Below are 57377 nucleotides of genomic sequence, written 5' to 3' on the forward strand. Positions count from 1 at the left end.
CTTGGGTACCAGGCGTGGGGTGAACGTGCCCTCACGGTCACGAGGAACGTTCAACTCGACCGGCCCGGCCGCGGAGTCCACCGTTTTCGGGCTCGATCCGTTGCGGGCGTTGGGCAGTTGCCGACCGGCCGGATCGCCCTTGGCATAGCCGAGGTGATCGGTTAGCTCGGCCTTCAGGCCGCGTTCGAGGGCGAGTTTGATCAGACCCGGGATCAGGCCGCCGTCGCCGGTGATCTGGACCTGGCCGGTATCGATCTGGGCCAACAACTCATCGACCATGCCCGAGGCCTCCAGCGCCTCGGCCACCTCCGCGGTCGAACGCGGCTCAGCCAGCTCAGGCAGCTGCTGACCGTCGTCGTGCTGCTTGTCGTCTAACGCCATGCTCATAGATTGTCCTCTCACTGATGAGCACTGGACTTACACAGACCATCTGACACCCCCCCCGCGGCCCCGCGATGAGTTCTGACGAGCAGGCATGTCTATCCCTGCACAACACACTCGCACCACTCGCCAGGAGAACATGATGAGCCGCAACACCGTCACCGCAGGCACCGCCGACCCGGCGGGCGCAACTGACACCACCGCCTCCGATGAGGCGCAACCGACCCGCAGGAACTGGCGTCGCACAACGGGAATCGTCATCAGTGTGCTGATCGGCGCCTTCTTGGTCTTCGACATCGTGATCAAGCTGACGCGTCCGCAGGAGGTGGTCGATTCCATGGCGAAACTCGGTTTCCCGATCGACCAGGCGCTTGTCATGGGTATCGTCCTGCTGGTCTGTCTCGTCGTGTTCGCAATCCCGCGCACCGCAGTCCTCGGCGCCCTGGGGATCACGGCTTACCTCGGAGGCGCGGTCACCGCCAACATGCGAATCGAGGCACCGCTGTTCGACACGGTCTTGTTCGCGGTCTACACCGGCGTGCTGATGTGGATCGGGCTGGTCCTGCGCCGCCCTGAGTTGCTGAAGGTGGCCGGCCTGAAGCGCTGAGCGTCGCCGCTGCCCGGCCCCGCACCCGTTACTGATCTGGGATCGGACGGGTGCGGGGTCGTTGTGCATCTCTCGTACCGTTACGCGAGTGACTGGTGTGACCAGAGTGAAGCGCAGGAAACTGGCGGCGGCAGCGACGATCGCGGTCGCCGCCCTCGGCGGGGTGGCGGTCGGGACGTTGCCCGGACCGGACGCCTCGGTTGTGACGACGGCCTCCGCGATCGACCCGGCCGGCCTGTACAACAGCGCGCAGTCGAAGTTCGCCGGAGGTGACGTCGCGGGCGGACTCGAACTCCTCCAGCAAGTCCTTGCGGTGGCGCCGGCCGATACCGACGCGCTTGCACTCCAGGCGATCTGGTCGGACCAGGTCGACGACGTCGTCGCAGGACGCTCGGCCCTGAACCGGTTGTCGATGATGAATCCGTCCCTGGCGACAACGGCCCGCAACATCATCTCGGGCGTCGCGACCGCCGCGCAGATCGTCCCCGACACCACTCCCAAGGCGGTGTCGGGACGCCCGGCGATCGTCGTGCTCGGGTACGGCCTGAACGCGAACGGAAAGATGGCGCCGGAGCTCGTCAATCGCGTCTCCGCGGCGAAGGCACAGGCGGAACTGACCACCAACACACCGATCGTCGTCACCGGAGGGGTGCCGAAGAAGGGCATCACCGAAGCAGCCGCGATGCGGACCTGGCTCGTGGACAACGGTGTCAGTGCGGACCGGATCCTCGTCGAGGACAAGTCCGGGTCGACGGTCGCCAATGCACAGAACACCGCCGAGATCCTGCGCGCACAGGGAATCCGGGACATCGTTCTCGTCACGTCGCCCAACCACATCCGGCGCGGGGCGGCAGACTTCGGTGCCATGGGTCTGCGCGTCGTCGGGACACTCACCACCGCGACGGACCTGGAGAAGTACCGGACACCGCTGGCCAAGGCGCAGCAGACCGGCATACGTGTGGAGGCCACCCGGACCGCGCGTATCCCGGCTACCCATGAGCCCGGGCTCCTGCCGCAGAACCTACCCGAGACCGGCCCCGGATTGATCCCGGAAATCGGCGGCCGGATCCTCCAAGAGCTCCTGAAGGCGGGATCGTCGGCCTGACGGGCCGATCTCCTCGCACCGGGCGGCCGAGTCCGGTGAAGTGAATCACAGTGTTGCGCTGCTGCCCTGCGGTTTCACAGCTTCCCGATGGCAGAGTTCATCTGGAGTCAACAAACCGTCGGTAAGTTCGGACATATGCGAACAAAGGGGAGTCGGGGCCCCCGAATTCGCGAGGTGGTGCGGTACGACCTACCGGCATCTCTCGTCGTTTTCCTTGTGGCCCTGCCATTGTCATTGGGCATCGCGATCGCATCGGATGCCCCCGTGCTCGCCGGTCTCATCGCCGCGGTCGTCGGCGGGATCGTCGCCGGTCTGATAGGCGGTAGCGCACTCCAGGTTTCAGGACCGGCCGCGGGCCTGACCGTGGTGGTCGCCGACATGGTCGCCAATTTCGGTTGGCGCGTTACATGTTTCATCACCGTCGGTGCGGGTGCGTTGCAGATCCTGTTCGGCCTGAGCCGGGTCGCAGGTGCCGCGCTGGCCATCGCTCCCGTGGTCGTCCACGCGATGCTCGCCGGGATCGGCATCACGATCGCGTTGCAGCAGATTCACGTGCTCCTCGGCGGCAGCTCGGCCAGCAGTGCATGGGAGAACGTGACGTCGCTGCCGGCCGGGATCGCCGACATCGAGACGTCGGACGCGCTCGTGGGAGGCACCGTGATCGCGCTTCTCCTCATCTGGCCACTGATGCCCTCGGCGGTGCGCAAGGTGCCGGGACCGCTCGTCGGTATCGTCGGGGCGACGGCACTGACCATCGTCTTCGGCCTGGACGTCGAACGGATCAGTATCGACGGCAACTTCTTCGAAGCGATTACGCTTCCGGAACTACCGGACAGCAGTTGGGGCGCAGTGCTTCTCGGAGTGTTGACGGTCGCCCTGATCGCGAGTGTCGAGTCCCTGCTGTCAGCGGTCGCGGTGGACAAGATGCACACCGGCCCACGCAGCGATCTCAACCGGGAGCTGCTCGGTCAGGGCAGTGCGAACATCACCTCCGGGATGCTCGGCGGGTTGCCCGTCACCGGAGTGATCGTGCGCAGCACCACCAACGTCAACTCCGGGGCGCGAACGTCGGCCTCGGCGGTGATGCACGGCGTGTGGGTGCTCGTCTTCGCGGCACTGCTCACTGGTCTCGTCGAGCAGATCCCCATGGCCGCGCTGGCCGGCCTGCTAGTGGTCATCGGTATCCAGCTGGTCAAGCTGGCGCACATGAAGATCGCGCTGCGGACGGGCGACCTGTGGGTGTACGTCATCACGGTGCTCGCGGTCGTCTTCCTCAACCTGCTCGAAGGCGTCGCGATCGGTCTGGCAGTGGCGATCGGACTCGTCGTATGGCGGGTGGTTCGCGCCGAGATCACCTCGCAGGCAGGCAGTACCGACGACAAGCGTCAGTGGACCGTACGTGTTCGCGGCTCACTGAGCTTCCTGTCGCTGCCGAAACTGAACAAGGCGTTGTCGCAGGTGCCGGACGAGGCGCACCTGACACTGGAACTCGACACCGACTTCCTCGATCACGCGGCGATGGAGATGCTCGAGGACTTCCGTTGGGCGCACGAGGCCGGCGGCGGCACGGTCCTCCTGGTGGAGAAGGGTCGCGCTCGGCTCGTCGACGCCCCTCGACGGCCACCGCGGCGCCACACGTCCGGATTCGCCGGTCTGACGCCGTGGCGTAACCGAACCGGGTCGCAGGCGTCCGCGTCCCCGGACCGCCCGGCCGCACTCAGATCGGTTCTCGGCGGCGTCGACGAGTACGAGAACGAGCACGCCGACGCCCTCCGCGCCATGCTCGCCGATGTCACCGAGTCTCAGGATCCCGACTCGTTCTTCGTGACGTGTGCCGATTCGCGATTGATGCCGAACATCATCACGGCGAGCGGCCCGGGGGACCTCTTCACGGTGCGCAACGTGGGCAATCTGATACCGACCGACAGCGACGACGACGTATCCGTGGAGGCCGCACTCGAATTCGCCATCGGCGAGTTGGGTGTGTCGTCGATCGTGGTCTGCGGCCACTCGTCGTGCGGGGCCATGCATGCGCTGCTCGACAGCGAACAGGTCGATGTATCCGACCTCCCGGCCGGATCCGAGAGCACGCCGATCCAGCGATGGCTCAAGCACGCGATCCCCAGCCGGGTGGCCTTTCGGCACGGACACCCCGCCGGGCGCGCCGCGGCCGAGCTGGGACTGGCCGAGGTCGACCAGCTGGCCGTCGTGAACGTGGCCAAGCAGATCGAGACCCTGGCGCGGCACCCGCTCGTCGGGCGCGCCGCAGCAGAAGCGCGGCTACGCATCGTCGGTCTGTACTTCGACATCGCCACCGCGCGGGTCTACGAGGTCACCCAGCAGAGCATCGCACCGGTCGTCGAGGCGGCAGCCGCGCGACCGTGAACGCCGGTCGGAAAGGCGCCGTCCGTGGACGAGTGTGGGCTGAGGCGCCGGTGTCGACGGTCTGTTGCTACGAGCCGACGGCCGCCTGCACGGCCGCCTGCACGCCGTGGCCGGCAACGACGATCGGTTCGATGGAGCGCAGGGTGCGGCACAACACGAACGCACCTTCCAGCGCGGTCAGCGTGATCAACGCCAGCCGACGACGCTCCGGCTCGGTGATCTCGAGTTGTCCGAACCACGTTGCGAGGCCGGTCAACCAGCTCTCGAAAACCTCGGCCGATTCCAGCCTGAGACGCTCGTTGGTACTCGCGACCTCCAGTGCGATGGTCTCGATGGAGCAGGCCTCGCTGTAGTCCTGCGACTCCAACAGTTTTCCGGCGTTCTCGAACAGCGTCGGGATGCCGGTCAGGGGGTCGGTCGTCTCCAGCTGGGCGCCGACGAACGCGCCGTAGCGCAACCCTTCGCGTCGGATGACCTCGACGCTGATCGCTTCCTTGCCGCCGGGGAAGTGATGGTAGATCGAACCGTAGGGCGCTTCAGCCGCCGCCGAGATCTGTTTGATGCCGGTGGCCGGCATGCCCTGCCGCCGGTACAGCTCTGCGGCTGCCTCCAGGATCCGGTCGCGAGTAGCGGAATCTGCCATGACGTCTCCATCCCTTGCGCATCGTGCCGATGCCAGCCTATCTTGCTTCTAAGTAGAACGATCTATCTAGGAGGCGACGTGCCCACAGTCGACGTGCCGGCCGGCTCCATCTCCTACGAAGACACCGGCGGTCCCGGGCCGATCCTGGTACTCGGCCACGGGTTGCTGATGGACGGGCGGCAGTGGCGCAAGGTGATCCCGCTGCTTCCCGAATTTCGTTGCATCACACCGACGCTCCCGATGGGGGCGCACACGGAGCCGATGCACGCCGACGCGGACCTCACTGAGACGGGTGTGGCATCGATCCTTGCCGACTTCCTCGATGCCCTCGACCTCGATGACGTGACGCTCGTCCTGAACGACTGGGGCGGTGGTCAGTTCGTGATCTCCCAAGGCCGGGACAAACGCGTTGGGAGATTGGTGTTGGCATCGTGCACGGCTTTCGACAACTATCCTCCCGAGCCGGCGCGTCCCGCGGCGCTGTTGTGCCGAGTGCCCGGCGGCGGGTGGATTCTCACCCGGATGCTGGGCACTCGATTCTTCCGGCACAGCACGCGGGCGTATGGCGCGCTGACGAAGTCGGGGATCCCGGACTCGCTGTTCGACGAGTGGTTCCGCCCCGCTGTCGAAAACGCATCGATCAGAAGGGATCTGGTCAAATTCGCCACAGGCGCGCCCTCCCGCCGGAGGCTGCTCGAACTGTCGGACATGATGCGGCGGTTCGATCGCCCGGTGCTCGTGGTCTGGGCAATCGAAGACCGGATGATGCCCCTGGAGCATGCGGACCGCCTCGTCGAGCTCTTCCCGGACGCATCCAAGGTCGTCGTCGACGATTCGTGGACTCTCATCCCGGAAGACCAGCCGGAGGCGATGGCCGACCTGCTGCGCGGGTTCGTCAGATGACGCGTCGTCGTCGCCCCGCCGGGGGCGGTACCGAGTGTGCCGTGTCGCCGACGATGTAGCTCGCCTGCCTTTCGATGCCGAGCGCCGAAGCGCAACGGCCGATTGCCGGCACCGTCCTGAATGTCAGAACATCACCGATCGGAAGTGGGTGACGAACCGCTCGTCGTCGTAGAGATGGAACGCGATCCCCGGCGGCTGACCGCGGTTGACGACCTCCCGGCCTTCGAACGGCAGGTTCAGTGTCGACGACACACCCGGTGCGATGCACAGCGGGCGGTCGGCGAACGTGGTCACCGCCGGGGTGTGGGCGTGTCCACACAGGAACGCGACGATGTTCGGGTGCTGATCCACCAGGGCGGCGAGGCGGCCCTCGTCGCGCTGGCGGATCGAGTCCATGAACGGCATCAGCAGGTCGACCGGCGGATGGTGAAAGGCGATGAACACCGGTGTCGCCACGGACGTCGCGGTGAGCCGGTCCGACAGCCAGGAGATGGTCGCGTCGTCGAGACGACCGTCGTTGCGTCCGGGCATCGAGCTGTCGCACATCAGGAAGAGGACGTCGGAGCCGTCGCGCCCGCGCACCGTCCGCGCGTGATTGATCGGACCAGAGGTCTCGGTGCCGATCAGGGCCGCGCTGAACGGTTCCCGGACATCGTGGTTGCCGGCGGTGATGAGCATCGGCAGCGGACTCTCGAGCACCCCGTACGCCTCGCGGTACTCGCTCGCGGCACCTTCATCGGCGATGTCACCGGTGACCAGCAGGACGTCGATCCCGGCGGCGCGGGCGTTGATATAGCTCAACGTCGACTGGATACGGGCCCGATTGAACCGCGTCCCGTTGAAATGCAGGTCGCTGATGTGGGCGACAACGAACACGAAGAGCTCCTGTCACGGTTCCTGGCTCCCACGAGGCTAACCGCAGGCAGGGTCCGACGACGCATCGCCTCAGGGCCGCGAGGCGCAACGCACTCCCATGACGTCGGTGTGGTTCAGCCCGCTCGGGTGCCGGCTCCCCTGTAACGCACAGCGGCCGGCGAGCGACATCGACGATGAGTCGCCGACCTGCCAACCCCCGACCTGGCAGGTCGGCGACCGTCTTTTGTCTCCGTCGATGCAAGACTTCGGCGCTGTTTGCATTCTCCCGAGTTCGCGCGCACACTGGCGAGCGGTGTTAGTTGCGCTCTGCAACTAATTGCAAAGAGCAAGTAAAACTTCTCGGGTAGGCGGTGAGGACAGTGCTCGATCAACACGCGATCGACGACCTCTTCGAGACCCTTCTGCGCTTCGTCCGCATCCGCGAACGGGCGGTCCACACGACGTTCCGTACGCGTGAGGGCGAGTTCGAGGCCGCGGCGTTCAAGGCGCTCTTCCCGCTCGCGCGACGGTCGATGCGATCGCGCGACCTCGCCGAGACGATGAATGCCGACCCGTCGACGGTGAGTCGGCACGTGGCTCAGCTCGTGGAGCACGGCCTGATCCGCCGCGAGGCGGACCCGGACGACGGGCGCGCCACCATGCTCGTCATCACCGCCGCCGGACGGGATCGCGTCGTGGCCATGCGCGAGATGCGTCGCGCCGCCATGGCCGATGTCATGGCCGACTGGACCGACGACGAACTCCACACCCTCGTGACACTTCTCGGGCGGTTCGTCGATGCCGCCGACGCAGCCCTGCACCCGGCGTGCCCGGACCGCAGCCCGGACACAGATGCGAATGACCCGAAAGGACGACAGTGACAGACTCTTCGGCCGCCGACACGGTGAACCACGACGAGGAGGTCGCCGGCGCCGGACTGACCCATCGCCAGATCCTGACCATCCTGGCCGGACTCATGCTGGGCATGTTCCTCGCCGCCCTCGACCAGACCATCGTGTCGACGGCGATCCGGACCATCGCCGACGATCTGCAAGGGTATGACCTGCAGGCCTGGGTGACCACGGCCTACCTCGTCACCGCGACGATCGTGACCCCCTTGTACGGCAAGCTGTCCGATCTCCACGGCCGGAAACCGTTCTTCCTGCTGGCGATCTCGATCTTCATCGTCGGTTCGCTGCTGTGCACGATCGCGTCGTCGATGTATCAACTCGCCGCGTTCCGCGCCTTCCAGGGGCTCGGCGCGGGCGGCTTGATGACGCTCGCACTGACGACCATCGGCGACATCGTCCCGCCGCGGGAACGCGCCAAATACCAGGGCTACTTCCTCGCCGTATTCGGCACCTCCAGCGTCCTCGGACCGGTCCTCGGCGGTCTGTTCGCCGGCCAGGAGACGATCCTCTGGGTGTCCGGTTGGCGTTGGGTGTTCCTGGTCAACGTGCCGATCGGACTCGTCGCGCTGTTCGTGGTCTACAAGGTGCTCAACTACGACCAGCAGAAGGGCGTCGGCGGGCGCACCGACTACTGGGGGGCGACGGCACTCGCCGTCGCCGTGGCTCCGCTGCTCATCGTCGCCGAACAGGGGCGCCAGTGGGGATGGACCTCCGGACTGTCGTTCCTCTGCTACGGGATCGGCGTCGCCGGCATCGCCGCGTTCATCTGGATCGAGCACCGCATGGGCGACGACGCTCTCATCCCGTTGCGCGTGTTCACCAACCGGGTGTTCAGCCAGGGCATCATCATCTCGGTCATCATCGGCGCCGTCATGTTCGGCGGGATCTCGATGCTGCCGCAGTATTTCCAGGTCCTCCGCGGATCGAGCCCCATGATCGCCGGCCTCCAGATGTTGCCGATGGTGCTCGGTCTGATGGCCGGTTCGATCCTGTCGGGCCAGCTGATCTCGCGCACCGGACGCTACAAGATCTTCACGATCATCGGCGCCGTGCTGATCACCGCGGGCACTTTCCTGCTGCACCTGGTGGGCACCGAGACACCGCTCTACCTGGTCATGCTGATGGCCGCGCTCCTCGGCTTCGGGCTCGGCAATCTGATGCAGCCGATCACCCTGGCGATGCAGAACATCCTGCCGCCCAAGGACATGGGACTTTCCACCGGCACCGCCACCTTCTTCCGTCAGATCGGTGGAACGCTCGGTGTCGCGGTCTTCTTCTCGCTGTTGTTCTCCGTCATGGGGCCGAACATCAAGGACGAGATGGTCGCGGCGGCAGCCCAACCCGAATACCGGGCCGCGGTCGTAGAGGCCTCGCAGAGCAGCGACCCGCAGGTCAGCGCATTCGGGCACTCGCTCATCGCGGCCGCTCAGAATCCCGGTGTTGCAACCGGATCGTCGGACAGTGTCATGAGTGACACCTCGGTCATCGAGAGGCTGCCGGCCGAACTGGCCCAACCCATCAAGGAGGGGTTCGCCGACTCGATGGACCGGGTGTTCTTGGCGGTGTCGATCGTCGCGCTGCTCGCGATCATCGGAACGGTCACCTGGAAGGAACTCCCGCTGCGTCAGGGACGGCCGATCGGCGCACCGGAGTCGTCACCCGCGTCGTGAGCGTCAGTCGGAGCGGACCCACCTCACCCCGACAACGTCCGCCGGAAGAGAGCCTTGAGCTCATCGAAGTGATGTTCGCAGGCCTCGTGGTGATACGCTGCCAGATCGGACATCGTATACCCGTGCGGCGCACCGGGATAGACGGTCGCCGAGTGCGCCACGCCCCCACCGGTCAGGGCGTGCTCGAACTGCGCGACCGCCGTCGCGGGCAGTGATGAATCCTTGTCGGCGTGGATGGCGAGGACGAACGCGTCGATGCCGACGAGATGCAGGTGCGGACTGTCGCGGTCGTCGGTCACCAGGCCGCCGGTGTGGAACATGCCGACCGCGGCGACGTCGTCGGGCCGGGCGGCGGCGATGTTCAGCGCGAGCCGGCCGCCCATGCAGTAGCCCGTGACACCGACACGTCCGGGTGTGACGCCCGGGAGCGATTGCAGCGCGTCGAGGTAGGCGACGAGATCGGGACGTACCGCCTCGGGCGTGAGGGTCCGTGCCCGCGGCATCGCGGATCGGAAGAATGCGGTCCGCGCCTCGGGCAGCAGCAGATCCTCGGTGGGCGCCCACTCGGCCGCGGACCCGTACCGGTGGAACAGGTGCGGCACCAGCACGACGTAACCCCAGGACGCAATGCGGTCGGCCATGGCCTCGATGCGAGGTCGTAGGCCGATCACATCGGTGAGGAACAGGACTCCCGGTGACGTCCCGGATGAATCGGGCCGCGCCACATAGGCTTCGGTCTCTCCGTCGGCCGCCGAGATGGTGATCGTCTCACCCGTCATGTCCACGCTCCTCTGCTCGGTTCACGCCCCGGGTCACAGATCACCGGGCAGTTTGTCCCTCCGGATCCCCCGCCAGCTGGGATGCCGCAGATGCCCGGCCGTCGTCCAGTCCATGAACCGGACCTCGCCGACGATCTTCGGCAGGACCCACACCGCGCTGGACTCGACGGGCCGGTCGAGTTTGTCCAGGAAGGGCGACCGCGAGATCTCCAACGGTCCGAGTTCCTCTGCAAGCGAACGCAACTGTGCGTCGGTGAAGCCGGTTCCCACGCGACCGACGTAGCGGAGTCCGGTCTCCTCGGGCAAACCGATGAGCAGGGAACCGATGGTGTGCGCGCGGTTGCCGCGGCCCGGCCGATATCCGCCGACCACGACCTCGATGTCGCTCCAGTTCTTGTGTTTCAGCCAGGTCGTCGACCGGCGTCCCTGCTGATACACCGAGTTGCGGCGCTTGGCGACAACGCCTTCGAGATTGTGTTCACGGCTGTACTCGACGGCGGCCGATCCCGGGCCCGGAAGCAGCGGCGGCACTTCGACGAAGGCGGAGTTGCGGAACGCGGGCGCCAGCTCCTCGAGGAGTTCGCGCCGAACCGACCATGGCTTGCGCAACAACGACGAACCGTTCAGGAACAGGATGTCGAACAGGTGTAGCCGCAACGAATACGGCTCGTCGGTGTGCCGACGTGAGGTCAGCAGCGTGAAATTGGTGCGGCCCGACGAGTCGATCGCGACGACCTCGCCGTCGAGCACCACGTCCATGAGGCCGAGATCGTCTGCGAGGCCGGTGAGTTCGGGGAAGTCGGCGGTCATGTCGATACCCGATCGGGAGGTGAGCCGGAACTCGCCGCCGACCGAACGGATGAGGAGCCGATATCCGTCCCATTTGCCCTCGAACGCCCAGTCTCGACCGTTGAGTCCGTCGATCGACTCGTCGGTCGCGAGCATCGGGCGCGGGTCGGTGAGGCTGTCGGGGACGATCGGACGCGGTTCGTCGCTCATCAGGTGGGCAAGCCAGTTCTTCTCACCGGTCCGGATCAAGGCGTACCGTCCCTGCACGCGCTCGCCGTGGAGGCGGACGATGACCTCCTTGTCCCGCCACTTCTCGAGCTCGAATGTGCCCCTGTCCCAGATGGACACGTGACCGCCGCCGTATTCGCCCGCCGGGATGTCGCCCTCGAAGTCGGCGTAATCCATCGGGTGGTCCTCGGTCTGCACCGCGAGCCGGTTCTGGTCGGGGTCGGTGGGCAGGTTCTTCGGTACGGCCCACGACACCAGGACCCCGTCGTGTTCCAGCCGGAAGTCGTAGTGCAACCGTCGGGCGTGGTGCTCCTGGATCACGAAGATCGGTGCCCTCTCGGTCTGCGTGTCCGAGGAATCAGGTTCTGCAGCAGAGCTCTCGGCTTCGATGCGCTGTCGATGCGCTTCATCGCCGAAGGGTTCGGGTGTCTTCGACTGGTCGCGCTTGCGCCGGTACTCCTTCAGGTTGATGACCTGTCCCGCCGCGGGCTCGACGACGACCTCCGGCTCGTCGTCGTAGGGGTCGTCCAGGCCGTCGAGGAGATCGCCGAACTCCTCGACGCGGTCCAGCACCTCGGTGTAGAGCAGTTGGGAGAGTCCGGGGTCCTCCATCTCCTCCCAGGTGCGCGGCGCGGCCACCCACGGCTGCTCGCGTCCGCGCATCGAGTACGGCGCGAGAGTGGTCTTGGCGGCGGTGTTCTGGCTCCAGTCGATGAAGACCTTGTCGTCGCGCAGCGATTTGGACATCTTGGCGGTGATGAAATCGCTGTGCTGACGGGCGAACTCGTTGGCGACCTCCTGAGCCACCTTGCGCGCCGCATCCGACGTCACGGGCTTCGGGAGCCGCGCGTAGAGGTGGATGCCCTTGCCGCCGCTGGTCACCGGGTACGTCGTCGCCCCGCCGAGCCAGTTGCGGATCTCGCACGCCACCTCCGCGGTCCGGTGCAGCGGCACCCGTGGCCCGGGATCGAGGTCGAAGACGATGCGGTTGGCCATCGGCGCGCCGTCGGGCCCCATGGGAAGCCGCCACTGCGGCGTGTGGATCTCGAGCACGGCCATCTGCGCGAGCCAGACCAGCGTGGCGCGATCGTCGGCCATCGCATAGTTGATGACCCGCTCGCTGTGCTGGATGCCGTGGCGTCGGATCCAGTCAGGTGCGCTCTCGGGAACGTTCTTCTCGAAGAACGGGGTCGACTCGACGCCGTTGGGCCACCGCTTACGGGTGATGAGGCGGTTGCGTACGTGGGGGAGGAGGACATCGGCGATCCGCGAGTAGTAGTCGATGACCTCGAACTTCCGCGTCCCCGTCGCCGGATAGAGCACCTTCGAGAGATTGGTGATCGAGATCCGCCGACCGTCGACCTCCAGTGTCTCGCCGCCTGCCATGCTCCTATTGTCCACAACGCCGGTCAGAACGTCGTGCAGCTTGCCGCCATCCGGCCCGGATCCCTGGCAGAATGGCCCCCATGCGCTCGATCTGGAAGGGCGACCTCAGCTTTGGCCTGGTCAACGTGCCGGTCAAGGTCTATTCCGCGACCGAGAGTCACGACCGGAAGTCGTATCAGGTCGACTCGTCGGACGGAACCCGCATCCGCTATCGCCGCGTGCGCGAGGGCACCGACACCGAAGTCGACTACGGCGACATCGCCAACGCCTACGAATCCGAGTCCGGCGAGACCGTGATCCTCACCAAAGAAGACCTCGCCACGCTGCCGGTGCAGAAGAGTCCCGAGATCTCGATCCTGGAGTTCGTACCCGCCGAGCAGGTCGATCCGATCTACTTCGACAAGCCTTACTACCTCGAACCGTCGTCGAAGTCGCCGAAGGCCTACGTCCTGCTGGCCAAGGCGCTGGAGGAGACGGACCGGCTCGCGATCGCCTCCTTCACTCTGCGCAACCGGACACGCGTGGCCGCGCTGCGCGTCGTCGACGGGGTGATGACGCTGCAGACGCTGCTGTGGCCCGACGAGGTCCGCAAACCCGACTTCGGCTTCCTCGACGACGACACCGAGATCCGCGATCAGGAACTGCAGATGGCGGCCTCGCTGATCGAGTCGATGGCATCGGACTACGACCCCTCCGAGTTCGAGGACACCTATCAGAACGAGCTGACGAAGCTCATCGAGGCGAAGTCCGAGGGTGGCGAGGCGTTCCCCGAATCCGACGACGAAGACAAGGACACCGAGGACTCCGACGTCGCCGATCTCCTCGCCGCGCTGCGCGCGTCGGTGAAGGACCGCGGGGGATCCGATTCGAAGGATTCGGACTCGAAGGACACCGCGGCCAAGAAGGCACCGGCCAAGAAGGCTGCGGCGAAGACGGCCGCGAAGAAGGCGCCGGCCAAGAAGACCGCTTCCAAGTCGACGGCGAAGAAGACCTCCTCGGGGTCCGGCGAGTCCGGGAGCAAGTCCACGGCCAAGAAGGCGCCCGCCAAGAAGTCCTCGCGCAAGGCGAGCTGACCCGCACCGCCGGGCAACGGCGGTCCGAAAAGGGTTGGCACCACGCCCACGGGTTCGGGCAAGCTCGAAGGGTGACTTCCGCCGCCGACTCCCGACTGCCCCGCGCGCTGCTGCCGTTCGCGCGTCGACAGTACCGGCTGCTCGCGTCCGGACTGATCCTCGCCATGTTCGCCGACGGCGTGTGGACGATCGCGGTGATCTGGCAGATCATCGCGCTCGGCGGCGGTCCGGGCCAGGTGTCGCTGGCCACCGGCGTGGCCGCGGTGGGAATGCTGTTCTCCACGTTGGCCGGTGGTGTGCTCGCCGACCGTATTTCGCAGCGCCACATCATGATCGGACTCGAGGTCGCGAAGATGATCGCGTTCGGTGCGATCGGTCTGGCGTCGATCGCGGGCGTACTGCAGCTCTGGCACGTGGTGGTGGCGTCCCTTCTGGGCGGCATCACCACCGGGATGTACTACCCCGCCTACTCGGCGTTGCTGCCCGGTGTCGTCGCGCCGTCGGAGCTGCAGGCGGCCAACGGGATCGAGGGCTTCTTCCGCCCGGTCGTCTTCCAGGCGGTCGGGCCGATGGTCGCCGGCGCGGTCATCGGTGCCTGGGCGCCGGGACCCGCGGTGCTGATGGCGGCGATCGCGGCCATCCTGTCGGGGGTCTGTTATCTCGGGATGGCCCCGGTCACCGCGCGTCGGTTCGGCGAGACGGGCGAGGACGCGCCGGAGGTCGTCGAGGGTGCGGGTGCCCGCCGGATCGTCGGCGACCTGGCCGAGGGGTTCGTCTACATGGCCCGGACCCCGTGGCTGTGGGGGACGCTGCTCTTCGCCTGCGTTTTGGTATTGGCGACGCTCGGCCCCATAGAGGTGCTCGTCCCGTTCGCATTACGTGAGCGCATCGACGGCGACGCGACCCAGCACGCCTGGGTGCTCGCTGGATTCGGACTCGGCGCGGCCGCGGCGTCACTGGTATTCGCCTCGATCCCGATGCCGCGCCGGTACCTCACCGTCATGTTCTCGCTGTGGGCGTTCTCCAGCCTGCCGCTGGTGCTGATGGGTCTCGCCGATTCGACGTGGATGTTCGTCGCCGCCGGTGTGATCATGGGCATCCTCTTCGACGGCCCGATGGTGCTGTGGGGAACGCTCTTACAGCGTCGGGTGCCGCCGGCACTGTTGGGTCGCATCGCCAGTCTCGACTTCTTCGTATCGGTCGCGCTGATGCCGGTGTCGATGGCGATCGCCGCCCCGGTCTCGTCGGCGATCGGCCTGACCGCCACGTTCGTGCTGGCCGGGTTGCTCCCGGTGCCGATCGCGTGGGCGTTCTACTTCGCGGCCGGCATGTGGCGCGACGAGATCGAGAACCCCCTTGTCGACGAGTCGAATCCGAAGTTGGTCGACTCCGCTGCGGTCCGTTGACGTGACCTGGAGCACATACTACGGTGACACATCATTCACAGGGCACGACGTGACGTAGCGGAGTGGGCTCGGCGGCTCGGCGCAGCCATTGCAGGAGGCGAAGACGATGGCGGTCTGCACGCCGGGTGACGTCCCGTCGATCATCACCGGCTACCTGGGGTTCGAGTGCGAGGGCGCGAATCCGATTGTCACGATCCGGAATCCGGCCGACCTCGAGCACTGGACGCAACCGGTCCTCGAGGTCACGATCATCCTCGGTGCCGTCCTCGCGCTGATCCACGCGATCCGCCGACTGCGTCGCGACGGCGACCCCACCAACCTGACGGTGTGGATCGGATCGTTGGTCTACCTGTTCGTGATCGAGCCGCCGCTGTACTTCCCGAACTGGTTCCACGCCGAAGAAGCGATGGGATTCATGTTCTCCCACAACGTGTTCACGGTCATGTTCATGTACGACCGGCTGCCGTTGTACATTGTTGCGTTCTATCCGGCCGTGAGCCAGGTCGCCTACGAGCTCGTGCGGGCGTGGGGCTTCTTCGACGGGTCGAAGCGCTCGGCGCTGCGCGGCTCGCTCGTTCTGGCCCTGGTGTTCCAGACCTTCTACGAGATCTTCGACCAGCTCGGCCCGCAGCTCAAGTGGTGGGCGTGGAACGTCGACGCGCCGTACTATCGCGACACCCTCGCCCAGCTCCGAGCCCAGGGCGTCGCCCCCGACGAGCTCGGCAATCCCGCCGCGGAGCCCACACTGGCCGCGGTGCCGTGGGGGAGCGTCTGGCTTTTCGCGACCGTCTCGTTCGCCGTGCTCGTCTACGTCGCGGTGCGCTTGGTCCAGATCCCCACCTCCCGAGGACGCGCCCCGCGCGGATGGTCGTTGTCATGGCGCGTCGTCGTGTCCGGTGTTGTGGCCGTTGTCAGCATGCCACTCCTGTCCATTCCGACGGCGCTGTTCGGCCGTGACGAGAACGCGAATCACGACGCGCAGACCGTCGTGTACTGGGTGGAGATGGCCCTGGTGTGGGGGATCGGACTGACACTTCTGTACGTGCAATGGCGACGCATGCGCAGCGACCCGACGCTGGGCGTCGACGACGCTCGCAGCGCTCGGCCCTTCCTCGTCGTGTTCCCGGTCCTGTTCCTCGGGGTGCACCTCGTACTGTGGTGCGCCGCGTTGCCCGCCTACCTTGACGCCGAGGACGGAATCACCGCCGACAACACACCGATCGGGAGTCTCCCCTACGTGATCGCCTGCCTCGTGGTCGCTGTGGGCGTGCTGGGCGTCGCTGTCGTTCGGGGCCGGCGCACGGTCGACGACAGCCCGGCGGTCGCGGGAACACCGTCGACCTCAGGCGTGTGACAACGTCCGATTCGTCCATAGCTGGGTCTGCCCGTCGTGGACGGCGACGAGTCGAGCGCGATCAGTGCTGGAGAACCCGCGCGGCGCCGTCGACGACGCTCGTCGTGAGTGTCTGCAGCAGAGGCGAACTCAGCTTCCAGTGCTGCCAGTACAGCGGGACGTCGATGTGGTGGTCGGCGATGAGGCGGACGCGACCGGTGTCGAGGGCGTCCGCGATCTGGACGACCGGGACGGCGCCCCAGCCGATGCCGAGCGCGACGGCGCGGTGGTATTCGGTCGACGCCGGGATGTAGACCGCGGGCGGGTCGACGGGCCGGCCGGCGAGGGCGGCCGAGATGTTCCGCTGGATGTGATCGTTGCGGTCGAACTGCACCATCGGGGCCCGGGCCAGTGCATCGGCATCGGGCCCGTCGGGTAGCCATGTGTCGATGAATTCCGGTGTGGCGACCGGCAGATAGCGCATCGTGCCGAGCGACTGCAGTGCGCACCCGCGGATCGCCAGTGGTTCCGAGGTCACCGCGGCGAGCACGTCGCCGGTGCGGAGCAGGGTGCTGCTGCGGGTTTCGTCGTCTCGGAAGACCTCGACCGCCACTGCGTGCTCCCGGTGGAATCGCGCGAGCACGGGCAGTAACCAGGTCGCGAGCGAGTCGGCATTCGTCGCGACCGGGAGATGGACACGGGGACGTTCGACCAGCGGCAGATCGTCGTCGTCGGGCGCGCCCACGAACTCGGCGCGGGTCTCGGCGAGCAGTAGTTCCCACTGCTTGGCCAACCGCACCAGCACCTCGCCATCGGGTGTGGCCGTCGCCGGCTTGGTCCGCCGGAGGAGTACCCGCCCGGCAGCGGACTCCAGCGCCTTGATCCGCTGGCTCACCGCCGACGGGGTGATGTGCAGGGCGGTGGCCGCGGCGTCGAAGGTGCCCTCGCGCAGGACCGCGGCCAGCGTGCGCAGGCCTTCCTGACTGATGTCCACGAGCCGAGGTTAGTGGTGTGTCCCGCCGGACAGTCGAGACACACCACCGCCGGCCGGATCAGGCGGGGACGGTGTCGCCCGCGGAGTCGGCCCGCCGTCCGCGCACCATGCCGAGTGCGAGGAGCGCGGCGCCGACGGCAATCCACCCGAGGAGAACGGCGACCTGTCCGGTGATGCTCGCCGCCGGGAAATACGCGACCGAACGGAGCAGCGTGCCGCCGGCGCCGGGCGGCAACCACTGGCCGATCGTTCCCCACGGCGCGGGCAACAGGTACGGCGACGATGCCAGCCCCGACAGCGGGTTGGAGATCAGCACCATCACCAGCGCGGACACCCCGACCCCGGCGGGTCCGAGCAGGCTGCCCGCACCAACCGTGAACCAGGTGATCGCTCCGATCATCAGGGCTGCGGCGAGTCCGACGGGGCCGATACCGCCGTCGATGACGCCCAACCATGACCACGTCGCCGCGAAACCGAACCCGGCCACGAGCGGCCCCAGGACCGCCAGTGTCGCCTGCATGGCGACTGGGCCGCGCAGCCCGATCGCGGCGGCTCCGCCGAGTGCCATGCCGGCGATCAGCAACGGCAACAGTCCGGCGGCGAAACCCGTTCCGCGTGTATCAGTCTCGGGAGTGGGGACCACGGATTCGACGGCGACCGGTACACGCTGGGCGGTGGCGATGCCGTTCCCGACCCCGGCGACGACCTGCGCCAGCACCGGCGAACCCGCCTCCGCGGTCAGCACCGTGACCCCGCCGGGCCCGACCGCGATCGCGCCGACCAGGTCGCGCCGTTCGATGGCGGCACGCGCGTCCTCGGTGTCGGCGAATCGTTCGACGGCGAAGGCGTCTTCACCGGCCCGGTCGGCGAGCGCCGTCTCGATCGCCTGTGCCGCGGGCGGCGGTGCGACGAGACCCAGTGGGGCTTGATGCGGCTCGGGATCGACGGCCAGTGACACGAACGTCGCGGCGATCGCGATCACGAACGTCGGGATCAGCAGCGCCATCACCGCCACGAGGCGCCAACTGGGTGCCCGCCCGGTCGGGGGCGCACCGTCGGCCTCCGCGGTCGCAACGGGCGCCCGATCGCGCGAATCTGTCGAGTGCAGTTCAGTGCTCATGACCACTCCTAAAAAGAACGAATCTTCGTTTTTCTGAGTATGCGCGGAGGGCCGCGAGGAATCAAGAACGAATATTCGTTTTAGACTGTCGGCATGCCCAAGATCAGCGACGAACGCAAGCTCGAAAGAAGCCGGCAGATCCTCGCCGCCGCTCGCCGATGCTTCGTCGACAAGGGGTTCCACCGTGCGTCGATGTCTGACGTGATCCGGGAATCCGGGCTCAGTGCGGGTGCCGTCTACTCGTACTACTCGTCGAAAGAAGAACTGATCGCCGCCGTTGCGCGGTCGATCTTCGCCGCCTACGAGTCGGGGATCAGCAGCTTCGACGACCCGGTAGAGCAACCCCCGTCGCCTGAGGCGGTTGTACGCGCGCTGGCCGAACGGGTCCTGCTGGAGATCGCGCCGATGACCGACGGCTTCCGGATGGTCCTGACGGTATGGGGTGAGGCCGCCAACAACCCGGAGCTGCGCGAGACCGTGCGCGACATCATCCGTGGGCTGCGGGGCGTCTTCGAACGCGTGCTGACGGCCTGGCGGGCCGCGGGCCACGAATTGCCCGCGGAGCCTGCGGTGCTCGCGCAGGTGATGGTCTCGGCGATGCAGGGGGTGGTCGTTCAGCAGGGCCTGGTCGGCGACGTGGACGTCACCGACTACATCGAGGCCTTGTGCGCGGTTCTACGCGGCATCGGACTGGGCGACGATGCGTCCACAATCTGAAGTTCAACTGTTTATTCGTGAAAAAGTTTCGCTGTACTGACCGGGGCGTGTCGCCCTAGCGTCGTCCCGGTGACCGCCTACCTCGTACCGACACTTGCCGGGCTTCTCACCGGCGCCGGTCTGATCATCGCCATCGGACCCCAGAACGTTTTCGTGCTGCGTCAGGGCGTCGCCCGCAGGCACACCGGTCAGATCGTGGCGGTCTGCGCCCTCTCCGACGTCGTACTCATCGTGGCAGGGGTGGCCGGCCTCGGCGCGCTCGTCGCCGCGCACCCGGAGGTGGTGACGTTCGCGAAAGCGGCCGGCGGACTGTATGTCGGGGCGTTGGGCGTCATGGCCGCCAGACGCTGTGTGCGCAGTGACGAGGCCATCGCAGCCGCTGACGAGATCGGGGCCGAGTCCACCGGCCGCTGGGTGGCGGTGGGTACGGCCCTGGCTCTGACCTGGCTCAACCCGCACGTCTACCTCGACACGGTCATCACCATGGGTGCCATCGCCAACGGCCACGGAAACGGCAAGTGGGCGTTCGCCTTCGGTGCCTGCATCGCGAGTGTCCTCTGGTTCACCGCGCTCGGCGGCGGAGCTCGGAGACTGTCCGGATTCTTCGCGAGTCCGCGGGCGTGGAAGATGCTCGACGCGGTGGTCGCGGTCATCATGCTGGGGATGGCGATCGCGCTGTTCGCGTCGATCTGACACGCATTCCGAGCATGTGCGGGGCGCTCGTCGGTGACCGGTGTCGTCACCCGGGTTCCCCCGGCAGCCGGACGGGTGCAGGACAGCGGTGGAGGCGACAGTGTGATCACGCTGGAGTCACCGAGGACTCAGATCGGACACTGCTGCGGCGCGAGTGGGGTGTTTCGGGTATCCCGGAGGGGTGACACCGCGCCGATCGGCCCCGACGGTGACTCGCGACACCACGATCCGCGAGCAGACGACGACGTTCGACGTGCGTGCGTTGGTGACCGATGTGCGCCATGTACTGGGCCGCGGCGACCTCGCCGCGGCTGCTGCCACCCTCACCTACTTCGCGGCGATCGCCGTCGTGCCGTGGGCGCTGCTGGGGATCTGGTCGACGACCTGGCTCCGCGGCCCGTCCGCCGAGGAGTCCCTGGCGGAGCTGCGCGTCCTCATCCCACCGGCCATGGGCGGCCGTGGCGTGTTCGACGAGGCCGTCGCGGTCGGTACCGGACTGACGCTGATGGGCGCACTGGTGTTGCTGTTCCCGGCGTCGTTCTACGGCGAGGGTCTTCGCCGCGCGTGTATGACGTTGTATCCGCGCGAGGACCGGTTCACGGGATGGCGGTCTCGGATCTGGGTGCTGGGATTGGTGGTCGTCGTGCCGCCACTGGCGTATGTGGTCGTCGGCGTCGCGGGCACACTCACGACGTTTGCGCCCGAGGGAGGCGGAACGGGTGGTTTCGGCGACCTCGTGGTCCGGATCGTGGTCGAGTTCATCGTCGTGTGGATGCTGGTCACGGTGGCCCTGACCTGGGTGTACTGGAAGGTGACGCCCGGTGAGCCATCACTCGGGGTGGCGGCGGCCAGCGCTCTCGGCACCGCGTCGTTCATCGCCGGATTCACCCAGGGCTTCCTGCTGTTCCTGTCCCTGCCGATCGATGTCGGGATCCCGTACGGGGGTCTCCGGGTGATCGGCGGGGTGGTCGCGGTCGGTTTGTGGCTGTACGTCGCGCACGTCATCGTCATCATCGGATGGGCGTTCGGGCAGGCGATCGAGAAGCAGAGGAGGGGACGTGTCCGCGGAGCCTGAGCGAGCGGGCCGGAGCCTCACGGCGGCGTCGGGTGCGGAGCGGACGACGAGCGCCCGGGACGAGGCACTCGACTCGTGGTCGAAGCTCCACGGAGGGCTCGATCCGCGCGCGAGTTTCTGGGTCCGGAACTGGGTGCTCGTCAGCCACGCCTGCGCGCGACCGTTGGCCCGACTGGGCCTCACGCCGAACACCGTGACAGCTCTCGGAGTCATCGCCACCGCGATCGCGCTGTGCCTGACCATTCTCGGCGACTGGTGGCCGCTGCTCGCCGCACTCGTCATCGTCCTGGCGGCGCTCCTCGACGGGATCGATGGTGCCATCGCGGCCCAGACCGGAACGGCCTCGCGGTGGGGGCGTATCAACGACTCGGTGGCGGACCGGTTCTCGGACGTGATGCTCGTCGGCATCGTGGTGGTCGTGGGTGCACCGCCATGGCTCGGCGCGACGATCGCGGTGCTCACCCTCATCCTCGAGATCACCCGCGCCACGGCCCAGGCGGTGGGCATGAAGGGGCCAGGGACGGTCACCGTGTGGGAGCGGCCGTCGCGGGTGATACTGGCGGTCGTCGCCACTGTGAGTGCGGGTTCGTGGTGGTGCTCGGGACTGAGCTCAGCCGTCGCGTCCGGCCTGGCTCTATTCATCGCGGCAATCGGCGCGGCACTGGCGTTGATCGGGACGGTCCAGTTGGGGATCGCGGTGCGGAGGCAGACCCGACGGCTCGGATGAGTTCTCGTCGCGGGCGGCTCCCATCCGGTTCGCGCTCCGGTGACGAACAATGGTGCGAAGAGCAGCTCGCCCGATCTCGATGCGATGAGGAAATGTCGATGACGAACGACTCGGTGGTTCTCGCCGACGCCGACGGCCGCCCGTGCGGCACCGCCGACCGCGAGGGGGTGCACGGACCGGACACCCCGCTGCACTTCGCCTTTTCGTGCCATCTCGTCGTCGACGGCCGCATCCTCATGACACGCCGGGCGTTGTCCAAGCGCAGCTGGCCCGGGGTGTGGACCAACTCGTTCTGCGGTCATCCGCGCCCCGGCGAGGACGTCGTCGACGCCGTGCACCGGTATGCCCGGCGCGAGCTCGGTATCGAGGTGGCCGATGTCCGCTGCATCCTGCCGGACTTCCGGTACCGGGCGGTCGACGCGAGCGGCATCGTGGAGAACGAGATCTGCCCGGTGTTCGTCGCACGTCCGCTGGGAACACTTCGACCGGATCCCGATGAGGTCGCCGAGCACGCCTGGGCCGACGTCGCCGACGTGTGGTCGCTCGTCGCGAACACCCCGTGGGCGGTCAGTCCGTGGTTCGTCGAGCAGGTGCGGCAGCTGCCGACCGACGACCCCGGTTCGGTCTACGACACCCATCCGGTGATGTCCCGGGCGTCGAATTCATGACGTCAGGCAATTGGCGTTCAGTCACCAGGTCGAGGAGCGGTCGGATGATGCACATTCCCGGTCACACTCAGGTGATCCCACCGCACCGGCGATACGACGAGGTCGCGGAAGCCTGTGCGGCGATGGTGATCAGGTCGTACTCGAGTTCGTTCGGACTCGCTTCGCGTCTGCTCACGCCGCGGATTCGGCGCGACGTCCAGAACATCTACGCGCTCGTGCGGGTGGCCGACGAGATCGTCGACGCCCCGCGCCCGGAGCAGGGGCTCGTTGACCGCAGCAATGAACTCGACCAGCTCGAGGAGCAGACCAGCGTCGCGCTCGTCACCGGGTCGAGCAGCAACCTCGTCGTCCACGCCTTCGCGCAGACCGCCCGCCGGGTCGGCATCGATCTTGATCTGGTCGGCCCGTTCTTCGACTCGATGCGCAGCGATCTGACCCAGGTCCAGCACGACTTCGAGTCGCTGGCCACCTACATCTACGGCTCGGCCGAGGTGGTCGGTCTGATGTGCCTGCGGGCGTTCCTCGCCGACGAGCCGAAATCCGCCGCCCAGTACGACCACCTCGCACCCGGCGCCCAACGGCTGGGCGCGGCCTTCCAGAAGATCAACTTCCTCCGCGACTTCGGCGAGGACAGCGACGGGCTGGGGCGGCGCTACCTGGTCGGCCTCGATCCCGACGATCCGGCGGACTCCGCCTGGTCGCTCTGGCTGGACGACATCGACCTCGACCTGACCGCCGCTGCGGCCGCCATCCCGCACCTGCCGGCGAGCAGCCGCGTCGCGGTGTGCACCGCGCACGACCTGTTCGCCGAGCTGACGGCCCGCCTTCGCGAGTCGTCGGCCACCGAGGCCCGCCGTACCCGCGTCCGCGTCCCGAACGCCGGGAAGGCGAAGATCGCGGCGGCCGCCGTCGCCCGCCGCGGTATGCCGCGACCCGCACGTGCCGACGCCGCCGGTCTGAACAGAAGGAAGAGCAACGTATGAGCGAGTCCCGACGCGTCGTCGTCATCGGTGGCGGAGTCGCCGGCCTGGCCACCGCCGCCCTCCTCGCCCACGACGGGCACGACGTCGAACTCGTGGAGAAGAACGACGACCTCGGTGGTCGGGCCGGTACCTGGGATCGCGACGGGTTCCGCTTCGACACCGGTCCGTCGTGGTGGTTGATGCCGGAGGTGTTCGACCATTTCTTCGAGATGCTCGGGACGTCGACCGCCGAGCAGCTCGATCTCGTCCGCCTCGACCCCGGTTACCGAGTGTTCTTCGACGACAACGGGTCCGACGAGAAGCCGATCGACGTGTTCGGTGACCAGGACCGGAACCGTGCGCTCTTCGACGAGATCGAGCCCGGCGCGGGAGCCGCACTCGACGACTATCTGCGCACCGGCAGGCAAGCGTATGACCTTGCCGTGGAACGGTTCCTGTACACCAGCTTCGACTCGCCACGTGCCTTCCTCGGCCTGCCGGTGTTGCGGCACGCGAAAACGCTTGTCACGCTGCTGACGACCTCGCTGCAGTCCTACATCGCGGCCCGCTTCACCGACCGCCGGCTCCGCCAGGTCCTCGGGTATCCGGCGGTGTTCCTCGGTTCCTCGCCCGAGCGCACCCCTGCGATGTATCACCTGATGAGCTGGCTCGACCTCGCCGACGGTGTGCGGTACCCCAACGGCGGCTTCACCACCCTGGTCGACGCGCTGGAGCGGGTTGCGCGGGAACGGGGCGTACGCATCTCCACCGGCACGGCCGCGACCGCCATCCTCACGCGGGAACGCGCTGGGAAGCGGTCCACGCCGTCGCGTCGTCGCGCCGAGGTGGCCGGCGTCCGCGTCGAAGGAGCCGACGGCACACCGCGAGAACTGGTCGCGGACATCGTGATCGGTGCCACCGATCTGCACCATCTCGAGACTCGGTTGCTGCCCCGGGAACTCCAGACCTTCCCCGAACGGTACTGGGACCGCGCCACCTCCGGCCCGGGGGCGGTGCTCGCACTCCTCGGCGTACGCGGTGAGATTCCCGAGTTGGCGCATCACTCCCTGTTCTTCACCGAGGACTGGAAGACCAACTTCGACGCCATCTTCGAGAGTCCCACGCGCGTACCGGACCCGGCGTCGCTCTATGTGTGCAAGCCGTCGGCCACCGACCCGTCGGTCGCGCCGTCGGACTCGGAGAACCTCTTCATCCTGGTGCCCGTCCCGCCCGACCCGGGTCTCGGCCGCGGCGGCGTGGACGGCGGCGGCGACCCCGACATCGAGAAGGTGACCGACCGGGCCATTGCGATGATCGGACAGTGGGCAGGTGTTCCCGACCTCGCCGATCGTGTCGTCGTCCGCCGCACCATCGGCCCCGCGGACTTCGTCGACTCGGTCAACTCGTGGTGCGGCGGAGCCCTCGGCCCGGCGCACACGCTGCGGCAGAGCGCGTTTCTGCGCTCGACGAACCGGTCACGCAAGGTCGACGGCCTCTTCTACGCCGGGTCGAGCACGCGTCCCGGCATCGGCCTGCCGATGTGCCTGATCAGCGCCGAACTCATCCGGAAGAAGCTCCGCGGCGACCGGTCGGTGGGGCCGATGCCGGTCGCGACACGCTGACCTGCGCCGGAAGGTTTGGAACGCAGATCATCCGGGTACGGTCGCGTGACAGGGCTCACAGCGAGCGGCGCGAAAGGTACCGGTGACATGGAGAAGGCACGGACGAATGCGTGGTGGCGCGGCCCGCGATGGACGTGGTCTCGTCAGCACCTGACCCCCGAAGAGCGCCGGAACCTCCAGGCCTCCCGTGTTCCGGTGGCGGTCGTGACGGCGTCGCTGGGTGGACATGCGTACAGCTATCGCGACCGGGTCTGATCTGACGCTTCGAGGTCCCACGACTCGCTGATCGCATCGTGGCGATGGTTGAGGCAGGTGCTCGATCACCGTACGGGCGAGCGCTACCTGCTCGAGGGATTTCCCGGGGCGGACTGGGCACGCAACGTCCGTGCGGCCGAGGGACGTGCCCAGCTGTCGGTGGGAGGGGAGATGAGCGATGTCCGCCTCGTCGAACTCTCGGCCGATCAGGCCGTTCCGGTGCTACGCGCCTGGCCGGAGCTGGCGGGCACCGACGGCCCGAAGATGATGAAGGACGCGGGAGTCGTCGACGACGTGACCCCGGAAGCCTTTGCTGCCGCGGCGGGCCGATGCGCCGTGTTCCGTATCGATCCGCGCTAAAGGCTCCGATGAGCAAGGCCCATCGGTCAGTGACTCACGGCCGGACCGATCAGCTCCGCCACGATCTTCGCCGACATGACCACGAGCGGCAGACCGCCGCCGGGATGCGACGATCCGCCGACGAGGTAGAGGCCCGGCACCGGGGAGGTGTTCGACGGCCGGAGGAACGCCGAGCGGGGTCCATTCGACGACGACCCGTAGATGGAGCCGCCCGGTGTCCTGGTCCGACGTTCGAGGTCGGCGGGCGAGACGATCAGACGGTGGCGCACGTGGCCGGTCACGTCGAGTCCACGATCGGCCATCACCTCGAGAATCTGGTCGGCGTAAGAGTCCGCCAAGCCCTTGGCGTCCCAGTCGACGCCGTGCTCGGGGTCGTGGCGGGGTGCGTTCACCAGCACGAACCACGCGCCGGTTCTCGGGGCGGGCACGATCTCGGGATCGGCGGGAGCCGAGATGTACACGGTCGGTCGAGCGACCGGACGCGGTGAGCCGCGGAATCCGAAGACCGCGTCGAACTCCTCGTCGTAGTCCTCGGCGAACAGCACCTGGTGGTGCGGCGCAGCGGGCGGATGGTCGAGGGCGAGGAGGAGGACGAACCCGGACAGCGACGGCGTCGTCCGTCGCAGCAGCGCCGCGGGCCGACGCGCGGCGCGACGCGGTACGAGACGGTCGTAGACCTGCTGGGCGTCGGCGTTCGCGACGACCAGATCGGCTGGGCGCCGGCTTCCGTCGGACAGCACCACGCCATCGGCCCGACCGGTGTGGTCCACGGAGATCCGGTCGACCTCGACACCGAGCTCGACCCGCCCGCCGAGTTCGATGAGACGGTCGTGCATCGCGGTGGCGATGCGGCCCAATCCGCCTCGTACATACCATGATCCGAATGCCTGCTCGGACCACGGCACGGACGCGAGCGCCGCCGGCGCGCGGCGCGGGTCGGAACCGGTGTAGGTCGCGTAGCGGTCCAGCAGCATCCGCAGGCGCGGGTCGTCGAGGTAATCCTCGCCGAGTCCACGCAGCGTTCTCCATGGCGCGACGGTCCGCACATCCGTCGGCGTGGCGATCCCGCCGATCATCGTGCGGATGCTCATCGGCGATTCCAGGAAGGGTTCGTGCGTGACGTCCCAGGCACGTTGTGCGCGTTCCAGAAACGATGACCACTGAGCGCCTCGCCCACGCCCCAGTGCGGCGTCGAGGGCAGCGGGGATGTCGTCGAGCGTTCCGGGCATGTCCAGTTCGGTGCCGTCCGGGAAGCGGTAGCGCGCGGCGACGGGGAGCCGTTCGAGGGTCAGGTGGTCGTGGATCGACGCGCCCGTGGCGTCGAAGAGTTCTTCGAAGACGTGCGGCATCGTGACGAGCGACGGCCCGGTGTCGAAGATGAACCCGTCGTGCTCGATGACCCCGAGTTTGCCGCCGACATCGTCGAATTGCTCGAGAACGGTGACATCGTGACCGGTCGCGGCGAGGCGCATCGCGACGGAGAGTCCGCCGACGCCCGCGCCGATCACCACGACCCGCGTCATCGACGGACCTCGATGGGGCGTCCCTTCCAGTGCAGGTCGCCGCGCTGTCGGGCCAGCGTCGAATCGACTGCGAGACCGGTGAAGACGAGGATGGAGAGCGGATGGGCGAAGGCGTCCGGCCATCCGCGTCCGCCGGTGCAGCGTGCGGACACCACCCGTGAGGCCACCCCGGCCAGGTATCCGACGAGACCCGTCCGGGAGCCGAACAGTGCTGCTGCCGCGGGGAGTACGTACATCAGGCACAGCAGACCGGTGACGCCCAGCGTCCCGCCCGGAGACCCGAAGGCCGACCACAGCGACTTGCGGTAACCCGCGCGGACCTCGTCCCAGCCGCGGTACATACGGCAGGTGGCGACGTCGCTTCCCTCGGCCACGACGCCGCGACCGCCGGCCGCCTTGACGGCGCGCAACAGGGCGATGTCCTCGAGGACCACGTCGTGCACCGCCTCGTGACCGCCGGCACGACGGTACATCGCGGCATCGACGACCAGGAACTGACCGTTTGCGGCGGTGAGAGATTCGCGCGGTGAGCGCTCGGCGAGACCGAGGGGCAGGGTGCTCAGCCAGGACCACTGCAGCAGCGGTTGCACCAGTCGCTCGCCCGCGCCGACCGCGACCTGCCGGGGGTACGGGCTCACCAGATCGAGTCCGGCGTTGCGGAGCAAGGCGAACGATGAGGTGAACGCGTGGGGCTCGACCACGACGTCGGCGTCGAGGAAGACGTGGACCCCGCCGGGGAACGCCTTCTCCGCGAGTTGGGCGCAGGCCCAGGTCTTTCCGAGCCACCCGGGAGGAGGCGCCGAGCCGGGGTGGACACGAACCCGGTCGTCCATCGAGGCCAGGCGGGCGAGCACGGCGTCGGTTCCATCCGCCGAGCCGTCGTCGAGCACGTGGATCCGGGCCGGTCCTGGCCAGCGATCCGCCGCCTCGAGGACGGCCAGTAGGCAGCGTTCGGCGTTGTGCGCCTCGTCGCGCATCGGGATGAGAACCGACAGTGGTTCCGGCGCCGGGATGTCGGCGAGACCGGGCCGACGGACCCGGCGGGCGTTGTCGAGGGTCAGGGCCAGCGACGCCAGCGACATAGCGGTTCCCGTCGCGACCAGCGGCCGCAGCAGGTCAGACACCCGCACGGCGACCCCTGATCTCGACGACGAGCAGCGGGATGGCGATGACACCCATGAGGAGACCCCCTGTGAGGGCGACGGACGGACGGCCGAAGAACACCGCGTGCGCCATCACCGAGGAGAAGTAGGTCCACAGGTACGCGGTGACGGGCACGGCGTCCATCCCGGAAGACCCGGTCGCGTCGGGATCGTCGCGGCGGATGAGGAGGTCGAGCATGCCGACGATGAGAAACGAGACCAGCAGCCAGCCCGCGAAATTCGTCAGCGGGATGTCGGCGACCCCGGGCAGCGACGGCGTCGGGTACCGCCACACCCAGTTGCCCTGGTCGACCATCTGCGGATCGAGGAACACATCCCACGCCGTGAGTGCATAAGCACCCACGACGGCGGTGGCGGGCCCAACCCACCGTCCGGCGATGCCCATCGCACGGACGAGTCGTCGGGTCACGACCAGCGCGGGCCACGACATCATGATCCAGGCCAGCGGGACCAGGACCGGGACGCCGAGGACCTTCAGTCCCAGCCCGTCGGTGTACTCGTATGTGCCGAACGGGAACCCGGTGCTCACACCGACGGATTCGGCGATCAGCCCGCCACCACCGGCCACCACCGCGAGGGCGACCGCGGCGGCGGCGCCGCGGGTTGCGGCAACGTGGACGAGCGAGGCCGACGCCAGGAGCAGCACGCTCGCGACGGTCAGCGGCAGGGTGCCGCCACCGGTCAGCGGAAACGCGATCTGGACGCCGATCGTCGCCGCCAGCAGGATCCACGCCAGGGTGACCAGGCCGCGGTTCCAGGGCGCGGTGCCGTCGGTACGCCGCGATCGCGACGATTGGTCCGATCGGTGCGAAGTGGAGCCGTCCAGGAGACTCACGCCGGTCTCCCCTCATATGTGCCGACGACCTCGGTGACGGCGAAACGGGCGAACAATTCCTCGGCATACCAGCGCGACGGTGCGGTCCGCCGAACCGCCGACAGATGTGCGGGGGAGCGGTAGGCGAAGCCGGTGAGGTCCTGCGCCGAATTCCAGATCGAGAACGTGCCCTGCACCCCGAGCGGGAGTTCGCCGACGCCGAGGGCCAATCGATTGCCCTGTGCCCCGGCGAGTTCGGTCGCCACCGGCGGGACGGCACGCCAGAACGATGCCATCTTCGTGGGCCGGAGGCGTGCCCGGGTCAACGCGGCGACCGGGCCCGCCCAATCCGGTCCGGACGCGTCGTGGTCGGTCGACGATCGCACCGTCTCGAACGGGTCGACGCGCGACCAACGGCCCTTCGACCGGAGTGGTCGCATGGTGATCCGGAGTTCCTCCGTGCTGGACTCTCGCCATCGGCGGAACACGACGGAATCGCTTGCGGCCGAAGCAGCGTCGGCGTCGTGCCATACCGTCAACGCGGCCCAGTGTCTCAGGTCGGCGCTCTCGAGGGTGAACGTGCGTGCGGTGCCGGTGCCCAGCAGTTTGGCGAAACGCAGACCGGGAGTACGGCGCAGCACCCGTCGACCCGACGACATCCGGCCGAGCGCCGGTAGCACGCGGTCGACACCCCAGACGCGGAGTTCGACCGTCGGCCCGGCGGGAGCGGTCATGCGCGCCGCCACACGCAACGTTCGATGAGGGCGGTCAGTGCGTGCCGGCTCGCCGGGTCCATCGGAGCGGCGTCGACGATGCCGAGCGCTTCCGCGTGCAGGTCGGCGATACGCTGTTCCACTCGTTCGACGGCGCCGGTGGAGTACAGGACCTCACGCATCCGCGCGGCACCGTCGGCGTCGAGGTCCGGATTGCCAAGACCGTCGGCGAGCACGCGGCGCTCCATCCGTCCCGCCGATTCCTCGGCCGCCGCGATGAGCATCGTGCGCTTGCCTTCCCGTAGGTCGTCGATGGCGGGTTTGCCGGTGACCTTCTCGTCGCCGAAGACGCCCAGGATGTCGTCGCGGAGCTGGAAGGCCTCGCCGGCGGTGATGCCGATCCGATCGTATGCCTCGAGAAGCGCCGACGGGGCACCCGCGAGCGTGCCGCCCAGACGCAGCGGCTGACCGATCGTGTACCGCGCACTCTTGTAGCGCAGGACCCGTGCCGTGCGATCGGCGTCGGTGGTGTCCTCGGTCTGACTCAGCATGTCCAGGTACTGGCCCGCGTAGGCCTCGTCGCGCATCACCGACCAGGTGTCGCGGACCGCGCGTCGGATGTCCGCGGACACGTCGTCCACCGCGGCAGCGGCGAGGTCGTCGGACCAGGACAGGCACATGTCGCCGACGAGGATCGCGACGGCGGTGCCATGGCGCTCGGCGTCCCCACGGCGTCGGCCGCACAGATGATCGTCGGCGAAGTGCCGATGCACGGTGGGCAGGCCGCGCCGGACGTCGCTGTCGTCCATCACGTCGTCGTGCACGAGGGCGGCGAGATGGAACAGTTCGATGGCGGCCGCCATCTCGACGATGCCCGCGACGCTCCGACCACCGGCGGCGCCTCGGGCGCCCCAGAGGCAGAACGACGCGCGCAGGCGTTTACCTCCGCCGATCCGCGCCGAGAGGACATCGATCGCCGGCGTCAATTCCCCGCCGACCTGCTGCAAGGTGGTGGCGTGGCGACGAAAGTGCGCCGCCAGCACCTCTTCGACGAGTTCGAGATCCGTCGTCGAGGCGGTGATCGGGTGCAGATCGGGAGCCGGGGATGCCGACTGTGCAGGCGGCGCCGACGAGTCGGTCATCTCGGCGGTCGGTGTCATGACGGAGCCCTTCGAAAGTCCGGGGGAGCGGTCGGTTACCCCGTCTTCGGAGCCGCGATTGCGAGCGGATGGGTGACGGGGACATGTGGGCGTCGGCCACGCCGCGGCGTCGCGCCTGGGGTTTGCCGCACAGGAAACGCTGAACCACCGTCGATCGGTTGCCCATGTGTCCTGCCCGCCCCCGAAGGTCGGGAACGGGCAGGACCGTGTCGAGACGTCAGAAGAGCTGGTAGACCGTCGTTCCTCCGATGGTTGTGGCCGTGTAGTTGGCGGCGACCCACTCGGCGATCTCCGAGTTGCCGCCCGGACCGCCGCCGTCGTTGCCGAGGTAATAGGCGATCTTGCCGTCCCTGACGTAGGCGATGAACTGCTCGAGCGTGGGGGCCGGGTCCCCGCTCCATCCACCGATCGCCATGACGGAGGTGCCAGTGGCGATCTCGATCTCGGCGGCGGATTGCGACCCGTTGGTCGCGGCCGCCCACGTTGTCGTGGTTGCCCTCAGCGCGGCAACGAGTTCGGCGTTCGACGCGGTGTCGCCACCCGGGCCGCCCGTCATTCCGCTGCCGCCCTGCATGGCGGTGGGCGGGTTTCCCTGTTGGCCCGGGCGGGCGCCGGCCGGCTGGGCACCGGGCTGTCCGCCGTCCGCCCGACCCCCGGGGCCACTGCCCATGCCACCGCCGGGGCCGCCCATTCCGCCGCCATCGATCGAGGTCGACACCGCGGTCGGGATCGAGCCGTTGTGGGGGGTCGCCGCGGTTGCGATCGAGAACGCTGCCGTCCCGCCGAATCCGGCGAGCGAACCCGCGATGAGTGCCGCGGCAACCGCACGTCGCCACCCGCGTGCAGCACCGACGAGGAGGGCCACCACCGAGATCGAGGCGACCACGCCGATCAGCCAACGACACCAGGTCGGGCCGAAGTCGTTGCGGTTCAACAGGACAATCGACCACGCCGCGGCTGCACCGACCATCGCCGCCAGGGCGATCCTGGCCGCCCAGCGGTTGCGTCGACGCCAAGCGAGCACGCCGCCGAGTCCGATGACTGCGCCGATCGCCGGCGCCAGTGCCACCGTGTAGTACGGGTGGATCGTCCCGCTCATGAAGGAGAAGATCATGCCGGTGACCAGCAGCCAGCCGCCCCACGAGAGCACGGCTGCGGATTCCGTGCGTGCCAGACGGTGTTCGAAGCGGAAGACCGGGAAGCTGCACACCACCAGGTAGCCGGCGAAGAACAGCGCGATGAGTGCGGTCGGAAGCAACCAGGAGATCTCGTTGCCCATCTCGGAACCGAAGAGTCGGTCCAGCCCGGTGGACCCGCCGAAGGACCCGCCGGCCTGACCGCCGCCTCCTCCGCCGCCGCCGGAGGCACCACTGATGCGGCCGACGCCGTTGTAGCCGAGGACGAGGTCCATGAACGTGTTGTCCGTCGAACCACCGATATAAGGACGTGCCGATTCCGGCACGAGCATCGTGACCATCGGGAACCACAACGCGGAGACGAGCAATGCGGCGGTCGCACCGATGAGGTGGGCGATTCGTTTGCGCCACCCGGTCTTCGCGAACAGCAGGTAGGCGAGCCCGAAGAACGGCAGGATCAGCAGGCCCTGCAGCATCTTGGTGAGAAAGGCGAATCCCAGGGCGACGCCGACCAGGGCGAGCCACCGACCCGAGTTGGTGGCGACAGCCCGGGTCAGCGCGTACGCCGCGGCGACCATCAGCAACACCAGCAGTGCGTCCGGGTTGTTGAAACGGAACATCAACGCGGCCGCCGGGGTGAAGGCCAGCACGGCGCCGGCGATCAGGCCGGCCGCGGCACCCAGTTGGGGGTCGCGGATCGTCCGACGCATCGTCGGGTAGAGGAGCCCGACCGCGGCCACGCCCATCAGCGCCTGGGGCGCCAGAACGGCCCACGAGTTCATCCCGAAGATGCGGACGCTGAGTCCGCTCACCCACAGTGAGGCCGGCGGCTTGTCGACGGTGATGAAGTTCGATGCGTCGAGTGCACCGAAGAACCAGGCCTTCCAACTCTGTGATCCGGCCTGCGCCGCAGCGGCGTAGAAGGTGTTGGCGTACCCGCTTGCGGACAGGTTCCACAGGTAGAGCACCGCGGTGACGGCCAGGAGTCCGACGAGGCCGAGCCGTCCCCACCATGGCCGGGCGGCGACGCGTCGTCGGTGCGCCGGGGCGGCGGGATCGGACGGCGACGGCGCCGGTGGTTTGTCCAGTACTGCGGTCATGGGTCCTCCTCAGATGATTCCTGTCCAGAGTCGACGCCTCCGCCACCGTCAGCCTGGAGATCGGCTGGCAGGTGGCTGTGAACGGTTTCGGGAACCCAGACGTAGCCTGAGTCGCATGGCTGTGGATGCAACGGTGCCCGTGGTGGCAGTCGGTCTCGTCGGTGGTTTCGCGGTCGCGCGCTACAGCGGGCGACGCGAACTCGGTGGTGTGGTGCTCGGCGCAGCCGGCGCCTGGTGCACTCGCCGGTGGGCGTCGACGAAGGGCCCCGCGGTCGCGGGCGGTCTGCTGGCCGGTTACCTGGCGGCGTTCGGCGGCTCGCACCCGCTGGCGAAGAAGATCGGCGCGTGGCCGTCGGTCGCGGCCGTGACCGTCGCCGCGGCGGGCGCCACTGCCGTCGCCACACGCTGAGCGGCGCGCCCCGGCAATACCGGCCGGACGCCCCGATGGCGGCACTACCATCACCACCCATGACCGCGGGATATGGGCGTGCACGGCAGAACGACATCTACACCGCCGGGGTGCACCGGCGAAAGCCGCGTGTACCAACGGATTTCGCCGAGCTCGAGCGACGTGCGAGACGTGCGATGTCGGCGCGTGCGTGGGCGTACATCGGCGGTGGTGCCGGTGAGGGACGCACCATGGCCGCCAACCGCGCGGCACTCGACCGCTGGGCGATCGTGCCGCGCATCCTGCGGGATGTCTCGCAGCGCAACCTCGAGGTCGAATTGTTCGGTCGCCGCATCACGGCGCCGGTGCTGTTCGCGCCGGTCGGCGCCGGTTCGCTCGCCGCGCCCGACGCCGACGCCCTCATCGGGCGTGCGGCCGCGGAACTCGGTGTCCCCTACATCTTGTCGAATCAGGCGAGCGTCTCGATGGAGGACGTCGCGGCCGCGATGGACGACACGAGCGCCGGGGCGCCGCGCTGGTTCCAGCTGTACTGGTCCACCGACGACGACCTCGTCGACAGCCTCCTGGAGCGCGCGGCGGCCATCCGCGCCGAGGCCGTCGTCGTCACGCTGGACACGACGATGCTCGGGTGGCGGCCGCAGGACCTGAACCTGGGTTCGCTGCCGTTCGCGCAGGGTGAGGGCATCGCCCAGTACACGTCCGACCGCAGGTTCGTCGACATCGTCGCCGAACGGCTACGTGGCGCTGCTGACGAACGTCCGGAGATCTCCCTCGGCGCAATCGCCACCCTCCTCTCCATCACCCGCAACGCCCCGGGCTGGTTTCTGCAGAACCTGCGGTCGCCCCAGCCGCGCGCCGCGGTGCAGACCTTCCTCGACATCTACTCGCGACCGTCGCTGAACTGGGACGATCTTGCCGGCCTGCGCGCCCGCACCGCTCTTCCGATCGTGCTGAAGGGCGTGCTGCACCCCGACGATGCGCGTCGCGCCGTGGACGCCGGGGTGGACGGCATCATCGTCTCCAACCACGGCGGTCGGCAGGTCGACGGCGCGATCAGCACGATCGACGCTCTCGACACCATCGCGCCGGTCGTCGACGGTCGCATCAAGGTCCTCATCGACTCCGGGATCTACACCGGTTCCGACGTGTTCAAGGCGCTCGCACTCGGGGCCGACGCCGCCTGCATCGGACGACCGCACATGTACGGCCTGGCGCTCGCGGGAGCCGACGGTGCCCGCGACGCGGTCGCCGACATCATCGCCGAGCTCGACCTCACCCTCGGACTGTCCGGGCACACCGACGTCGCCGACCTCGACCGCGAGGCGCTGCGCCGGATGTAGGCCGTCTGGCGGCTGTCCGAGAGAAGAGGCCCACTGCTCCCTGAGGAGCGCCCGGAGCTTGCGGAGGGTGCGTCACGAAGGGTCTGCCCGCAACTCGCCAGGACCCTTCGTGACGCTCGCAAGCTCGCTCCTCAGGGGGCGGGTCGTGACGCTCGCAAGCTCGCTCGTCAGCGGGCGGGGATGCTCAGACCAGCGGCCGCCCGGTGCGCATGCGCCAGCGGACGTCGGCGAGCAGGACGTTGAACGGGAATGCGCGCACCCACTTCGGGGCCCGCGTGATGATCGCGCGCAGGACCGCGTTGTGCTTGTCGAAGTACAGCTCCTGCCACGGCGAGAGTTGCACGCGCATCTTGCGGCGGAAGTTCTCCGGCAGGAAGCCGATGGCCATGATCTCGAAATGCCAGCCGAAGAGCCGCGAGATCACCGGGCCGAGGAACTCGGCGCGCGCGATCGACATCAGGTACTCGCGGATGGTGTCGTCGATCGCGAGCGTCTCGACCGTGTCGTTCCAGTAGGTCTCGAAGTCCTCGCGGGTGGCGGGCCACATCTCGCGGGGGACCTGCAGCGTCGTGCCCAGAACGGCGCCGGCCTGATAGCGCTCGTCGGTCACCTCGGTGACCCCGCCGAAGATGCGATGGACGTCCTCGGTGCCTCGGTACAGACACGCGGCGACCCACAACTGCAGCTTCGGATCAAAGGCGTTGTACTTCACCGGGCTGTTGGCGGTCGAACGGACCTGCGCATGGGCCTTGCCGATGGCCTTGCGGTAGGCCTTCCGGTCTTTGGCGCTACCGAGTCCGGCGACGGCGAGGTAGCTCAACGTGGTGCGGCCGCGCTTCATCGGATGCTTGAACAGGTTTCCCGAGTCGACGCGGCTCTCGTACACGCCGTAACCGACCGCGGGGAGGCTGAGCTGCATGATCACGTTCGCCGCGCCCGCGATCACACCGATGCCGAGCGGGTCGAGGTCGCTGGTGGGGAGTGCATCGAGCTCTGCGCGGGACATACGGGCGGAGGAGGGGAGGAACTCGGTGTCGGGGCGCTCCGCGGTGAGAAACTCCTGCACTTCGGCGGTCACATCCGTCACCGGTTGTGCTGACAGTGCCGAACTTCCACTGGTGATAGGCTCCGTTGCCATCGAACACCCCTCCTGCTCGAATTCTGGAAACGTCTGTTTCCCGTTTTATGACACACCTAACTTACCGGGGTGTCAAGATAGGAATCATGGGACGAGCACCATCGACCCCGGACAGCCGTTCCGGTGCGGACTCCGACGCGGCCGGCACGCTTCGGGCCTATGGCGGCGAGGGCGGCGACACCCGGGTCGCGCGGCGTCGATCCGCCCTCATCGATGCAGGACTGGATCTGCTCGGCGCCGATGACGTGGGCGCGGTGACCGTGCGCGGCGTGTGCCGGCAGGCCGGACTCACCGCCCGTTACTTCTACGAGAGCTTCGAATCCGTCGATCAGCTGGTCGGCGTCATGTACGACGAGGTCATCGAAGAGATCGCGCAAGCCAGTCTGGCAGCCTTCTCCGAGGGGGCCAGCATGCGTGCGAAGGTCGCCGGTGCGGTGTCGGCGATCGTCGACGTCATCGACGCGGACCGCCGCAAAGGCAGGCTGCTCTTCTCGCAGGCGCTTCTGAGTCCGGTCATCGCGGCCAAGCGCATGGAGTCGACGACGTTGTTCGCCGGCCTCACCCTGCAGAGCACGTCGGCCATTCTCGACGTCCACGTCGGGCCGGCGGCAGCGGTCGGCGTTGCGCACTATCAGGTCGGCGGTCTGAGCCGGTTGCTCGCGGCGTGGCTCGAGGGCGAGGTCGAACTCGGCAAGGCCGACGTGGTGGATCTGAGCATCGCGCTGCTCGTCTCACCCGCCGAGATGCTCGAGAAGAGTCTCTCGCGTCGCACCGGCGATGCGGAGTAGGTCCGCATGTCGGGATATGTTTGATGGCATGAGTGGCGGAACCGGCGAAGCAGACATCCGTCCGGCGACGCGGCCACTGGGCGGCTGGCGGGATTACGGCGAGCCCGAACTGCCGGTCCCGTTGGCGGCGGCGCTGGCGGCGTTCGCCGAACAGGGCTACCACGGGACCTCGGTCCGGGAGATCGCCGCGCGGGCCAATTTGTCGGTGCCAGGGCTCTATCACCACTACCCGTCGAAGCAGTCGTTGCTGCAGGGGCTCCTCGAACGCACGATGACCGACCTCCTGGCACGCTCGGAGGCCGCGATCGTCGAGGCGGGTCCCGAGCCGATCCGGCAGTTCGACGCCGTCGTCGAGTCGCTTCTGCGGTTCCACATGTATCGCCGCGAGCAGGCGTTCGTCGGTTCCACCGAGATCCGCAGCCTCGACGACAACTACCGGCCCACCTACATCGGACACCGGGACCGCCAGCAGCGGATGGTCGACGTGATCGTCTTCGCCGGCGTCGAAACGGGTGAGTTCACCACCGAGTATCCGAAAGATGCGGCGCGTGCCGTGGCCACCATGTGCGTCGGGGTGTCCACCTGGTTCAAGCTCGACGGTCTGCTGGGTCCGGACGAACTCATCGCGCGCAATCTCCAGATGGCCCGCGCGCTGGTCGGGTATCGCACACCCTGACGGCCGTCGCGCAGGGCGCCGTCTGCTGGGCCGCTTGACCCGGCGGGTATCGCCTGGCAAGGTATGCAACGCCGAGCGATCGATCGGTCGGTGTTCGGGGATCCCCACCCTGCTCATGCGTTAAGGAGTCACCATGCCCATAGACCTGCGGCACGACGACGACGTGCTCGACGTCGTCGCGAAGACCGAGGCCTTCGTCCGCGACTACGTCCTGCCCATCGAGGACGAGGCGGCCGGTGACATCACGGCGGCCGGTGGTGACGACATCCGTCGCGAGATGAACGCCAAGGCCAAGGAGGCAGGGGTCTTCGGCCCGCATGCCCCGGTCGAGTACGGCGGACTCGGTCTCAACATGTGTGACCGCGCGCCGGTGTTCGAGGCGGCCGGGTATTCGACGTTCGGTCCGATCGCGCTGCACATCGGTGCGCCGGACGAGGGCAACGTGCACATGCTCGCGCACATCGCGAGCGAGGATCAGCGGCAGAAGTACCTCGCCCCGCTGGCCGCTGGAGATGTCCGTTCGGCGTTCGCGATGACCGAACCGGCTCCGGGCGCCGGTTCGGATCCCAACGCGCTGCGCACGGAGGCCGTCCGTGTGGACGGCGGCTGGAAGATCAACGGCGACAAGCACTTCATCACCGGCGCCGACGGTGCGGGCTTCTTCATCATCATGGCGCGGACCTCGGGCGCGCCCGGTGACCGCGGCGGCGCAACCATGTTCCTCGCGCCCGCCGATGCGCCCGGGTTGACCGTCGGGCGCCACATCAACACTATCGACAAGGCGATGATCGGCGGTCACTGCGAGGTGACCTTCACCGACCTCTTCGTTCCCGACGAGGACATCCTCGGCGAGGTGAACGAGGGTTATCGCTACGCCCAGGTCCGGCTCGGGCCGGCTCGGATGACCCACGTGATGCGCTGGCTCGGCTCGGCGAAGCGCTGCCAGGACGTCGCCGTCGACTATGTCTCACGCCGTGAGGGATTCGGTGGCCGCCTCGGAGATCTGGGCATGATCCAACAACTCGTCGCCGACAACGAGATCGACCTCGCCGCGACTCGCGCGTTGCTGCTGAAGGCCTGCCACGAGCTCGATCTGGGCAACCACGCGTCGGACGAGACATCGATCGCGAAGACCTTTGCTGCCGAGGCGTATTCGCGGATCGCCGATCGCAGCATCCAGATGTGTGGCGGGCTCGGTGTGTCCGCCGACCTCCCGCTGGCCCGCCTGTCGCAGGAACTCCGGCCGTTCCGCATCTACGACGGCCCGTCCGAGGTCCACCGGTGGGCGATCGCCCGTCGCGCCGTCGGGCGTGCGAAGAAGGCCCAGCAGGCGCTCGAGGCGAAGGCATCGGCGGGTGCCCGATGACCGCCACGGACGCAGCACTCGACCAGGATCGCCTGCGCCGGTTGCTGATCGACAACGGAGTCGAGCCCGCAGGTGAGCTGACCATCGACCTCATCAGCGGCGGCAAGTCCAATCTCACCTACACGGTCACCGACGGCGTGACCACGTGGGTGGCGCGCCGACCGCCGACCGGCGGACTGACGCCGTCGGCTCACGACATGGGCCGTGAATGGGCGGTCACCAGTGCGCTGCAGTCGACGTCGGTCCCGGTTGCGCGGACCGTCGCTTTCGACGCCGACGGCTCGGTCATTGGTGCGCCGTGCACCGTGGTGGAGTTCGTGGACGGCCGCGTCGTCCGGACCGCGGAAGACCTCGACGCCTACTCAGACGACGAGGTCGCCCGCAATCTCGACGCCTTGGTGCAGACGTTGGCCGACCTGCACGCGGTGGACTATCGCGAGGTCGGGCTTGGCGAGTTCGGTCGGCCCGCGGGTTTCGCCGCCCGCCAGGTGAAACTGTGGGCGCGGCAGTGGGGGCACGTGAAGACGCGTGAACTCCCCGACGTCGAGCGTCTCGTCGACGCGCTCGCCGCGCGAGTTCCGAAGCAGGCGCGAGAGTCGGTGGTGCACGGTGACTTCCGGGTCGACAACACGATCATCGACGCCGACGACCCGGCCCGGATCGCGGCGGTCGTCGACTGGGAGATGTCGACCCTCGGAGATCCGCTCACCGATGTCGCGCTGATGTGCGTCTACCGCACCGGCGCCTTCGACCAGGTTCTCGGCTTCTCCGCGGCCTGGACCAGTGACCGTTATGCGTCGGTCGACGAGATCGCTCAGAAGTATTCGACCGCAACGGGTGTCGACCTGGGTGACTGGGACTTCTACCTGGGGTTGGCGAACCTGAAGCTCGGCGTGATCGCCGAGGGGATCACCTACCGCGCACTCTCGGGGGCGTCGTCGGGCGACGGCGCCGAAAAGGCTGCCGAGGCGACGGCGGCGTTCATCGCCGACGGCCTAGGCCACATCAGCTGATCGAGCAACGGCGTCAACAGAACACAGTCGCGCGGTGCGCGCACCGAAGGGGGTAGGCAATGAGTGAATCGGACAACAATCGTTCTGCGCTGGTGACCGGGGCGTCGAGGGGGATCGGTGCGGCCATCGCCGACCGGTTCGCCGCCGACGGCTGGGACCTGACCATCAGTGCCCGTGGTCGAGAAGCGTTGGAGAAGAAGGCGGCCGAGCTTCTCGAGCGTGGCGCCGGGCGGGTGGAGGTCGTCCCCGCCGACATGACCGACGCCGACGCCATCAGCGCGCTCGGTACGGCTCATGCGGAGGCATTCGGGCGGTTCGACGCGCTGATCGTCAACGCCGGGATGGGCTCGAAGGGGGCGATCGCCGACCTCCCGGTGAAGCGATTCGACCGGCTGTATGAAGTGAATGTCCGCGCTCCCTACATCCTCCTTCAGTCCGCGCTGCCCGCCCTGCGCGCCACCGCAGAGGCCCATGGGGCCGCGAAAGTCATTGCCGTGGCGTCGATCACCGGCGTCTATCCGGAGCCGGAGCTGTCCGCCTACGGTGCCACCAAGGCGGCGCTCATCTCGTTGTGCGAGACGTTCAATCTCGAGGAGTCACGCAGCGGGGTCAGCGCGACGACGATCGCACCGGGCTACGTCAACACCGACATGACCGACTGGCTCAAAGACCGCATTCCTGCCGACGAGATGATCACGGCCGACGACATCGCGGTGATCGCCCACTCGATCACCCAGCTGTCGCGGTACGCGGTGCTTCCGAACGTTGTCATCACCCGACCCGGCGAGAACCTGCACCGGGCGTAGGTTTTGAGCCGCACTGCTCCCTGAGGTGTGAGCGGAGCGAGCCTCGAAGGGTCACCGGAAGGTCGCGATCCCGCCGTCGCGGTCCGACAGGTGACCGTGCTCGTTGAACGACACCACCGAGACGCCGCTGCGTCCGACGATCAGTTTGCTGATCGACGCGTTGACCATCGTGCGGGCCATCGCCGACCAGGTCTCGTCGGGGATGCCCCACAACTGGGCGATCCACTGGGTGATGGTGCCGGCCGAGGACACCACGAGCACCGTCTGACCCGACCCGGCGAGCTCGGTGGCGCGGGCGGCCGCGTCGGAGACGCGCGCCTTGAACTGGGGGTAGCTCTCGGCGGGGCCGCCGTCGAGGCCAGGAGCTGCGTCGTGCTCGCCGGCCGCTATCCAGGCCGCGAGCCCCTTGTCGAGCTGTTCCTGGTAGCTGCGGCCGTCGCGATACATCTCCGGCGTGGCCTCGCCGACCAGTGCGGGCAGTGAGTACTCGTTCCACCCCGGGTCGACGTGCGGCTGAGGTCGACCGGTGTCGAAAGCCCCCAGCACGCCGCTCAGCGTCTGCTGCTGGCGCGGGAGGTCGCCACTGGCGGCTGCGGTGAAGGTGCCGATCTGCCCGGCGAGGAATCCACCGGACAGCGCGGCCTGTGTGGCCCCGGCCGTGGTGAGACCGCCGGGTCCGTTGCTCAGATCGTCGGTGGCGTCGGCGATGCCATACGCCAATGCGTTCGCCTGACCATGACGAACCAGATAGATCACACCCATTCCTGCACCCTATGTCGGCTTCGATGAGTTCGAGGCGTCGGGCCGGTCAGTATCAGCGACCCCGAGATGTCTGGAGTGCGCCCGTGACGCCGATGCTGTTCGTCAACCTGCCCGTCGTAGACGTCGCGCGGTCTCGTCGGTTCTTCGGATCGCTCGGCTTCCACTTCGACGAGATCTTCTGCGATGCCGGGAGCGCGTGCATGATGATCAACGACTCGGCGATGGTCGTGCTCATGCAGCGACGACGATTCGCCGGCTACGCGGCCACCGCAGTCGCCGACCCACTGCAGGGCCGCGAGTCGTTGCTGGCCATTTCCGCTGACAGCCGCGCACACGCCGACCGGCTCGCCGAAGCGGCACTCGGTTGCGGCGGCCGGGAACTCCGCGCAGCCGAGGACCTGGGCTTCATGTACTGCCGCAGTTTCTGTGACCCGGACGGTCATGCCTGGGAGATCGTGTGGATGGACCCCTCGCAGATCCCGAAGACCGCTGACGACTGATCGGCGCCGCGCGAACCGGACGGTCTCAGTGCCAGGGGCTCGGCGACGTGCGTGCCGGTGCGTCGTACGGGGTCGCCGGCAGACCGAAGCGTGCGAAATCGCTCTCCATGTCGTCGCTGAAGAAGGCGACGACATGGCTGACCTTGGCTGTCTGCGGGTCGATCTCGAGCACCTGGAGCTGGAACGGTCGGTGGACGCCGTCCGGTTCGCGCATGTACAGCCCGTAGGCCGGCTGCCCGTTGGCTGTCGTGGGCAGCATGATCTGATCGCCCGCCTTCTCGGCCGGACAGTTGCAACGGATGAGGGTTCCGATGCTCTCTGCGCCCTGGTACCAGCCGGTGAAGGGCGGCATCTCCCAGATCGCCTTGTCGGTGAAGAGCTCCACCATCGCGTCGACGTCGTAGCGTTCGAAGGCCGACACGTAGCGGGCCAGCAGCTCGCGCTTGGCGGCGTCGTCGAGTGTCGTCGCGGCGTCGACTCCGACCGAATCCTGCTGCGGGTGTGCGGTCTTGACCTGCTCGCGGGCCCGCTGCAGCAAACTGTTCACGGTGGCGGTGGTGACACCGATGGTGTCGGCGACCTCGGCGGCGCGCCACTGCAGCACGTCGCGGAGGACGAGGACTGCGCGCTGCCGTTCGGGTAGATGCTGCAGTGCCGCGATGAACGCCAGCCGTACCGACTCGCGGGCGCCGACCACGTACGCGGGGTCCGCGTCGTCGCCGGGCGCGATCTCGTCGGCCGTGCCGGCATACGGCTCGAGCCAGGGCACCTCGTGGTTCTGCAGCAGGTCGTCGGTCGGGTCGAAGGCGTCGCCACCGAGGCCGGAGGGGAGGGGGCGTCGTTGTGAACTCTGCAGAGCGGTCAGACACGTGTTGGTAGCGATCTTGTGCAACCACGTGCGCACGGACGCCCGATGGTCGAACTTCCCGTAGCCCTTCCATGCGCGGAGGAAGGTCTCCTGGGCTAGATCCTCGGCGTCGTGGTGGGACCCCGTCATCCGGTAGCAGTGCGCGATGATCTCGCGGCGGAACGGCTCGCTGACCTCGAGAAACTCGGTGTCGGTCGCGACGCTGGACTCAGCCGCGGGGCTGGTTGTGGTCATGCTCACAATTTACCGGGGTGCACCGACAGGCTCGACCCGAGTGGCCAAGCCGACCACGGTCCGCTTCTCCATCGGTTCGCAGGTCGAGTGACCGGACGCCGGACGAGTTCGGATCAGGCTGAGTGCAACCCCTGTCCGCGTCGCGCCACGGGCCTATTCTCGCCGGTGGACGCGTGTGCGACCGGTCGTCGGTGCCCGTGACCAGGGGTGGGACGGGCTTGCCGGTACGGGGCCGCGTTGCTAGCTTGATCCGCATGACAAGTGCCGACCACAGGCTCACGGAGGTCACCTACGTGACCACCGCGCTGGGCTGTCGTCTGCCGCTTGCACGCGTTCTCTGTTGTAGTCGTCGAATGCGCTGACCGACCCCCGCCGAGTCAATCTCCTCCCCGGGGCGTCGCTTCTCGAGTCTCTTCTCAGAGCACCAGCTTCCGGCTTCCGCCCCGCGATGCGCGGGGTCTTTCGACGAGGACGATCATGACCGCCACACTGCCCGAACTCTCCACCCGTACTTTGCGCAACGCCCCCGCCTCTCCTGTCCGGCGTCAGCCGGTCACCCGCGCGGTGCGTCGTGCTCCTCAGGGCACGCGCCAGCCCGTACCGTTGACTTCCGTACCGCCGACTCGGACCCCGGGTCCGGTCGCCGACCGACGCGGACCAGTGAAGGGGGACCAGCGGGTGCACGTCGCAACGCCGCGCCTGGAGTTGTCGACCAAACCCGCGGCGCTCGTCCTCCGGGCCGCCCGGTTGTCCGGCCCGCTGTTCCGCGACGATGCGGCCGAGCGCACCGGGCTCAGCATCTCCACGGTCAATCGCCAGGTCAGTGCGCTGTTGAAGGCGGGATTGATCCGCGAACGGGCCGACCTTGCGCCCTCGGGCGCCATCGGGCGGCCGCGGTTGCCCTTCGAGGTCAACATCTCCGAGTTCCTCACCCTCGGTATCCACATCGGATACAAGGTCACCGCGATCACCACCCATGACCTGCTGCATCGCGTCGTCGGGGCCATCCAGATCCCTACCCCGCATGCCGATTCACCGGAAGAAGCACTCACCGCCATCGGTGTCAGCGCACGGCGTTTCGCCGAGCGCTGGACGGGCCGGCGGGTGCTGTGGGTCGGTGTCGCGCTCGGTGGGCGCGTGGCCGACGGCGGGATCGTCGACCATCCCCGGCTCGGCTGGGAGGGCGCACAGGTCGGCCGGACGATCGCCGAGGCCGTCGGACTGCCGGTGTCGGTTGCGTCCCACGTCGAGGCCATGGCAGCCGCCGAACTCGTGCTCAACCCCGACGACCAGCAGTCGAGCTTCCTGTACTTCTACGCGCGCGAGATGCTCGGCATCGCGTTCAGCGTCGGCGGGACCGTGCACACGCCGACCGCGGGACCGCCGGTGATCGGTCACTTCCCGACCGGATCGACCACGTTGCTCGACCCGAACCGGACGGGGCGCCTGGAGCCCGCGGTGAGCGACACCGGTGTCGTGGAAGCTGCACGCGCACTCGGCCTCTCGGTAGCCGATGTGGAAGATGTCCACGCCCTGGCCCGCAGCGGTGACCTCACGGCACGTCGTCTGCTCGAAGAGCGGGCGGAGGTGCTCGGACGTACGGTCGGGCTGATCGCCGACATCTTCAATCCCGATCACATCATCCTCGGCGGACAGGCGTTCACCGATTACGCGGCCGGCCTGCCGACGGTCGCGAAGGCCGTGCGCAAGACCTCGATCGTGAGCAAACGGGATGTGCGCGTGTCACATTCGGGAGCGACCGTGCAGCAGCAGGCCGCCGGCGCGGTGTCTCTCGACGCGATATACAGCGACCCGCTGCAAGCAATCACGTTGACTGCCTGAGCGGGTCGCGTCGACGAACCTCGGTCGGGTGGTGGTCTAATCCGAGGTTCGCTTGTTGTAGGCGCGCAGCGCGAACGGCGCGAAGATGAGCGTCAGCGCGACCGTCCAGATCAGGGTGGCGAGGACCGGATATTGCAGCGGGAGAGCCGCATCCGGACCGAATGCCGGGCCGTTACCCCACAGCACACGCAATGCCTGGACCAGTGACGACATCGGGTTCCATTCGGCGATCGTCCGGAGCCAGGTGGGCATCGGCTCGGTCGGGACGAACGCGTTCGACAGGAACGTGATCGGGAACAGGACCGAGAACATGAAGCCGTTGACGGCCTCGACCGTCCGCAGCCACGAACCGATGAGGATGCCGAACCAGATCATCGCGAAGCCGAAGAGCAGGAGCAGCGCGAATGCGAGGACCGCCTCACCGAACGAGCCCCGGATCCGCCAGCCGATGGCCAGGCCGGTCACGGCCATGACGACGATGCCGATCGAACTGTGGAGCAGGCTGGCGATACTGCGTCCGATCAACACCGACGACCGTTGGATGGGCAGTGACCGGAACCGGTCGATGATGCCCTTCTCAAGGTCGGCGGTGATGCCCGTGGACACGATGAACGCGGTGAACACGATCGTCTGACCCATGATGCCCGGGAGCAGGAACTCCTTGTACGACGCCGAGTCGGTCTGGATCGACGCGCCGAACACGTACGCGAACAGCAGCACGAACATGATCGGCTGAATGGTCACGTCGGAGAGCATCTCCGGCATCCGTTTGGTGTGGATCATGTTGCGCTTCACCATGATCCACGCCTGTTGCCAGATCGTGGTGGGGTGGATCCGCGGCTTGTCCGCGACCACAGCGTGGGTCTGTGCCGTGGTGGTCATCAGGAACGCTCCTCGTCGGTGGTGTTGTCGGTGTCGTCGGTGTTGCTCGACTCCTCGGCGCGGTGGCCGGTGAGGGAGAGGAAGACGTCGTCGAGGCTCGGCCGGGAGAGTCCGAAGTCGTCGACGGAGATGCCACTCTCGTCGAACCAGGCGGCGACGCGGGGCAGGTCGCCCAGGCCGGCTGCGGCTGTCGTGAGCCGGCGGGCCGCCACGTCGACGAACACCTCCGCCCCGTTCTTGCGCAACAGCGACTCGGCGGTCGTCAGGTCGTCGGCGTGCGAGACGGTCAGCACCAGGCTGGCCGAACCGGCCTGCTCCTTGAGCTGCAGTGACGTGCCGTGCGCGATGATGGTGCCCTTGTCGATGACGACGATGTCGTCGGCGAGTTGGTCGGCCTCCTCCAGATACTGCGTGGTGAGCAGCAACGTGGTTCCGTCGGCGACCAGATCGCGCAGGACGTCCCAGAGTTCGGAACGGCTGCGCGGGTCGAGGCCGGTGGTCGGCTCGTCGAGGAAGAGCACCGGTGGCGTGGCCAGCAGGCTGACCGCGAGGTCGAGTCGGCGGCGCATTCCGCCGGAATAGGACTTGACCTGTTTGTCACCGGCCTCTGAGAGGGAGAACTGCTCGAGGAGTTCCTCCGATCGACGCGCGAGGGTCTTGCGTCCGATGCCGTACAGACCGCCGATCATGCGGAGGTTCTCGCGGCCGGTCAGGATCTCGTCGACCGTGGCCGCCTGGCCGGTGAGGCCCATGTTCTGGCGGACCATCCCGGGCTGTTCCCGGACGTCGTAGCCGGCGATGCGGGCTGTCCCGCTCGTGGGCGGCGACAGGGTGGTCATCATTCGGACAGTGGTGGTCTTGCCGGCGCCGTTGGGGCCCAGCAGGCCGAGCACGGAACCCCGCGGCACGGTGAAACTGACGCCGTCGACCGCCGTGAAATCGCCGAAGCGTTTTACGAGGTCGATGGCCTCGATGGCGACATCGGCCGTCGCGACTTCTCCCGGCGCGGTGGTGGGAACTGTGACTGAGCTCATGTTTCTCCACGGTATAGAGGGGGTGTGACAGCCGCGACCGAATTACGTGGCGCGCGGGTGACGTCAGGGAACAATTCAGGGCATGTTCGGGGTGTGGCGATCTCGTACTCGAAGTCAGACCGTCTGCCCGCACCGAATTCATCGGTTGCGGGGCTGCGAATCCGACGGTCGGACCGAAACCGAGCGTAAGACTTCAAGTTGAGTTGAAGTCAACCTTTTTGAGATCCGTGCCTGCGGATGCCGGAGACCGATATCTCCGCATATGCGGATAAGATGTCGTCGTGACCGCTATTCGGATCAAAGACGCAGCCACTCTGCTCGGCGTCAGTGACGACACGGTTCGACGGTGGGTGGCCACCGGCGTCTTGGAACAGTCCGATGGCGGACCGGTCGCCACCGTTGATGGCGCACGGCTCGCCGCGCTGGCCCGCGAGCGCGCGGTGGCACCGGACGACGGGGCATCGGTCGGACGCTCGGCGCGTAATCGGTTCACCGGTCTCGTCACCGATGTCCGCACGGACGCGGTGATGGCTCAGGTGACCCTGCAATGCGGTCCGTTCGAGGTGACGTCGTTGATGAGTGCGGACGCAGTTCACGAACTCGATCTACGGCCCGGCGTCGTGGCCACGGCCGTCGTCAAGGCGACGACGGTGATCGTCGAGACCAACAGGGAGGCCAGATGAGGAGGTCCATCGTCGCGGTCGCCGCGGCCGGACTGCTGATCGTGGCAGGGTCCTCGTCCGGTGGCTCAGATGCCGGCGGGTCTGCGGCCTCGACCCTCGACATCTCGGCGGCGGCGTCGCTGAAGACGACGTTCACGGCGATCGCCGATGAGTTCGAGGCACAGCACGACGGCGTCACGGTACGACTCTCGTTCGACGGATCGTCGACGCTGGCCAACCAGATCCAGCAGGGGGCGCCGGCCGATGTGTTCGCGAGCGCCGACGAGAAGAACATGCGCAAGCTGGGTGATCTCGCCGTCGACCCGGCGGTCTTCGCCACCAACACACTCGTGATCGTCACGGCGCCGGGCAATCCCCGCGGGATCCGGTCATTCTCCGATCTGAACAAGCCTGACGTCACGACGGTCATCTGCCAGTCGGCTCAACCGTGCGGCGCCGCGACCGAGACCGTCGAGCGCAACACCGGTGTCACCATCGACGCCGCCTCGGAGGAACAGTCGGTGAGCGCGGTGCTGACCAAGGTGACGACCGGCCAAGCGGATGCGGGCGTGGTGTATGTGACCGACGCGCGCGGAGCCGGCGACAGGGTGGCCACCGTGACCGATCCGGCATTCGCCGCCGTGGTCAACTCCTATCCGATCGCGGCGCTCGCCGGCGCCGGGGATGGCGAACTCGCCACGCAGTTCGTCGACCTCGTCCTGGGCGCGGACGGTCAGCGCTTCCTGCGCGACGCCGGGTTCGGGGCGCCTTGAGCACGGTCCTTCGTTCCCGACGGGACCCGGCGGGGTTGCCCGGTTGGACGTACGGCTTGGCACTGATCGGCGTCGTGTTGATCGTGCTACCTCCGCTGGCGCTGCTCTTCCGTTCGCCGTGGGGCACCTTCGTCGACCAGATCTCGTCGCCCTCGTCGCTCGACGCGCTGCGGTTGTCACTGATCACCGCCGCGTGCAGCACCGCCATCTGCCTGATGGTCGGGGTGCCGATGGCACTGGTGTTCGCGCGATACGACGGTCCGGTGATCCGGGTGCTCCGCGCACTCGTGTTGTTGCCCTTGGTCTTACCGCCCGTGGTCGGTGGTCTTGCCCTGCTGTACACCTTCGGCCGGCTCGGGGTCGTCGGTGAACATCTGCATGCGGCCGGCATCGACATCGCTTTCACGACAACGGCGGTGGTACTGGCGCAGAGTTTCGTCGCACTGCCCTTCCTCGTGATCAGCGTCGAGGGCGCGGTGCGCGTCGTCGGGACGCGATACGAGGAGGTCGCCGCGACCCTGGGTGCGGGGCCGACTCGGACGCTCTGGCGGGTCACGCTCCCGTTGGTCCTGCCGTCTCTGTTCGCGGGTCTCGTGCTCGCGTTCGCGCGGGCGCTGGGCGAGTTCGGTGCGACGATCACGTTCGCCGGCAACGCGCCCGGGGTGACCCAGACCGCGCCACTTGCGATCTATGTGTCGGCCATCGACGACCCACAGGCCGCGATCCCGTTGTCGCTCATCCTGGTTGTCGTATCCCTGATCGTGGTCGTCGGAGTGCACAGCCGCCGTTCGCGCGTCGGGGGTGGTTTGTGACCGGCGCGGATCTGGAGGTGATCATCGACCTCGAGGTGCCCGCGTTGCGGGTCGAGCACCGGTTCGCCGCGGGCGCGACCACCGCGGTCGTCGGGCCCAACGGCGCCGGCAAGTCGACGATGCTGCGCGCGATCGCCGGACTGGTGCGCGGCGACGATCGGTCCCGGATAGTGCTCGGCGACAGGGTGTTCTGTGACGCGACGACCTTCGTGCCGCCCAGCCGGCGCGGAATCGCATTACTGTCACAGGACGCGCGGCTGTTCCCACATCTGACGGTCGCCGACAACGTGGCGTTCGCGCCCTCGGCGCAGCGTCTCTCGAGGTCGGAGATCAGGGCACGAGTGGAACGCTGGCTGACGGCAACGGAGGTCACCGACCTCGCCGACCGTAAACCGCACCAGCTCTCCGGCGGCCAGTCGCAGCGGGTTGCTATCGCCCGAGCGCTGGCGGCGCAGCCCCGAATCCTGCTGCTGGATGAACCGTTTCGGGCCCTGGACGTCGACGTCGCGAGCCGATTGCGGGCGCTGTTGCGCACACTTCTCGCCGATCGGGACCGCACGACGATCATGGTCACCCACGACTCGGTGGACGCTCTCGGGTTGGCCGACGACATCCTGGTCCTCGAGGACGGTCGCGTCGTCGAATCCGGTCCGACGCGTGCGGTTCTGGCACGACCCACCAGTCGTTTCGCGGCGTCGCTGTCCGGGCTCAACCTGTTCGTGGGACGCATGGACGCGGGCGACGCCGTCGTCGACGCCTCCGGCAATCGGGTCGTCGGCGGTGTCGAGGTCGATGGACCCTCACCGGGGGCCGGGGCAGCGGCCACGTTCTCGCCGCGCGCCGTCGCCGTCTATCTCGAAGCGCCGCATGGCAGTCCGCGTACGACGCTGGCCGCGACCGTCCGTGACGTCGCGCCCCGGGGTGACCACGCCGTGATGACCGCCGAGGTGGGCGAGCAGATCGTCGCCGCCGAGGTGACCTGGGCGGCGGTCGCTGACCTCGGACTCGTCACCGGACTGGCGGTCTACCTGGTGGTCAAGGCGAGTGAGGTGCGGATCAGCGGCGTAGGGCCCGGTTCGCTCTGACCGGCGAACCTCAACTCGACCGATGGACTTCGATCGAAGTCTTTCGGTCGAGTTGAGGTCTGGGGGTTGGGCTTGGGTCAGGGCTCGTCCCTTCAACCGGCTATCGTGTGGCCGCAGAACAGGCCGGCGAAGAATGCGATGCCAGACGGAAGGCAGATCGCAGTGTTGACGAGGTAGCTGGTCGTGTCCGACACCGACCGTGAGAAGCGTGCTGAGAACGCTTCCGCCGGCAGGTGACCTTCGGCGTGCCTATGCCGTCCGACATACTGACGACTCATCGATCGGACTGTCCGTCCATCAGGGTTCCGGGCGAGGGACGTTGGCTTCTGACGTCGTGATTCGATTCCATACTGCTCCCTGCGACTTGACGATGCGCGCCGCGTCATCGTCGCGCCGAACACAAACTGCGACACAGGGCTCGACCGCCGGACTGCGATCGAAGTCGAAGAGTCGGCGTGAGGTTCACCGGTAGCTCTCGGCGCCGTGGTCAGGACGTGCTGGTGAAGTAGGCCAGGACCAATCCAAGTATGAAACAGAGGATCGGGTAGGTGACGAACATCGAGAACCTCCCACTGAAGTAGGTCCTCAGTTCCCGCCACTTGTTGTTGTCGTCGTCCGCAGCCAACGGTCCTCCATCTCGGTGATCTCGCTGATTACCCGGTCCCAATCGGCGATCGGGACGGTACCCGTGAACAGGGACAGCATCGAGTTCCCCTCCGATCCGCGATAGGCCAACTGTGATCGGCGAAGGCGCAACTCGCGACCTTCGGCTGTGTAGTTTCCGTCGTCCACACATAGATAGCCGTCTCGGTGCGTACTGTGGCTCAGCACTGTAGCGTTTTGCAGCGCCGCTATGTCCAGCGTGGTATCGAGTGTGTCCAGTCGGAGTACGTCAATGGGGCCCAGGTCGAGATATTGGACCACTACGTTCGAGACGAACTCTGGAACCGGACTCTCCGAACGTAGGAGGACTCGACTTGCGCTAGCTTCGTGAGCGGTCTCGGTGTCCATGTCATACCAGGCCGGTGCCGGCAAGAAGTCCAGCGTCGGCGTCGAAGCGCGGAGCGTCGCCGTGCTGCCGAGATTCACGATCGCGTACTCGATTGCAGCGATCACGTGCTTGCTCTTGTCACGACAGAGCTCCTCCGGTGAGCAGACCGAGAACAAATGCGAGGGATGCCGGCAGGCATACCAGCACGTTCTGGAGGCGGGAAGTGACATACGCGGTGTAGTAGTTGGTTGGAAGCCGCCTGGATCGATGACGAGGTCGCCCGACCCTGACCGCCTTTCTGCTGGCCATCATCAGTCGAAAATCCCTTTCACCCACTTGCCGGTTTTGGAACCGAGATTACTGCCGATCGCAGCGCCGATCCCTGCTCCAACTGCTGTGCCAATCGGACCAGCGAACGATCCTATAGCTGCCCCCGCGGCCATGCCGCCGAGCACGCCGCCGCCCACCGCACCAACGCCCGAGGCGACCGCGTCTCCGCCATCCTGTTCACCGCGTTCGTATTTGCTCCATTCGTCGAACGCCGTGACCACCACGCCTCCGACCAAGGAACCGCGATAGAGATTGGTGCCGATCTTGTTGAGACGAGAGAGGTCATCCGGGGTCAATCCCGCGCGTCCCGCTGAATGGCGTCCGCCGGGGCGATCGGTGTCGTAGGCGTAGCGGATATCCTGGCCGCGTTGTTCGAGGGCGCCAAGTGCGGTGGTGACTGCGGGCCCCGCAAGCGAGCTTCCTGCAGGGAGCCCCAACGCGTTCTTGAGGTACTCCAGTCTTGAAGGATCGACGTCTGTGGGCTGCCCGGTTTTCAACTTTTCCAATTGCTCCGGGGTCAGGTTCATTGCGCGAAGGAAGCGCCCCCGCTGCTCCAGAGTTGCCGTGCCATTGCGCACGGCGGCGGCGTCACTGGCCGCGAGACTCGCATCGACGATCCCGCGGTTGACCGCGTTCGCAGCGGGTGTCATGCCGCCGAGTTCACCGAGTGCGGAATTGATCGCGTCTCGGGTCGCGGTGACCGCGTTATCGGCCGCGGTGCCGAGACCGATCAGCGCGGCGTGGTGTTCGTAGGCTCGTCCCGCGTCGTACTCGGCACCCTCGGGTGCGCGACCGGCGTCGAAGTTGACTGTGTACTCGCGGCTTCCGCGGTCGAGGACGTAGCCGTCGGAGTCGGCAAGGCTGGTTCGGGTCTCGAGAGCCTTCATCGCGTCGCGGATGTTGCTCTGTCCGTTCGTGAGTACGGAAGCCAGATCACCGAACTCGTCGGCAACACCGCGAATCCATCGTGTGATCCCCTCCGCGCGATCGTCGGCGGGCCCACGCGCGACCCCCGTCCACTGTGCGCGGGTCAGGTTGATGACGGGATCTCCGGCCTTTGGTGCCTCGACCTCCAGATGTGCCTGCAGTCGAGTGATCCCATTCGCGATCGACGTCATGACCTCGGGGTTCCAGGACATGACGTCGTCATAGCTGGGCGGCACGACCTATTGGACCGACAGCAGAACGCTGAGCGGGACCACGTGGTCGGTCTGCTGTCCTTGCCGTGCGGGATACGCCGTGGCGTCCTTGATCGTGCTCGCACTCGCCTGATCGGTCTCGACGGTGGTGTCTTTGGCACCGAGCACCAGTTCGGAGAACGAGGAAACCGTGCCGGACACATTGGCCAGCGCGGATGCGATCCGTTCGTCCGCACCCGCCGCCACCGCGGACATATCGCTCGAAGCCCCGCGGAACTGTCCGGCCAACTGGCTGAAGGTAGCCGTCGTACCGTCCAGTCCGGCATGCGAGGTGAGTTCCAACGCCATCAGACGAGACGCGCATCTCGAGATCTCCGTCGCTGACGCCCCGACAGCCGCTGGATCGACGATCAAGTCAGACAAAATTCCCCCTTTGACTTCGCGAACCACCATAAATGTTCGACGGAGACGATAGTCGGGCAGGGCGCACACAGCTCGCCACCATCCACAGCCATGAGTCGCTCTGACCGGCGAACCTCAACTCGACCGATGGACTTCGATCGAAGTCCATCGGTCGAAATGAGGTTCGCCAGTGGGTCAGTCGCTCAGCGGACCGTTGTGGTGTGCTTCGAGGACACGGGCCTTGAGGTGTTTGTACCCCCGAACGCGCAGTGTCGGTATCGATTTGAGGTAGAAGCGGTCATCACCGCCGAGCTGATCGGCGATCGCGTCGTCGATGAGTGTGGTTCCGGGACGGGCGGATCCGGCGAGGCGTGAGGCGATGTTCACCGGCTCGCCGAAGACGTCTCCGAGCCGGGCGAGGACGGAGCCGCGCGCCATGCCGACACGCAACGGCGGAAGACTGTCGTCCGTGGAGAGCTGATGGATCTCGAGCGCGGCACTCGCGGCGGCGGGTGCGTCGTCGAAGGTGAACATCACCGCGTCGCCGAGCGTCTTGATAACGCGACCACCATGATCCACGACCACGTCGAAGGTGTCGTCCTCGAACGAACCGAGCAGGGACTCCAGGTCATTCAGATCGATACGCCGGGAAAGGCTTGTATAGCCGACGATGTCGGCGAATCCGACGATCAGGTCGATCTCCTCGTCGTCGGAGTGATCGGTGTGACGCTCGATCGCCTGCGCCATGTGCCGACGCCAGATGAGTTGCTGGATCTGGCCGAGCGCGAGACTCATCTGGTCGAAGTCCCACGGCACCGCGGGGTCGTCGACGATGTCACGCAGCAGGTCGGCCTCCCACTCCGCGAGTCGGGACATCGTCTGTCCGATGGCCCGGGCCATCGCGATCTGGCTGGTCTCCGGCATCGCCGCCGAAGAGGATGCGAACATCCGGAGCGCGGCGAGGTCGCGATCGGAGAAAACCTTGTCCGAGGCCGGTTGACGCACGAAACCGAATGCATTCCAAGCCTTCTCGGCGAAATCGGCGGACAGTCCGAGTTCGGCGACCAGTTCGTCGCGAGTGTAGCGGGGGCGGTCCCGCGCTTCCGAGGCGTCGTTCATCCGATCCGAGTCCCATCTCCGGCGTCGGCTCAGCATAGCGGGCAGACCGGTCCGGCAGGGTCGGTCTAACGCGCGGAGAGCATCCGCATCGTCGCGTCCGATACCGTGCGGATCACGTCGTTGAGAGACAACGGGCCACCCGGGCGGTACCAGCGCCACACACTCCCCAGGACGCCCAGTACGAGACGCGCCTGGAGCATGGCGTCCCCGTCGACGAAATCGCCGGCGTCCATTCCACGCTTGATCAGGTGTGCCCAGTTGCTCTCGATCTCGGCGACCAGTTCGCGCGACCGGACGCGTTCGGCCTCTTCTCCGTCCGACCGGCGAGGAGTACCCAGGATGACAATCTGGTTCTGGACTATTCGTCGCTGCAGCACGTCGACGGTTTCCCCGCGCAGCGATGACGCAACTGCTGAGCCGAAGGCTTCAACCGGGTCAGGAATACCGGCGGTCCCTGCTCGGAATCGCTCGATCGAATCGGCGAGCTGGATGCGCATGATGGTCAGAAGACAGTGTGCCTTCGACTCGAAATAGTGGTAGAGCGCGGTCTGTCCGATGCCGACCTCGTCGGCGATCGATGCCCACTTCGTGTGTTCGTAACCGACTGTGCCGAAGTGTTCTGTCGCGACGGTCAAAATCTGCGCGCGCTTGGATCCGGAACCGTCATCCACAGCTACCGACATCGTGCCCCCTCTCTCGTGCCGGACGTTACAACGTGGACAGCGTCGGTTCATCTGAGCCGCGGCACGAATCAGCGCACTCCGCGTCGGCGCGGATCAGAGCGCGAGCACGCCCTTCATGAGGTACGCCATCCGCGCGGCGAACTGCGGACTCTTCGAGCCACGTCGCATGCGCACGGCGTCGTTGACGATCGAGAGCGCCGCGTGCACGGCGACCGCGCCTTGATCGCGCTTGATCTCCGGATCGACTTGCATGAGCAGATCCACCCAGCGCGCCACATAACGTCGCTGCACGTCGACGAGATCGGTGGCGCTCGCTTGTCCGGCGAGCGCGGGGGAGTTGTTGAAGCTCACCGACAGATCCGGGGTGCTGGTGATCACGTCGACATACGAATCGACGAGCGAGGCAAGCAATTTCGCGGGGTCCGAGGTGGCGCCGTAGGCCGCCATCACCCCCGCCTCCAGGCGCGCGCCGCTACGCTGTCCGATGGCGACGAGGATGGCCAGCTTCGACGGGAAATGTTTGTAGACACTGGGACCCGCGATGCCGACGGCGCCGCCGATCTCGTCGACGCCGACATCGGTGTAGCCGCGGTCGGCGAACAACTCGGCTGCGGCGTCGAGGATCTCGTCACGCCGCGAACCGGGCACGGAGGTGACCGTCGGCGACGTCGCGAACGGCGGTGCCGCAGCGGGGCTCAGGGCGAGAATTCGGCGGATGAGCTTCTCGATCTCGTCACGTGCACGCGCCCCGGACATGCGGGTGTGGTGCACGGTGAGGCTGCCGCTGACGCTCAATACCGCCCACGCCAACTGGACGGCCTCACGGTCGGTCAGATCCGTGCGCCGGGCGGCGAGCGCCGACGCCCAGTGGCCGATCACCTCGCGGGTGCGGACTGCCACCAGTTTGTTCTGTTCGGTGGTGAGGTAGTTGCTGGTCCATCGCCACAGCGATGCCGCTTGGGGACGCTGGACGGCCAGGTCGCAGACCGTCGAGATCAGCGAGTTCGCGTCGACGCCGTCGGCGAGCGCCCGGTCGGTGCAGGACTCGAGATCGTCGACGCCGGCCAGGACCGCCGCGGCCAGCAGCGACTGCTTGTCGTCGAAATGCCGGTACACCGACGGCGCGGTGACCCCCGCCGAGCGCGCGATGTCGGCCAGCGAGACCTGCGCATACCCACGCTGGAGGAAGAGCGCGGCCGCGGAGTCGACGAGCTGTCGTTTGCGGTCGGCGCCCCTGGTGCGGGTGGCGGGTTTGCGGTCAGGCATGGTGAACAGACCATAGCGCACATTCGACAGAACGCCAGACCTCTTGACCACCGGGTATAGCCAAACTAGTTATTCCGCGTTAGCCTCGGTGGGTAACCAACCAGTGGTTCGTGTGAAAGGAACACTTTCGTGCCTGATCAAGCATTCATCTACGAGGCGATCCGTACGCCTCGTGGCAAGCAGCGCGGCGGTTCGCTGCACAGCGTGAAGCCGGTCGACCTGGTCTCCGGTCTCATCAACGAGGTCCTGTCGCGTCACGGCGGCCTCGATCCGGCCGACGTCAACGACGTCATCCTCGGTGTCGTCTCCCCGGTCGGCGAGCAGGGCGCGGTCATCTCGCGCACCGCCGCCCTCAACAGCGGTCTCCCCGAGACCGTCCCGGGAACCCAGATCAACCGCTTCTGCGCCTCGGGTCTGGAGGCCGTCAACCTGGCCTCGGCCAAGGTCGCCTCCGGCTTCGACGACCTGGTTCTCGCCGGTGGCGTCGAGTCGATGTCGCGCGTCCCGATGGGCAGCGACGGCGGTGCGCTGTTCACCGACCCGGCCACCGCATACGACCACTACATCGTCCCGCAGGGTATCGGTGCCGACCTGATCGCCACCATCGAGGGCTTCTCGCGCGAGGATGTCGACGCCTACGCGGCCGAGTCGCAGGCTCGTGCCGAAAAGGCATGGAACAGCGGCTACTTCACCAAGTCCGTGGTTCCGGTCAAGGACATCAACGGCGTCACCGTCCTCGATCACGACGAGCACCGTCGTCCCGGCAGCACCGTCGAGAGCCTCGGCAAGCTGAAGGCCGCCTTCGCCGCCCTGGCCGACATGGCCGGCTTCGACGACGTGGCACTGCAGAAGTACCCGAGCGTCGAGAAGATCAACCACGTCCACACCGGCGGCAACAGCTCCGGCATCGTCGACGGTTCGGGCCTCGTGCTCGTCGGCAGCGAGGAGGCGGGCAAGCGCAACGGCCTGACCCCGCGCGCCCGCGTCGTGTCCTTCGCCGAGATCGGCAGCGAGCCCACCATCATGCTCACCGGCCCGACTCCGGCCACCGAGCTGGCTCTGAAGAAGGCCGGCCTGACGGTTGACGATATCGACGTGTTCGAGCTGAACGAGGCCTTCGCCTCGGTCGTCATGAAGTGGATGAAGGATCTGAAGATCCCGCACGAGAAGGTCAACGTGAACGGTGGCGCGATCGCCATGG

At 67.4% G+C, this 57377-nt stretch carries 56 protein-coding genes (1 of these 56 running past the window's edge); 32 read left to right on the forward strand and 24 right to left on the reverse strand.

All coding sequences use genetic code 11. The features are described 5' to 3' along the window. Positions 1–387, reverse strand: a 387-nt coding sequence (locus tag KB201_RS13240) for a transposase (protein ID WP_211539450.1), incomplete at its 3' end; no start/stop codon positions are given. A 136-nt stretch (positions 388–523) separates the two neighbouring features. Between KB201_RS13240 and KB201_RS13245 the strand changes: the two genes are divergently transcribed. The 3 genes from KB201_RS13245 (at position 524) to KB201_RS13255 (ending at position 4478) form a co-directional block, all read left to right on the forward strand. Beyond that, positions 524–988 carry a DoxX family protein gene (locus KB201_RS13245; RefSeq protein ID WP_058252328.1) on the forward strand — a complete coding sequence of 155 codons (465 nt, stop codon included), beginning with the start codon at positions 524–526 and terminating at the stop codon, positions 986–988. Positions 989–1085: 97 nt separating this feature from the next. After that, positions 1086–2093 (forward strand): YdcF family protein, encoded by a 1008-nt coding sequence (locus KB201_RS13250; RefSeq protein WP_058252307.1) that lies wholly within the window; start codon positions 1086–1088, stop codon positions 2091–2093. Between the two features lie 135 nt (positions 2094–2228). Next, a complete protein-coding gene (locus KB201_RS13255; protein WP_078113292.1) occupies positions 2229–4478 on the forward strand; it encodes a bifunctional SulP family inorganic anion transporter/carbonic anhydrase in 2250 nt (749 codons plus the stop codon). Between the two features lie 67 nt (positions 4479–4545). Here the strand turns inward: KB201_RS13255 and KB201_RS13260 are convergent, their stop codons facing one another. Continuing rightward, entirely contained in the window at positions 4546–5121 is a 576-nt protein-coding gene (locus KB201_RS13260; RefSeq protein ID WP_058252305.1) for a TetR/AcrR family transcriptional regulator, read from the reverse strand. Between the two features lie 78 nt (positions 5122–5199). Here KB201_RS13260 and KB201_RS13265 point away from each other — a divergent pair, with 78 nt between their 5' ends. Beyond that, positions 5200–6024 (forward strand): alpha/beta fold hydrolase, encoded by an 825-nt coding sequence (locus KB201_RS13265; RefSeq protein WP_058252304.1) that lies wholly within the window; start codon positions 5200–5202, stop codon positions 6022–6024. Positions 6025–6147: 123 nt separating this feature from the next. Here the strand turns inward: KB201_RS13265 and KB201_RS13270 are convergent, their stop codons facing one another. Then, the gene (locus KB201_RS13270) at positions 6148–6900 is read right to left on the reverse strand and encodes a metallophosphoesterase (protein WP_058252303.1); all 753 of its coding nucleotides are present in this window, start codon (positions 6898–6900) and stop codon (positions 6148–6150) included. 359 nt (positions 6901–7259) lie between these two features. On the opposite strand from KB201_RS13270, the gene KB201_RS13275 reads away from it, so the two are divergent. Continuing rightward, positions 7260–7760, forward strand: a complete 501-nt coding sequence (locus KB201_RS13275; protein WP_058252302.1) for a MarR family winged helix-turn-helix transcriptional regulator — start codon at positions 7260–7262, stop codon at positions 7758–7760. Further along, entirely contained in the window at positions 7757–9460 is a 1704-nt protein-coding gene (locus KB201_RS13280; protein ID WP_058252301.1) for an MDR family MFS transporter, read from the forward strand. Before KB201_RS13275 ends, KB201_RS13280 begins: the two co-directional genes overlap by 4 nt. Before the next feature lie 23 nt (positions 9461–9483). Here KB201_RS13280 and KB201_RS13285 read toward each other — a convergent pair whose 3' ends face one another. Beyond that, positions 9484–10239 (reverse strand): dienelactone hydrolase family protein, encoded by a 756-nt coding sequence (locus KB201_RS13285; protein ID WP_058252300.1) that lies wholly within the window; start codon positions 10237–10239, stop codon positions 9484–9486. A gap of 33 nt (positions 10240–10272) precedes the next feature. Beyond that, positions 10273–12642 carry an ATP-dependent DNA ligase gene (locus KB201_RS13290; RefSeq protein WP_058252299.1) on the reverse strand — a complete coding sequence of 790 codons (2370 nt, stop codon included), beginning with the start codon at positions 12640–12642 and terminating at the stop codon, positions 10273–10275. A gap of 71 nt (positions 12643–12713) precedes the next feature. Between KB201_RS13290 and KB201_RS13295 the strand changes: the two genes are divergently transcribed. From KB201_RS13295 to KB201_RS13305, 3 genes are all read left to right on the forward strand, one after another. After that, the gene (locus KB201_RS13295; protein ID WP_058252298.1) at positions 12714–13715 is read left to right on the forward strand and encodes a Ku protein; all 1002 of its coding nucleotides are present in this window, start codon (positions 12714–12716) and stop codon (positions 13713–13715) included. A gap of 71 nt (positions 13716–13786) precedes the next feature. After that, positions 13787–15121 carry an MFS transporter gene (locus KB201_RS13300; RefSeq protein WP_058252297.1) on the forward strand — a complete coding sequence of 445 codons (1335 nt, stop codon included), beginning with the start codon at positions 13787–13789 and terminating at the stop codon, positions 15119–15121. 106 nt (positions 15122–15227) lie between these two features. Further along, a complete protein-coding gene (locus KB201_RS13305) occupies positions 15228–16475 on the forward strand; it encodes a hypothetical protein (protein WP_078113287.1) in 1248 nt (415 codons plus the stop codon). A 61-nt stretch (positions 16476–16536) separates the two neighbouring features. Here the strand turns inward: KB201_RS13305 and KB201_RS13310 are convergent, their stop codons facing one another. Then, the gene (locus KB201_RS13310) at positions 16537–17448 is read right to left on the reverse strand and encodes a LysR family transcriptional regulator ArgP (RefSeq protein ID WP_058252295.1); all 912 of its coding nucleotides are present in this window, start codon (positions 17446–17448) and stop codon (positions 16537–16539) included. A gap of 58 nt (positions 17449–17506) precedes the next feature. Then, positions 17507–18568 carry an ABC transporter permease gene (locus tag KB201_RS13315; RefSeq protein WP_058252327.1) on the reverse strand — a complete coding sequence of 354 codons (1062 nt, stop codon included), beginning with the start codon at positions 18566–18568 and terminating at the stop codon, positions 17507–17509. A gap of 93 nt (positions 18569–18661) precedes the next feature. On the opposite strand from KB201_RS13315, the gene KB201_RS13320 reads away from it, so the two are divergent. The 9 genes from KB201_RS13320 (at position 18662) to KB201_RS13360 (ending at position 25647) form a co-directional block, all read left to right on the forward strand. Continuing rightward, positions 18662–19285, forward strand: a complete 624-nt coding sequence (locus KB201_RS13320) for a TetR/AcrR family transcriptional regulator (RefSeq protein ID WP_058252294.1) — start codon at positions 18662–18664, stop codon at positions 19283–19285. A gap of 69 nt (positions 19286–19354) precedes the next feature. Next, positions 19355–19978, forward strand: coding sequence for a LysE/ArgO family amino acid transporter (locus tag KB201_RS13325; protein WP_058252293.1), 624 nt, complete (start codon positions 19355–19357; stop codon positions 19976–19978). A gap of 208 nt (positions 19979–20186) precedes the next feature. Continuing rightward, a complete protein-coding gene (locus tag KB201_RS13330; protein ID WP_058252292.1) occupies positions 20187–21053 on the forward strand; it encodes a YhjD/YihY/BrkB family envelope integrity protein in 867 nt (288 codons plus the stop codon). Continuing rightward, on the forward strand, positions 21037–21780 hold the full coding sequence (locus KB201_RS13335; RefSeq protein ID WP_058252291.1) for a CDP-alcohol phosphatidyltransferase family protein: 744 nt from the start codon (positions 21037–21039) through the stop codon (positions 21778–21780). The genes KB201_RS13330 and KB201_RS13335 overlap by 17 nt, the downstream gene beginning before the upstream one ends. Before the next feature lie 98 nt (positions 21781–21878). Beyond that, positions 21879–22448 carry an isopentenyl-diphosphate Delta-isomerase gene (gene idi / locus KB201_RS13340; RefSeq protein WP_058252326.1) on the forward strand — a complete coding sequence of 190 codons (570 nt, stop codon included), beginning with the start codon at positions 21879–21881 and terminating at the stop codon, positions 22446–22448. Between the two features lie 44 nt (positions 22449–22492). Further along, positions 22493–23431, forward strand: coding sequence for a squalene/phytoene synthase family protein (locus tag KB201_RS13345; RefSeq protein WP_058252290.1), 939 nt, complete (start codon positions 22493–22495; stop codon positions 23429–23431). Continuing rightward, entirely contained in the window at positions 23428–25032 is a 1605-nt protein-coding gene (gene crtI / locus KB201_RS13350) for a phytoene desaturase family protein (RefSeq protein WP_058252289.1), read from the forward strand. Before KB201_RS13345 ends, crtI begins: the two co-directional genes overlap by 4 nt. A gap of 87 nt (positions 25033–25119) precedes the next feature. Beyond that, a complete protein-coding gene (locus tag KB201_RS13355; RefSeq protein ID WP_156422435.1) occupies positions 25120–25287 on the forward strand; it encodes a hypothetical protein in 168 nt (55 codons plus the stop codon). A gap of 57 nt (positions 25288–25344) precedes the next feature. Then, entirely contained in the window at positions 25345–25647 is a 303-nt protein-coding gene (locus tag KB201_RS13360; RefSeq protein WP_231742446.1) for a hypothetical protein, read from the forward strand. Between the two features lie 26 nt (positions 25648–25673). Here the strand turns inward: KB201_RS13360 and KB201_RS13365 are convergent, their stop codons facing one another. The 6 genes from KB201_RS13365 to KB201_RS13390 form a co-directional block, all read right to left on the reverse strand. Further along, positions 25674–27170 carry an NAD(P)/FAD-dependent oxidoreductase gene (locus tag KB201_RS13365; protein ID WP_211539451.1) on the reverse strand — a complete coding sequence of 499 codons (1497 nt, stop codon included), beginning with the start codon at positions 27168–27170 and terminating at the stop codon, positions 25674–25676. Further along, positions 27167–28300, reverse strand: coding sequence for a glycosyltransferase family 2 protein (locus tag KB201_RS13370; RefSeq protein WP_058252287.1), 1134 nt, complete (start codon positions 28298–28300; stop codon positions 27167–27169). The genes KB201_RS13365 and KB201_RS13370 overlap by 4 nt, the downstream gene beginning before the upstream one ends. Next, on the reverse strand, positions 28287–29168 hold the full coding sequence (locus KB201_RS13375; protein ID WP_058252286.1) for a carotenoid biosynthesis protein: 882 nt from the start codon (positions 29166–29168) through the stop codon (positions 28287–28289). The genes KB201_RS13370 and KB201_RS13375 overlap by 14 nt, the downstream gene beginning before the upstream one ends. Then, complete coding sequence (locus tag KB201_RS13380) at positions 29165–29881, reverse strand: monooxygenase (protein ID WP_078113307.1); 717 nt, start codon at positions 29879–29881, stop codon at positions 29165–29167. Before KB201_RS13380 ends, KB201_RS13375 begins: the two co-directional genes overlap by 4 nt. Further along, positions 29878–31020, reverse strand: coding sequence for a polyprenyl synthetase family protein (locus tag KB201_RS13385; RefSeq protein ID WP_058252285.1), 1143 nt, complete (start codon positions 31018–31020; stop codon positions 29878–29880). The genes KB201_RS13380 and KB201_RS13385 overlap by 4 nt, the downstream gene beginning before the upstream one ends. A 217-nt stretch (positions 31021–31237) precedes the next feature. Further along, positions 31238–33256: a glycosyltransferase family 39 protein gene (locus tag KB201_RS13390; RefSeq protein ID WP_211539452.1), complete on the reverse strand. Its 2019-nt coding sequence runs from the start codon at positions 33254–33256 to the stop codon at positions 31238–31240. Positions 33257–33371: 115 nt separating this feature from the next. Here KB201_RS13390 and KB201_RS13395 point away from each other — a divergent pair, with 115 nt between their 5' ends. Together KB201_RS13395 and KB201_RS13400 are read left to right on the forward strand one after the other, a co-directional pair. Next, a complete protein-coding gene (locus KB201_RS13395; RefSeq protein WP_171011687.1) occupies positions 33372–33665 on the forward strand; it encodes a hypothetical protein in 294 nt (97 codons plus the stop codon). 59 nt (positions 33666–33724) lie between these two features. Further along, a complete protein-coding gene (locus KB201_RS13400; RefSeq protein WP_137810701.1) occupies positions 33725–35005 on the forward strand; it encodes an alpha-hydroxy-acid oxidizing protein in 1281 nt (426 codons plus the stop codon). 184 nt (positions 35006–35189) lie between these two features. Here KB201_RS13400 and KB201_RS13405 read toward each other — a convergent pair whose 3' ends face one another. Then, positions 35190–36143, reverse strand: a complete 954-nt coding sequence (locus KB201_RS13405; RefSeq protein WP_211539453.1) for an oxygenase MpaB family protein — start codon at positions 36141–36143, stop codon at positions 35190–35192. An 86-nt stretch (positions 36144–36229) separates the two neighbouring features. Between KB201_RS13405 and KB201_RS13410 the strand changes: the two genes are divergently transcribed. The 5 genes from KB201_RS13410 (at position 36230) to KB201_RS13430 (ending at position 40792) form a co-directional block, all read left to right on the forward strand. After that, on the forward strand, positions 36230–36931 hold the full coding sequence (locus KB201_RS13410; RefSeq protein ID WP_058252281.1) for a TetR/AcrR family transcriptional regulator: 702 nt from the start codon (positions 36230–36232) through the stop codon (positions 36929–36931). 28 nt (positions 36932–36959) lie between these two features. Further along, complete coding sequence (locus KB201_RS13415) at positions 36960–37607, forward strand: TetR/AcrR family transcriptional regulator (RefSeq protein WP_171011686.1); 648 nt, start codon at positions 36960–36962, stop codon at positions 37605–37607. A gap of 133 nt (positions 37608–37740) precedes the next feature. Beyond that, positions 37741–38973 (forward strand): acyl-CoA dehydrogenase family protein, encoded by a 1233-nt coding sequence (locus tag KB201_RS13420; protein WP_058252279.1) that lies wholly within the window; start codon positions 37741–37743, stop codon positions 38971–38973. After that, complete coding sequence (locus KB201_RS13425; protein ID WP_058252278.1) at positions 38970–39986, forward strand: phosphotransferase family protein; 1017 nt, start codon at positions 38970–38972, stop codon at positions 39984–39986. The genes KB201_RS13420 and KB201_RS13425 overlap by 4 nt, the downstream gene beginning before the upstream one ends. A 59-nt stretch (positions 39987–40045) precedes the next feature. Continuing rightward, the gene (locus KB201_RS13430; protein WP_058252277.1) at positions 40046–40792 is read left to right on the forward strand and encodes an SDR family oxidoreductase; all 747 of its coding nucleotides are present in this window, start codon (positions 40046–40048) and stop codon (positions 40790–40792) included. Positions 40793–40843: 51 nt separating this feature from the next. On the opposite strand, the gene KB201_RS13435 is transcribed toward KB201_RS13430, so the two are convergent. Further along, on the reverse strand, positions 40844–41554 hold the full coding sequence (locus KB201_RS13435; protein ID WP_211539454.1) for a histidine phosphatase family protein: 711 nt from the start codon (positions 41552–41554) through the stop codon (positions 40844–40846). 83 nt (positions 41555–41637) lie between these two features. Between KB201_RS13435 and KB201_RS13440 the strand changes: the two genes are divergently transcribed. Beyond that, positions 41638–42054 carry a VOC family protein gene (locus KB201_RS13440; RefSeq protein ID WP_058252275.1) on the forward strand — a complete coding sequence of 139 codons (417 nt, stop codon included), beginning with the start codon at positions 41638–41640 and terminating at the stop codon, positions 42052–42054. 25 nt (positions 42055–42079) lie between these two features. Here the strand turns inward: KB201_RS13440 and KB201_RS13445 are convergent, their stop codons facing one another. Beyond that, the gene (locus KB201_RS13445) at positions 42080–43156 is read right to left on the reverse strand and encodes a sigma-70 family RNA polymerase sigma factor (RefSeq protein ID WP_058252274.1); all 1077 of its coding nucleotides are present in this window, start codon (positions 43154–43156) and stop codon (positions 42080–42082) included. A gap of 678 nt (positions 43157–43834) precedes the next feature. On the opposite strand from KB201_RS13445, the gene KB201_RS13450 reads away from it, so the two are divergent. Next, the gene (locus KB201_RS13450) at positions 43835–44998 is read left to right on the forward strand and encodes an ROK family protein (protein ID WP_058252323.1); all 1164 of its coding nucleotides are present in this window, start codon (positions 43835–43837) and stop codon (positions 44996–44998) included. Positions 44999–45034: 36 nt separating this feature from the next. On the opposite strand, the gene KB201_RS13455 is transcribed toward KB201_RS13450, so the two are convergent. Together KB201_RS13455 and KB201_RS13460 are read right to left on the reverse strand one after the other, a co-directional pair. After that, positions 45035–45880: an ABC transporter permease gene (locus tag KB201_RS13455; protein WP_058252273.1), complete on the reverse strand. Its 846-nt coding sequence runs from the start codon at positions 45878–45880 to the stop codon at positions 45035–45037. After that, complete coding sequence (locus tag KB201_RS13460) at positions 45880–46914, reverse strand: ATP-binding cassette domain-containing protein (protein WP_058252272.1); 1035 nt, start codon at positions 46912–46914, stop codon at positions 45880–45882. The genes KB201_RS13455 and KB201_RS13460 overlap by 1 nt, the downstream gene beginning before the upstream one ends. Before the next feature lie 281 nt (positions 46915–47195). On the opposite strand from KB201_RS13460, the gene KB201_RS13465 reads away from it, so the two are divergent. From KB201_RS13465 to KB201_RS13480, 4 genes are read left to right on the forward strand one after another with little or no spacing between them, the layout of a single operon-like run. Then, entirely contained in the window at positions 47196–47597 is a 402-nt protein-coding gene (locus KB201_RS13465) for a molybdopterin-binding protein (protein ID WP_137810905.1), read from the forward strand. Beyond that, positions 47594–48349 (forward strand): molybdate ABC transporter substrate-binding protein, encoded by a 756-nt coding sequence (modA, locus tag KB201_RS13470; protein ID WP_058252270.1) that lies wholly within the window; start codon positions 47594–47596, stop codon positions 48347–48349. The genes KB201_RS13465 and modA overlap by 4 nt, the downstream gene beginning before the upstream one ends. Next, positions 48346–49161, forward strand: a complete 816-nt coding sequence (locus tag KB201_RS13475; RefSeq protein ID WP_082652945.1) for an ABC transporter permease — start codon at positions 48346–48348, stop codon at positions 49159–49161. Before modA ends, KB201_RS13475 begins: the two co-directional genes overlap by 4 nt. Continuing rightward, a complete protein-coding gene (locus KB201_RS13480) occupies positions 49158–50246 on the forward strand; it encodes a sulfate/molybdate ABC transporter ATP-binding protein (RefSeq protein WP_058252268.1) in 1089 nt (362 codons plus the stop codon). The genes KB201_RS13475 and KB201_RS13480 overlap by 4 nt, the downstream gene beginning before the upstream one ends. A 585-nt stretch (positions 50247–50831) precedes the next feature. Here KB201_RS13480 and KB201_RS13485 read toward each other — a convergent pair. From KB201_RS13485 to KB201_RS13510, 6 genes are all read right to left on the reverse strand, one after another. Then, positions 50832–51362, reverse strand: coding sequence for an acetyltransferase (locus tag KB201_RS13485; RefSeq protein ID WP_211539455.1), 531 nt, complete (start codon positions 51360–51362; stop codon positions 50832–50834). Positions 51363–51548: 186 nt separating this feature from the next. Then, complete coding sequence (locus KB201_RS13490; protein WP_242697033.1) at positions 51549–52685, reverse strand: hypothetical protein; 1137 nt, start codon at positions 52683–52685, stop codon at positions 51549–51551. Between the two features lie 48 nt (positions 52686–52733). Continuing rightward, positions 52734–53198 carry a hypothetical protein gene (locus KB201_RS13495; protein WP_307848070.1) on the reverse strand — a complete coding sequence of 155 codons (465 nt, stop codon included), beginning with the start codon at positions 53196–53198 and terminating at the stop codon, positions 52734–52736. Between the two features lie 105 nt (positions 53199–53303). Then, on the reverse strand, positions 53304–54227 hold the full coding sequence (locus tag KB201_RS13500; RefSeq protein ID WP_211539456.1) for an adenylate/guanylate cyclase domain-containing protein: 924 nt from the start codon (positions 54225–54227) through the stop codon (positions 53304–53306). Between the two features lie 65 nt (positions 54228–54292). Beyond that, on the reverse strand, positions 54293–54910 hold the full coding sequence (locus KB201_RS13505) for a TetR/AcrR family transcriptional regulator (protein WP_058252265.1): 618 nt from the start codon (positions 54908–54910) through the stop codon (positions 54293–54295). A 93-nt stretch (positions 54911–55003) separates the two neighbouring features. Next, positions 55004–56176 carry a TetR/AcrR family transcriptional regulator gene (locus KB201_RS13510; protein ID WP_078113304.1) on the reverse strand — a complete coding sequence of 391 codons (1173 nt, stop codon included), beginning with the start codon at positions 56174–56176 and terminating at the stop codon, positions 55004–55006. Positions 56177–56305: 129 nt separating this feature from the next. Here KB201_RS13510 and KB201_RS13515 point away from each other — a divergent pair, with 129 nt between their 5' ends. Beyond that, positions 56306–57377, forward strand: partial view of an acetyl-CoA C-acetyltransferase gene (locus KB201_RS13515; protein WP_058252264.1) — the 5' portion only. 140 nt of this gene lie beyond the right edge of the window; only the first 1072 of its 1212 coding nucleotides appear in the window; it begins with the start codon at positions 56306–56308; the stop codon falls past the right edge of the window.

It is taken from the genome of Gordonia sp. SCSIO 19800, from assembly GCF_018132775.1.
Classification (GTDB): Bacteria; Actinomycetota; Actinomycetes; order Mycobacteriales; family Mycobacteriaceae; genus Gordonia; species Gordonia hongkongensis.

Coding starts and splice junctions, on each gene's coding strand:
- KB201_RS13385 (WP_058252285.1), bottom strand. CDS start 31,020: ATGACACCGACCGCCGAGATGACCGACTCGTCGGCGCCGCCTGCACAG.
- KB201_RS13410 (WP_058252281.1), top strand. CDS start 36,230: ATGGGACGAGCACCATCGACCCCGGACAGCCGTTCCGGTGCGGACTCC.
- KB201_RS13400 (WP_137810701.1), top strand. CDS start 33,725: ATGACCGCGGGATATGGGCGTGCACGGCAGAACGACATCTACACCGCC.
- modA (WP_058252270.1), top strand. CDS start 47,594: ATGAGGAGGTCCATCGTCGCGGTCGCCGCGGCCGGACTGCTGATCGTG.
- KB201_RS13290 (WP_058252299.1), bottom strand. CDS start 12,642: ATGGCAGGCGGCGAGACACTGGAGGTCGACGGTCGGCGGATCTCGATC.
- KB201_RS13380 (WP_078113307.1), bottom strand. CDS start 29,881: ATGACCGCTCCCGCCGGGCCGACGGTCGAACTCCGCGTCTGGGGTGTC.
- KB201_RS13390 (WP_211539452.1), bottom strand. CDS start 33,256: ATGACCGCAGTACTGGACAAACCACCGGCGCCGTCGCCGTCCGATCCC.
- KB201_RS13425 (WP_058252278.1), top strand. CDS start 38,970: ATGACCGCCACGGACGCAGCACTCGACCAGGATCGCCTGCGCCGGTTG.
- KB201_RS13430 (WP_058252277.1), top strand. CDS start 40,046: ATGAGTGAATCGGACAACAATCGTTCTGCGCTGGTGACCGGGGCGTCG.
- KB201_RS13260 (WP_058252305.1), bottom strand. CDS start 5,121: ATGGCAGATTCCGCTACTCGCGACCGGATCCTGGAGGCAGCCGCAGAG.
- idi (WP_058252326.1), top strand. CDS start 21,879: ATGACGAACGACTCGGTGGTTCTCGCCGACGCCGACGGCCGCCCGTGC.
- KB201_RS13245 (WP_058252328.1), top strand. CDS start 524: ATGAGCCGCAACACCGTCACCGCAGGCACCGCCGACCCGGCGGGCGCA.
- KB201_RS13295 (WP_058252298.1), top strand. CDS start 12,714: ATGGCCCCCATGCGCTCGATCTGGAAGGGCGACCTCAGCTTTGGCCTG.
- KB201_RS13445 (WP_058252274.1), bottom strand. CDS start 43,156: ATGACCACAACCAGCCCCGCGGCTGAGTCCAGCGTCGCGACCGACACC.
- KB201_RS13420 (WP_058252279.1), top strand. CDS start 37,741: ATGCCCATAGACCTGCGGCACGACGACGACGTGCTCGACGTCGTCGCG.
- KB201_RS13315 (WP_058252327.1), bottom strand. CDS start 18,568: ATGAGCACTGAACTGCACTCGACAGATTCGCGCGATCGGGCGCCCGTT.
- KB201_RS13500 (WP_211539456.1), bottom strand. CDS start 54,227: ATGAACGACGCCTCGGAAGCGCGGGACCGCCCCCGCTACACTCGCGAC.
- KB201_RS13305 (WP_078113287.1), top strand. CDS start 15,228: ATGGCGGTCTGCACGCCGGGTGACGTCCCGTCGATCATCACCGGCTAC.
- KB201_RS13255 (WP_078113292.1), top strand. CDS start 2,229: ATGCGAACAAAGGGGAGTCGGGGCCCCCGAATTCGCGAGGTGGTGCGG.
- KB201_RS13415 (WP_171011686.1), top strand. CDS start 36,960: ATGAGTGGCGGAACCGGCGAAGCAGACATCCGTCCGGCGACGCGGCCA.
- crtI (WP_058252289.1), top strand. CDS start 23,428: ATGAGCGAGTCCCGACGCGTCGTCGTCATCGGTGGCGGAGTCGCCGGC.
- KB201_RS13505 (WP_058252265.1), bottom strand. CDS start 54,910: ATGTCGGTAGCTGTGGATGACGGTTCCGGATCCAAGCGCGCGCAGATT.
- KB201_RS13355 (WP_156422435.1), top strand. CDS start 25,120: ATGGAGAAGGCACGGACGAATGCGTGGTGGCGCGGCCCGCGATGGACG.
- KB201_RS13365 (WP_211539451.1), bottom strand. CDS start 27,170: ATGACGCGGGTCGTGGTGATCGGCGCGGGCGTCGGCGGACTCTCCGTC.
- KB201_RS13460 (WP_058252272.1), bottom strand. CDS start 46,914: ATGAGCTCAGTCACAGTTCCCACCACCGCGCCGGGAGAAGTCGCGACG.
- KB201_RS13455 (WP_058252273.1), bottom strand. CDS start 45,880: ATGACCACCACGGCACAGACCCACGCTGTGGTCGCGGACAAGCCGCGG.
- KB201_RS13320 (WP_058252294.1), top strand. CDS start 18,662: ATGCCCAAGATCAGCGACGAACGCAAGCTCGAAAGAAGCCGGCAGATC.
- KB201_RS13345 (WP_058252290.1), top strand. CDS start 22,493: ATGATGCACATTCCCGGTCACACTCAGGTGATCCCACCGCACCGGCGA.
- KB201_RS13510 (WP_078113304.1), bottom strand. CDS start 56,176: ATGCCTGACCGCAAACCCGCCACCCGCACCAGGGGCGCCGACCGCAAA.
- KB201_RS13395 (WP_171011687.1), top strand. CDS start 33,372: ATGGCTGTGGATGCAACGGTGCCCGTGGTGGCAGTCGGTCTCGTCGGT.
- KB201_RS13435 (WP_211539454.1), bottom strand. CDS start 41,554: ATGGGTGTGATCTATCTGGTTCGTCATGGTCAGGCGAACGCATTGGCG.
- KB201_RS13285 (WP_058252300.1), bottom strand. CDS start 10,239: ATGACGGGTGAGACGATCACCATCTCGGCGGCCGACGGAGAGACCGAA.
- KB201_RS13405 (WP_211539453.1), bottom strand. CDS start 36,143: ATGGCAACGGAGCCTATCACCAGTGGAAGTTCGGCACTGTCAGCACAA.
- KB201_RS13490 (WP_242697033.1), bottom strand. CDS start 52,685: ATGACGTCGATCGCGAATGGGATCACTCGACTGCAGGCACATCTGGAG.